The 57,671-nt window shown below is 41.9% G+C and carries 62 protein-coding genes (2 of these 62 cut by a window edge); 1 reads left to right on the top strand and 61 read right to left on the bottom strand.

From position 1 onward, the window contains the following. From nusA to rplS, 61 genes are all read right to left on the bottom strand, one after another. On the bottom strand, positions 1-600 hold the 5' portion of the coding sequence (nusA, locus tag GJS40_RS11325) for a transcription termination factor NusA (RefSeq protein ID WP_270897966.1). 510 nt of this gene lie to the left of the window's left edge; only the first 600 of its 1,110 coding nucleotides appear in the window; the start codon lies at positions 598-600; its stop codon lies off the left edge, out of view. A gap of 35 nt (positions 601-635) precedes the next feature. Continuing rightward, positions 636-1,106: a ribosome maturation factor RimP gene (gene rimP, locus GJS40_RS11330; protein WP_270897967.1), complete on the bottom strand. Its 471-nt coding sequence runs from the start codon at positions 1,104-1,106 to the stop codon at positions 636-638. 226 nt (positions 1,107-1,332) lie between these two features. Then, a complete protein-coding gene (locus GJS40_RS11335; protein ID WP_270897968.1) occupies positions 1,333-5,628 on the bottom strand; it encodes a PolC-type DNA polymerase III in 4,296 nt (1,431 codons plus the stop codon). A gap of 58 nt (positions 5,629-5,686) precedes the next feature. Further along, positions 5,687-7,402 (bottom strand): proline--tRNA ligase, encoded by a 1,716-nt coding sequence (locus tag GJS40_RS11340; RefSeq protein WP_270897969.1) that lies wholly within the window; start codon positions 7,400-7,402, stop codon positions 5,687-5,689. A gap of 33 nt (positions 7,403-7,435) precedes the next feature. Further along, positions 7,436-8,698 carry an RIP metalloprotease RseP gene (gene rseP / locus GJS40_RS11345; RefSeq protein WP_270897970.1) on the bottom strand — a complete coding sequence of 421 codons (1,263 nt, stop codon included), beginning with the start codon at positions 8,696-8,698 and terminating at the stop codon, positions 7,436-7,438. A 13-nt stretch (positions 8,699-8,711) separates the two neighbouring features. Then, positions 8,712-9,860, bottom strand: a complete 1,149-nt coding sequence (locus GJS40_RS11350) for a 1-deoxy-D-xylulose-5-phosphate reductoisomerase (RefSeq protein ID WP_270897971.1) — start codon at positions 9,858-9,860, stop codon at positions 8,712-8,714. Between the two features lie 33 nt (positions 9,861-9,893). Beyond that, positions 9,894-10,688 carry a phosphatidate cytidylyltransferase gene (locus GJS40_RS11355; protein WP_270897972.1) on the bottom strand — a complete coding sequence of 265 codons (795 nt, stop codon included), beginning with the start codon at positions 10,686-10,688 and terminating at the stop codon, positions 9,894-9,896. Positions 10,689-10,705: 17 nt separating this feature from the next. Then, a complete protein-coding gene (locus GJS40_RS11360; protein ID WP_270897973.1) occupies positions 10,706-11,509 on the bottom strand; it encodes an isoprenyl transferase in 804 nt (267 codons plus the stop codon). A gap of 73 nt (positions 11,510-11,582) precedes the next feature. Beyond that, positions 11,583-12,140, bottom strand: a complete 558-nt coding sequence (gene frr, locus GJS40_RS11365; RefSeq protein ID WP_270897974.1) for a ribosome recycling factor — start codon at positions 12,138-12,140, stop codon at positions 11,583-11,585. Next, positions 12,141-12,860: a UMP kinase gene (gene pyrH / locus GJS40_RS11370; RefSeq protein WP_270897975.1), complete on the bottom strand. Its 720-nt coding sequence runs from the start codon at positions 12,858-12,860 to the stop codon at positions 12,141-12,143. A gap of 141 nt (positions 12,861-13,001) precedes the next feature. Continuing rightward, on the bottom strand, positions 13,002-13,880 hold the full coding sequence (tsf, locus tag GJS40_RS11375) for a translation elongation factor Ts (RefSeq protein ID WP_270897976.1): 879 nt from the start codon (positions 13,878-13,880) through the stop codon (positions 13,002-13,004). Between the two features lie 123 nt (positions 13,881-14,003). Further along, positions 14,004-14,765 carry a 30S ribosomal protein S2 gene (rpsB, locus tag GJS40_RS11380; RefSeq protein ID WP_270897977.1) on the bottom strand — a complete coding sequence of 254 codons (762 nt, stop codon included), beginning with the start codon at positions 14,763-14,765 and terminating at the stop codon, positions 14,004-14,006. A 146-nt stretch (positions 14,766-14,911) separates the two neighbouring features. Beyond that, the gene (locus tag GJS40_RS11385; protein ID WP_270897978.1) at positions 14,912-15,427 is read right to left on the bottom strand and encodes a DUF6115 domain-containing protein; all 516 of its coding nucleotides are present in this window, start codon (positions 15,425-15,427) and stop codon (positions 14,912-14,914) included. Positions 15,428-15,434: 7 nt separating this feature from the next. Continuing rightward, a complete protein-coding gene (locus GJS40_RS11390) occupies positions 15,435-15,737 on the bottom strand; it encodes a hypothetical protein (RefSeq protein ID WP_270897979.1) in 303 nt (100 codons plus the stop codon). A gap of 23 nt (positions 15,738-15,760) precedes the next feature. Continuing rightward, positions 15,761-17,161 carry a DUF342 domain-containing protein gene (locus GJS40_RS11395; RefSeq protein ID WP_270897980.1) on the bottom strand — a complete coding sequence of 467 codons (1,401 nt, stop codon included), beginning with the start codon at positions 17,159-17,161 and terminating at the stop codon, positions 15,761-15,763. Positions 17,162-17,193: 32 nt separating this feature from the next. Beyond that, positions 17,194-17,955 carry a FliA/WhiG family RNA polymerase sigma factor gene (locus tag GJS40_RS11400; RefSeq protein WP_270897981.1) on the bottom strand — a complete coding sequence of 254 codons (762 nt, stop codon included), beginning with the start codon at positions 17,953-17,955 and terminating at the stop codon, positions 17,194-17,196. A gap of 15 nt (positions 17,956-17,970) precedes the next feature. Continuing rightward, complete coding sequence (locus tag GJS40_RS11405; RefSeq protein ID WP_270897982.1) at positions 17,971-18,483, bottom strand: chemotaxis protein CheD; 513 nt, start codon at positions 18,481-18,483, stop codon at positions 17,971-17,973. Beyond that, the gene (locus tag GJS40_RS11410) at positions 18,483-19,112 is read right to left on the bottom strand and encodes a chemotaxis protein CheC (RefSeq protein ID WP_270897983.1); all 630 of its coding nucleotides are present in this window, start codon (positions 19,110-19,112) and stop codon (positions 18,483-18,485) included. Before GJS40_RS11410 ends, GJS40_RS11405 begins: the two co-directional genes overlap by 1 nt. 18 nt (positions 19,113-19,130) lie before the next feature. Next, positions 19,131-20,174: a protein-glutamate methylesterase/protein-glutamine glutaminase gene (locus GJS40_RS11415; protein ID WP_270897984.1), complete on the bottom strand. Its 1,044-nt coding sequence runs from the start codon at positions 20,172-20,174 to the stop codon at positions 19,131-19,133. Then, positions 20,171-21,043 carry a MinD/ParA family protein gene (locus GJS40_RS11420; protein ID WP_270897985.1) on the bottom strand — a complete coding sequence of 291 codons (873 nt, stop codon included), beginning with the start codon at positions 21,041-21,043 and terminating at the stop codon, positions 20,171-20,173. The genes GJS40_RS11415 and GJS40_RS11420 overlap by 4 nt, the downstream gene beginning before the upstream one ends. Then, positions 21,036-22,136 (bottom strand): flagellar biosynthesis protein FlhF, encoded by a 1,101-nt coding sequence (gene flhF / locus GJS40_RS11425; RefSeq protein ID WP_270897986.1) that lies wholly within the window; start codon positions 22,134-22,136, stop codon positions 21,036-21,038. The genes GJS40_RS11420 and flhF overlap by 8 nt, the downstream gene beginning before the upstream one ends. After that, positions 22,133-24,166 carry a flagellar biosynthesis protein FlhA gene (gene flhA / locus GJS40_RS11430; protein WP_270897987.1) on the bottom strand — a complete coding sequence of 678 codons (2,034 nt, stop codon included), beginning with the start codon at positions 24,164-24,166 and terminating at the stop codon, positions 22,133-22,135. The genes flhF and flhA overlap by 4 nt, the downstream gene beginning before the upstream one ends. Positions 24,167-24,199: 33 nt before the next feature. After that, the gene (gene flhB / locus GJS40_RS11435; RefSeq protein ID WP_270897988.1) at positions 24,200-25,282 is read right to left on the bottom strand and encodes a flagellar biosynthesis protein FlhB; all 1,083 of its coding nucleotides are present in this window, start codon (positions 25,280-25,282) and stop codon (positions 24,200-24,202) included. Between the two features lies 1 nt (position 25,283). Beyond that, the gene (gene fliR / locus GJS40_RS11440) at positions 25,284-26,072 is read right to left on the bottom strand and encodes a flagellar biosynthetic protein FliR (RefSeq protein ID WP_270897989.1); all 789 of its coding nucleotides are present in this window, start codon (positions 26,070-26,072) and stop codon (positions 25,284-25,286) included. Positions 26,073-26,078: 6 nt separating this feature from the next. Beyond that, entirely contained in the window at positions 26,079-26,348 is a 270-nt protein-coding gene (fliQ, locus tag GJS40_RS11445) for a flagellar biosynthesis protein FliQ (protein ID WP_270897990.1), read from the bottom strand. A gap of 18 nt (positions 26,349-26,366) precedes the next feature. Further along, positions 26,367-27,047, bottom strand: a complete 681-nt coding sequence (fliP, locus tag GJS40_RS11450) for a flagellar type III secretion system pore protein FliP (RefSeq protein WP_270897991.1) — start codon at positions 27,045-27,047, stop codon at positions 26,367-26,369. Continuing rightward, complete coding sequence (fliO, locus tag GJS40_RS11455) at positions 27,044-27,718, bottom strand: flagellar biosynthetic protein FliO (RefSeq protein ID WP_270897992.1); 675 nt, start codon at positions 27,716-27,718, stop codon at positions 27,044-27,046. The genes fliP and fliO overlap by 4 nt, the downstream gene beginning before the upstream one ends. 20 nt (positions 27,719-27,738) lie before the next feature. Continuing rightward, positions 27,739-28,101 (bottom strand): response regulator, encoded by a 363-nt coding sequence (locus GJS40_RS11460; RefSeq protein ID WP_270897993.1) that lies wholly within the window; start codon positions 28,099-28,101, stop codon positions 27,739-27,741. Between the two features lie 27 nt (positions 28,102-28,128). Then, the gene (fliY, locus tag GJS40_RS11465) at positions 28,129-29,349 is read right to left on the bottom strand and encodes a flagellar motor switch phosphatase FliY (protein WP_270897994.1); all 1,221 of its coding nucleotides are present in this window, start codon (positions 29,347-29,349) and stop codon (positions 28,129-28,131) included. Further along, positions 29,342-30,340 carry a flagellar motor switch protein FliM gene (fliM, locus tag GJS40_RS11470; protein WP_270897995.1) on the bottom strand — a complete coding sequence of 333 codons (999 nt, stop codon included), beginning with the start codon at positions 30,338-30,340 and terminating at the stop codon, positions 29,342-29,344. Before fliM ends, fliY begins: the two co-directional genes overlap by 8 nt. 32 nt (positions 30,341-30,372) lie before the next feature. Beyond that, positions 30,373-30,804 carry a flagellar basal body-associated protein FliL gene (gene fliL / locus GJS40_RS11475; protein ID WP_270897996.1) on the bottom strand — a complete coding sequence of 144 codons (432 nt, stop codon included), beginning with the start codon at positions 30,802-30,804 and terminating at the stop codon, positions 30,373-30,375. A gap of 2 nt (positions 30,805-30,806) precedes the next feature. After that, a complete protein-coding gene (locus tag GJS40_RS11480) occupies positions 30,807-31,019 on the bottom strand; it encodes a flagellar FlbD family protein (protein WP_270897997.1) in 213 nt (70 codons plus the stop codon). 63 nt (positions 31,020-31,082) lie between these two features. Then, entirely contained in the window at positions 31,083-31,976 is an 894-nt protein-coding gene (flgG, locus tag GJS40_RS11485; protein WP_270897998.1) for a flagellar basal body rod protein FlgG, read from the bottom strand. An 81-nt stretch (positions 31,977-32,057) separates the two neighbouring features. Further along, complete coding sequence (locus GJS40_RS11490; protein WP_270897999.1) at positions 32,058-32,438, bottom strand: TIGR02530 family flagellar biosynthesis protein; 381 nt, start codon at positions 32,436-32,438, stop codon at positions 32,058-32,060. A 29-nt stretch (positions 32,439-32,467) separates the two neighbouring features. Beyond that, positions 32,468-32,968, bottom strand: a complete 501-nt coding sequence (gene flgD / locus GJS40_RS11495; RefSeq protein WP_270898000.1) for a flagellar hook assembly protein FlgD — start codon at positions 32,966-32,968, stop codon at positions 32,468-32,470. Between the two features lie 10 nt (positions 32,969-32,978). Continuing rightward, positions 32,979-34,319: a flagellar hook-length control protein FliK gene (locus GJS40_RS11500; RefSeq protein WP_270898001.1), complete on the bottom strand. Its 1,341-nt coding sequence runs from the start codon at positions 34,317-34,319 to the stop codon at positions 32,979-32,981. 25 nt (positions 34,320-34,344) lie between these two features. Next, entirely contained in the window at positions 34,345-34,908 is a 564-nt protein-coding gene (locus tag GJS40_RS11505; RefSeq protein ID WP_270898002.1) for a MotE family protein, read from the bottom strand. A gap of 14 nt (positions 34,909-34,922) precedes the next feature. Further along, positions 34,923-35,363, bottom strand: coding sequence for a flagellar export protein FliJ (gene fliJ / locus GJS40_RS11510; protein WP_270898003.1), 441 nt, complete (start codon positions 35,361-35,363; stop codon positions 34,923-34,925). 14 nt (positions 35,364-35,377) lie between these two features. Further along, positions 35,378-36,685 (bottom strand): flagellar protein export ATPase FliI, encoded by a 1,308-nt coding sequence (fliI, locus tag GJS40_RS11515; RefSeq protein ID WP_270898004.1) that lies wholly within the window; start codon positions 36,683-36,685, stop codon positions 35,378-35,380. Beyond that, positions 36,672-37,475, bottom strand: coding sequence for a flagellar assembly protein FliH (gene fliH / locus GJS40_RS11520; protein ID WP_270898005.1), 804 nt, complete (start codon positions 37,473-37,475; stop codon positions 36,672-36,674). Before fliH ends, fliI begins: the two co-directional genes overlap by 14 nt. Beyond that, the gene (fliG, locus tag GJS40_RS11525; protein ID WP_270898006.1) at positions 37,468-38,484 is read right to left on the bottom strand and encodes a flagellar motor switch protein FliG; all 1,017 of its coding nucleotides are present in this window, start codon (positions 38,482-38,484) and stop codon (positions 37,468-37,470) included. Before fliG ends, fliH begins: the two co-directional genes overlap by 8 nt. 11 nt (positions 38,485-38,495) lie before the next feature. Then, positions 38,496-40,082 (bottom strand): flagellar basal-body MS-ring/collar protein FliF, encoded by a 1,587-nt coding sequence (gene fliF, locus GJS40_RS11530; RefSeq protein ID WP_270898007.1) that lies wholly within the window; start codon positions 40,080-40,082, stop codon positions 38,496-38,498. A gap of 35 nt (positions 40,083-40,117) precedes the next feature. Next, the gene (fliE, locus tag GJS40_RS11535; RefSeq protein WP_270898008.1) at positions 40,118-40,432 is read right to left on the bottom strand and encodes a flagellar hook-basal body complex protein FliE; all 315 of its coding nucleotides are present in this window, start codon (positions 40,430-40,432) and stop codon (positions 40,118-40,120) included. Positions 40,433-40,463: 31 nt separating this feature from the next. Beyond that, positions 40,464-40,925, bottom strand: coding sequence for a flagellar basal body rod protein FlgC (gene flgC, locus GJS40_RS11540; protein ID WP_270898009.1), 462 nt, complete (start codon positions 40,923-40,925; stop codon positions 40,464-40,466). A gap of 6 nt (positions 40,926-40,931) precedes the next feature. Next, positions 40,932-41,327, bottom strand: a complete 396-nt coding sequence (gene flgB / locus GJS40_RS11545) for a flagellar basal body rod protein FlgB (RefSeq protein WP_270898010.1) — start codon at positions 41,325-41,327, stop codon at positions 40,932-40,934. A 323-nt stretch (positions 41,328-41,650) separates the two neighbouring features. Beyond that, complete coding sequence (gene codY, locus GJS40_RS11550; RefSeq protein ID WP_270898011.1) at positions 41,651-42,433, bottom strand: GTP-sensing pleiotropic transcriptional regulator CodY; 783 nt, start codon at positions 42,431-42,433, stop codon at positions 41,651-41,653. A 22-nt stretch (positions 42,434-42,455) separates the two neighbouring features. Then, complete coding sequence (gene hslU / locus GJS40_RS11555) at positions 42,456-43,838, bottom strand: ATP-dependent protease ATPase subunit HslU (RefSeq protein ID WP_270898012.1); 1,383 nt, start codon at positions 43,836-43,838, stop codon at positions 42,456-42,458. Positions 43,839-43,870: 32 nt separating this feature from the next. After that, the gene (gene hslV, locus GJS40_RS11560; RefSeq protein ID WP_270898013.1) at positions 43,871-44,413 is read right to left on the bottom strand and encodes an ATP-dependent protease subunit HslV; all 543 of its coding nucleotides are present in this window, start codon (positions 44,411-44,413) and stop codon (positions 43,871-43,873) included. After that, the gene (xerC, locus tag GJS40_RS11565) at positions 44,413-45,333 is read right to left on the bottom strand and encodes a tyrosine recombinase XerC (RefSeq protein WP_270898014.1); all 921 of its coding nucleotides are present in this window, start codon (positions 45,331-45,333) and stop codon (positions 44,413-44,415) included. Before xerC ends, hslV begins: the two co-directional genes overlap by 1 nt. A 69-nt stretch (positions 45,334-45,402) precedes the next feature. Further along, a complete protein-coding gene (gene trmFO / locus GJS40_RS11570) occupies positions 45,403-46,701 on the bottom strand; it encodes an FADH(2)-oxidizing methylenetetrahydrofolate--tRNA-(uracil(54)-C(5))-methyltransferase TrmFO (protein ID WP_270898015.1) in 1,299 nt (432 codons plus the stop codon). 74 nt (positions 46,702-46,775) lie between these two features. Continuing rightward, positions 46,776-48,848: a type I DNA topoisomerase gene (topA, locus tag GJS40_RS11575; protein ID WP_270898016.1), complete on the bottom strand. Its 2,073-nt coding sequence runs from the start codon at positions 48,846-48,848 to the stop codon at positions 46,776-46,778. A gap of 202 nt (positions 48,849-49,050) precedes the next feature. Then, positions 49,051-49,950, bottom strand: coding sequence for a DNA-processing protein DprA (gene dprA, locus GJS40_RS11580; RefSeq protein ID WP_270898017.1), 900 nt, complete (start codon positions 49,948-49,950; stop codon positions 49,051-49,053). A gap of 66 nt (positions 49,951-50,016) precedes the next feature. Further along, on the bottom strand, positions 50,017-50,928 hold the full coding sequence (gene sucD / locus GJS40_RS11585) for a succinate--CoA ligase subunit alpha (protein ID WP_270898018.1): 912 nt from the start codon (positions 50,926-50,928) through the stop codon (positions 50,017-50,019). A gap of 19 nt (positions 50,929-50,947) precedes the next feature. Further along, positions 50,948-52,108, bottom strand: a complete 1,161-nt coding sequence (sucC, locus tag GJS40_RS11590; RefSeq protein ID WP_270898019.1) for an ADP-forming succinate--CoA ligase subunit beta — start codon at positions 52,106-52,108, stop codon at positions 50,948-50,950. 176 nt (positions 52,109-52,284) lie between these two features. Further along, positions 52,285-52,443 (bottom strand): hypothetical protein, encoded by a 159-nt coding sequence (locus tag GJS40_RS11595; RefSeq protein ID WP_270898020.1) that lies wholly within the window; start codon positions 52,441-52,443, stop codon positions 52,285-52,287. Then, the gene (locus tag GJS40_RS11600) at positions 52,418-52,765 is read right to left on the bottom strand and encodes an EscU/YscU/HrcU family type III secretion system export apparatus switch protein (protein ID WP_270898021.1); all 348 of its coding nucleotides are present in this window, start codon (positions 52,763-52,765) and stop codon (positions 52,418-52,420) included. Before GJS40_RS11600 ends, GJS40_RS11595 begins: the two co-directional genes overlap by 26 nt. Beyond that, positions 52,762-54,471, bottom strand: coding sequence for a hypothetical protein (locus tag GJS40_RS11605; RefSeq protein WP_270898022.1), 1,710 nt, complete (start codon positions 54,469-54,471; stop codon positions 52,762-52,764). The genes GJS40_RS11600 and GJS40_RS11605 overlap by 4 nt, the downstream gene beginning before the upstream one ends. Before the next feature lie 12 nt (positions 54,472-54,483). After that, the gene (locus tag GJS40_RS11610; protein ID WP_377901869.1) at positions 54,484-55,254 is read right to left on the bottom strand and encodes a ribonuclease HII; all 771 of its coding nucleotides are present in this window, start codon (positions 55,252-55,254) and stop codon (positions 54,484-54,486) included. 5 nt (positions 55,255-55,259) lie between these two features. Next, on the bottom strand, positions 55,260-56,126 hold the full coding sequence (gene ylqF, locus GJS40_RS11615; RefSeq protein WP_270898024.1) for a ribosome biogenesis GTPase YlqF: 867 nt from the start codon (positions 56,124-56,126) through the stop codon (positions 55,260-55,262). A gap of 15 nt (positions 56,127-56,141) precedes the next feature. Continuing rightward, complete coding sequence (gene lepB / locus GJS40_RS11620; RefSeq protein ID WP_270898025.1) at positions 56,142-56,693, bottom strand: signal peptidase I; 552 nt, start codon at positions 56,691-56,693, stop codon at positions 56,142-56,144. Between the two features lie 151 nt (positions 56,694-56,844). Further along, a complete protein-coding gene (gene rplS / locus GJS40_RS11625) occupies positions 56,845-57,189 on the bottom strand; it encodes a 50S ribosomal protein L19 (RefSeq protein WP_270898026.1) in 345 nt (114 codons plus the stop codon). A gap of 322 nt (positions 57,190-57,511) precedes the next feature. Between rplS and GJS40_RS11630 the strand changes: the two genes are divergently transcribed. Further along, positions 57,512-57,671: the start of a methyl-accepting chemotaxis protein gene (locus tag GJS40_RS11630; RefSeq protein ID WP_270898027.1), read on the top strand. Its footprint extends 977 nt past the window's final position; the window shows 160 of its 1,137 coding nt (coding positions 1-160); it begins with the start codon at positions 57,512-57,514; its stop codon lies beyond the right edge, outside the window.

The raw sequence follows: 57,671 nt of genomic DNA on the forward strand, positions 1-57,671 counted from the left end.
GTGGCTTCTTGAGATAAGAATTTGTGGTCCCTTTGTCGTCTTTTCCACTTTCGTAATGTAAGCTTTAATACGATCATTATGTTTATACGTTTCATTTGGCATCTGTTCACTTTGAGGTAAAAGTGCCTCTACCTTTCCTAAATCGACATAAATGAAACGATGATCTTGTCTTTGTACAATCCCTGTCATTATGTCTTCTTCTCGATCAATAAATTCTGAATAAATGATACTTCTTTCTGCTTCTCGAACTCGTTGTGTGACAACTTGTTTTGCGGTTTGCGCTGCAATTCTCCCGAAGTTTTTTGGAGTCACTTCCAATTCCACTACATCATCCAACTCATAATTAGGATCCATTTGTTGCGCTTCTTCTAATGAAATTTCCAGGCGTGGATCAAATACTTCTTCCACTACTTCTTTTCGCGCAAACACGCGAATGGTTCCACTGTCACGGTCGATATCGACTCGAACATTTTGAGCTTGGTTAAAGTTCCTTTTATAAGCAGAAATTAACGCCGCTTCGATCGCTTCAATAATCACTTCTTTTTCTATTCCTTTATCCGTCTCCAATGCGGTTAACGCATCTAAAAAATCAGTATTCATTTCGTTCATTCCCCCATTTTCATCCGCCATATCACTTAAAATTGTATCGCTAACCTGGCTTTTGCCACTTTTTCATACGGTATTTCCACCGTTTTCGCTCGCCCTTTTACTTTCACTTCCACCGTTAAAATTGTTCCGTCAAAATCTTGCAATGTTCCTTCAAAAGCTTTTTCTCCATCTATCGGTTCATACGTCGTCACATACACGTATTTTCCAATCGAACGAGCGATATCTTTCGCCGTTTTTAAAGGTCGCTCTGCCCCAGGTGAGGAAACTTCTAAATAATAAGCACCTGGAATAGGATCGGATTCGTCTAACTTTGCGCTTAATGCTTCGCTTACTTTTTCACAATCAAGAATGTCCACTCCATTTTCTCCATCAATAAACACGCGAAGAAACCAATTTTTTCCTTCTTTTTTATATTCGACGTCCACTAATTCTAAATTCATCCGAGTTACAATCGGCTCTGCTAATTGTGCCGCGATATCCTTTATTCTTTGACTCATCGTCATCCCTCCTATTGCCATACCTGTTTTTATCGACCGTCACAATGTGTCATTTAACGTATGTTTCCTATATTGTTCCCAATAGTACACTTTTTCTATGAATTCATCACGAACAACAGAAAGAGTGGGTGTAGACCCACTCTTTTTCGACATACATATACGAACGAAGTATCCACGGAAAAGACTACCACACTATCTTCGTGATTGCAAGGAAGAAGAAAATGACCTAAAACAGAGAAAGTTGGTTCGAGTCCGGAAGACCGTCGAGACATCCGTGTCGTTCTAAATGTTCGATCACTGTTTTCGTAGCACGACTTCTTTCTTGTAAATCTTCCTTCGACAAAAACTCTCCCTCTTCCCGGGCTTTCACAATGTTTTTAGCTGCGTTCACTCCTACCCCATCTAAAGCGCTAAAGGGAGGAATTAATGTATCACCATCCACAATAAATTCCGTCGCCTGAGAGCGATAAAGATCCACTTTTTGAAATGAAAATCCTCGTTCACACATTTCCAATGCTAATTCAAGGACGACGACTAAATTTTTTTCTTTCGGCGAAGCTTCCATTCCTTTTGCATAAATCTCTTCAATTTTTGCTCGTATCGCTGAGGAACCTTTAATCATTGTATCGAGATCAAAATCATCCGCTCGCACTGTAAAATAAGAAGCATAAAACAAAATAGGGTAATACACTTTAAAATAAGCGATGCGCACTGCCATCAGGACGTATGCTGCCGCATGGGCTTTCGGGAACATATATTTGATCTTCAAACAAGATTCGATGTACCAATCAGGAACGTCATGCTTTTTCATCTCTTCAATCCATTCCGGCTCGAGCCCTCGACCTTTCCGAACGAATTCCATAATTTTAAACGCAAGGGAATGATCCAGTCCTTTATAAATTAAATAGACCATGATATCATCGCGACAACCGATGACATCTTTCAGTTCACATGTTCCGCTTTGAATCAATTCTTGCGCATTACCAAGCCAAACATCTGCCCCGTGAGAAAGCCCCGAAATTTGGACGAGTTCCGAAAACGTGCTCGGTTTTGTCTCCTCTAACATTTGGCGAACAAAACGAGTGCCGAACTCCGGAATGCCGTAAGTCCCGGTTTTACACATAATTTGCTCCGAGGTGACGCCAAGCACTTCCGGACCTTTAAAAATTTCCATTACTTTTTTGTCGTCCACTGGAATGGTGCTCGGATCGATTCCACTTAAATCTTGCAGCATACGAATGACAGTTGGATCATCATGACCAAGTATGTCTAATTTTAACAGATTATCATCAATGGAATGGAAATCAAAATGAGTCGTTTTCCATTCCGCTTCTTTATCATCGGCTGGATATTGAATCGGGCAAAAATCATGAATATCATATTCCTCCGGAACAACAATGATTCCACCAGGATGTTGTCCAGTCGTTCGCTTCGCGCCAGTACAACCAGCAACGAGACGATCCACTTCCGCACTTCGGAAATGAATATCATGATCGTTTTGATACCCTTTCACAAATCCATATGCAGTTTTTTCCGCCACTGTTCCGATCGTACCGGCACGATACACTTTTTCTTCTCCAAATAGCTCTTTCGTGTACTGATGAGCTTTTGGTTGATAGTCCCCAGAAAAATTTAAATCAATATCCGGTACTTTGTCTCCTTTAAACCCTAAAAACGTTTCAAAAGGAATGTCTTGTCCATCTTTCACATATGGGGTATTGCATTTCTCACAATGTTTATCCGGTAAGTCAAAACCAGAGCCAACCGATCCGTCATCAAAAAAGTAAGAATGTTGACAGTTTGGACAAACGTAATGAGGTGGAAGCGGATTGACTTCGGTAATTTCGGTCATTGTAGCAACAAAAGAAGACCCGACCGAACCTCGTGACCCTACTAAATAACCATCCATTAACGATTTTTTCACGAGCTTATGAGAGATGAGATAAATGACCGCAAAGCCGTGTCCGATAATGCTCTTTAGTTCTTTTTCCAATCGTTTTTCAACAATTTCCGGAAGCGGGTCGCCATAGATCGATTTGGCCCGTTCATAACTCATCTTCCGTATTTCTTCATCAGCTCCGTCAATATTTGGTGTGTATAACTCATCCGGCACCGGAGCCACTTCTTCAATCCGGTTGGCTAATGCCCTTGGTTCGTCAATAACGATTCGCTTTCGAATGGATTCGTCTAGAAAAGAAAAACTTTCTAACATTTCATTTGTCGTCTTCAAATGTACAGGCGGCTGGGTTTGACGGTTTAATGGATTTGCTCCGCCTTGAGATGCGATTAAAATTTTCCGGTAAATATGGTCTTCTGGTTCAATATAGTGGGCATTCCCCGTGGCCACAACGGGTTTATCTAATTCTTCTCCGAGCTGGATGATCTTTTGAATGATTTGTAAAATCGCATCTTCATCTCTCACTAATTCTTTTTCTACGAGATGGGCATAGTTTTCAGGAGGTTGGACTTCTAAATAGTCATAAAACTCCGCAGCCTTTTTTGCGTCATCCCATGTCTTTTGCATCATCGTTTCAAAAACTTCCCCTTGATCACAAGCGGAACCGACCAACAATCCTTCGCGATGCTCCACCAGTTTGGAGCGCGGAATACGAGGAGTGCGATAAAAGTATTCAATGTGAGAAAGTGAAACGAGTTTATATAAGTTTTTCAATCCCGTTTGATTCATCGCAAGCAACGTGCAATGGCTTGGTCGAATCCGATGAAAATCTCCTTTTCCCATATTATGATTTAACTCGTAGTGGCGATGTAGACCTTTTTCAGCGGCATCCGTAATCATTTTCCAAAGGAGATAACCAGTTGCTTCCGCATCGTAAATGGCCCGGTGATGGCTGACAAGTTCAATATCAAACGCCTTACATAACGTGTTTAAACGATGGTTTTTAAACTGTGGATATAAAAAGCGCCCCAATTCCAGCGTATCGATGACCGGATTTTTAGCGATTGGTAACTGTGCTCTTTTGTATCCTTCGTTTAAAAAGCCCATATCAAAGCTGGCGTTGTGAGCTGCCAAAATCGCATCCCCGGTAAAAGTTTGAAAATCTTTTAACACTTCTTCTACTTCCGGCGCATCTTGTACCATATCATCGGTAATACCAGTTAAATCAATAATCGTATCTGACAGTTTCTCATGTGGATTGACAAAAGATTCAAAACGATCAATGATTTCCCCGCCTTTTATTTTCACCGCAGCAATTTCAATAATTTTATCGTAAATGACGGAAAGGCCGGTCGTTTCCACGTCGAAAACGACATAAGTTGCATCGCGTAGTTCTCGCTTCGTTTCGTTATACGCAATAGGAACTCCATCATCAACAAGATAGGCTTCCATTCCGTATATCACTTTGATATTGTGCTTTTTCGCCGCTTTATATGCTTCTGGAAAAGCTTGCACGACACCGTGGTCGGTAATGGCGATTGCCTCGTGCCCCCACGCTGCTGCTTTTTCAACATATTCACTGGCAGATGCGGTGGCGTCCATTTGACTCATTGTCGTATGAGCATGGAGTTCTACTCGTTTTTCTTCCGCTTCATCTATGCGAACTTCTGGTTGGATTTCCTCGATGTCATTGGCAATCATCACTAAATCTCGTACAAACGTGTCGTTTTGTATCCCGCCCCGGCATCGCAGCCACATACCTTTTTTCACTCTTTCTAATTGCGGAATATCTTCTTTATCACGAGAAAACATTTTCACCATGATGGAATCGGTATAATCGGTGATTTTGAAAGTGAGTAACGTACGACCACTTCGTAGTTCTTTCGTTTCCGCATCAAACACGTATCCTTGAATCGTCACTCTCCGCTCTTCGTCTTGGATGTCTTTTAGCGGCACAGGATCTTCTTTGATAGGGTACCCGATGCGTAAAGTATTGTTCTCGTCGTTTTCTTTTTGTTTTTTCGCTTGTTTTTCTTTTTCCATCATGGCTTCAATCATTTTCGAACGGTCTTCTGCTAATTTTTTCTCTTCAAATTGCGCCATCGCTTCTTTGGAAGGAGCAACTTTTGTGCGCAGAGAGACGGTGGAAAAACCGAGTTTTGTCATTTCTTGTTGCAATTGCGGGAGGCAACGCTTTTCCATCGCCTGTGCTTCGGCTTCATTGCGACAAATAACAATAAGGGAATCATTCACTCTTTCCGGAGGATTTTTCAGCAAATAGTGACGAAGCGGTAAACTAACTTCGTTTAAGCGCTGAATCAATGTTTCCCAATAGAGAGGCACTTCATCGAGAGAAAGTGACCCATCCAAATAAGTAAGTGAAAACTCCACCTTGGCAATTTGTTGAAAAGCCGCCGGTAACCGCTCTTTTAAAGCTTGAAAGGCTTGAAAAGGTAACGGTTTTGGAAATTCAAAAGCAAAGTGCCAAACTTTTGACTGTTTCCAGATAGATAACTTCCGAATTTTCCCCTCTTTAAAATACTCCTGATGAACGGAGGAATCCAGACCAATTTGCTGCATCAAGAGAGCAAACCGCTCACGGCGAATATCTTCTTCCTTCTGCATACCGAAGCCTCCTCTTCCCAATCCATGAGAAAGACTGTTTCCAAGGAAACAGCCTGAACTATGAATCGATTTGTTCAAACAATGTGACAAGATAGGATGGTAAATCACCCACAGGAACTTCCTCTACTTGTCTTTGACGACGGGTTTTCACTTCAACGATACCGTCTTTTGCTTTTTTACCGACCGTGATACGAACAGGAAGACCAAACAAATCGGCATCATGAAACTTCACGCCGGCGCGTTCTTTCCGATCATCTAATAGCACGTCATAGCCGTGTTGTTGTAATTCTTGATATATCTGTTCACCTAATTGTGTTTGTTCATCATTTTTCGTGTTCAAAATGAGAAGGTGAATATCGAAAGGCGCTACTGCTGTTGGCCAAATAATACCATGTTCATCGTGATGTTGTTCGATAATAGCAGCAACGGTTCGGCTCACACCAATCCCGTAACAACCCATGACAAGCGGTTTTTCGCGGCCGTTTTCATCCAAGTAATGCGCGTTCATCGCTTCGCTATACTTGGTGCCTAATTTAAAGACGTGTCCTACTTCAATTCCTTTCGCAAAACGAATGTTCCCTTTGCCATCCGGAGAAGGATCTCCTTCTTGAATGAAGCGGTAGTCTCCATAAGCTTCCACCGGAAAGTCTCTCGTTGGATAGACGTGTTGATAATGAACATCATTCATGTTGGCACCACAGACGCCATCAGAAACAGTTTTGACCGCTTGGTCGACGAGAACTTTCACGTTCTCACTCACCCCGATAGGACCAATAAAGCCGGCAGAAGCACCCATGATTGCTTCAATTTCCTCTGGTTCTGCTAGGCGTACGGCGCTCACTTGACAAGCGTTTGCTACTTTGACGTCGTTTACTTCATGGTCGCCACGACAAACGACAAGAACCGGTTCGTCATCGGCAATAAATAGAACAGATTTCAATAATTGCTTCGGATCAATCGATAAATACGAAGTTAATTCATCGATTGTTTTCACACCTGGCGTATCAATCTTTTCCATTGCTTTTTGCGGTTCGGGCGCTTTTTCATACATGTCGACCACTTTCGCGATTTCAATGTTGGCTGCATAGTCGGAAGTATCAGAGTAAGCGATCGTATCTTCTCCGACGTCAGATAGCACCATAAATTCATGGGTGGCTCCCGTTCCACCAATCGCTCCCGCATCTGCTTGTACGGCCCGAAAGTTCAGACCGCAGCGCGTAAAAATTCGCTTGTATGCTTCATACATCTGCTGATAACTTTTATCTAACCCTCCTTCGTCTACATCGAAAGAATAGGCATCTTTCATCAAGAATTCCCGAGAACGAAAGACTCCAAAACGCGGGCGACGCTCATCCCGGTATTTTGTTTGAATTTGATAGAGATTCACCGGTAATTTTTTATAGCTATTTAATTCATCGCGAACGAGGCTCGTAATCACTTCTTCATGGGTCGGACCAAGGACAAAGTCACGGCCATGACGATCTTTTAGTCGCATCAGTTCCGGACCGTAATCGGAAAGTCGCCCGGACTCTTCCCATAATTCAGCAGGTTGCACCGCAGGCATGAGTAACTGTTGTGCCCCGGCGCGGTCCATTTCTTCTTTAATGATGTTCTCTACTTTTTTTAATACTTTTAACCCTAATGGTAGATAAGAATAGACTCCAGCAGCAGTTTGACGAATAAGTCCAGCCCGTAACATGAGCTGATGGCTCGCAATTTCTGCTCCTTGCGGGATGTCTCTTCTCGTTGGACTAAAAAATTGTGCTTGTCTCATTCCTTTAACCCTCTCTTATTTCAACTTTTTCATTTACATAAAAAATTTGTTGATATCATTCCACGTCACGACGAGCATGAGCAAAAACAAAAGCGCAAAACCGATAAAATGTACCATGCTTTCTTTTTCTGGATCCACCGGTTTCCCGCGAATCACTTCCGCAAAAATAAAGAGCAGTCGTCCACCATCCAATGCCGGTAAAGGCAATAAGTTGACAATTCCTAAGTTGATACTTAACATCGCTGCCCATTGAATAAGGACTGCCATTCCAAGCGCTGCCGCTTCTCCTGTGTAATTATAAATACCGACGGGTCCTGCTAAATAATCTAACGAAAATTCTCCTGTAATAATGAGCCCTAACACATCAAAAATGAGCATGCTAACACGATAAATTTCTTCTCCGGCATAAATAATGGCTTGGATCGGGGAATATTCGATATTACGGACAACCCCAATCATACCGATTTCAGACTCAGAGAACTCATCGTAGCGAGAAGTCGTTGTCACGGATAGCGATAACGACTCTTCGCCCCGCCGTATATCAAACGTCATGTCTTCATTCGGATGGGCGCGAATCGTCATCGTCATCTCTTCCCAATCGGAGACTCGCTCGCCGTTGATGGCAACAACTTCATCCCCTTCTTGTAAACCAGCCTCCGCCGCAGGACTGTTTTCCGTCAGTTCTCCAATGACCGCATTATCTTGCGGCACCCCATTCACCAAACCGAAACCGAGTAAAATAACAAAAGCCAATACAAAGTTCATTAACGGTCCGGCAAAAATAGCCATTGCTTTTTGCCACGGCTTTTTCGATTGGAATTGTCTATCTAAAGGGGCAATTTGTTCTCTTTTTTCATCGACGACGAGATCGCACTGCTCATCCACTTGATACGTGACAAGACCTTCTTCATCCTCGGTATATGCATCAATTTTTAATTGCTTTTCCAGATCGATTCTTTCCACGGAAACGATTTTTGCATCCGGATATTTCGATTTATTGTTGACGATAATTTCCCTTACTTTTCCATGCTCGTTAAATAATAGACCGATTTTGTAACCGGGTTTAATTTGAACAAGTTCCGGATCTTCTCCTGCCATACGAACGAAACCACCGAGCGGTAATAAACGGATCGTATATACCGTTTCATTTTTCTTTGTGGAAAACACTTTTGGTCCAAAACCTATCGCAAATTCTCGACAAAGAATACCTGCTTTTTTTGCAAAATACAAGTGGCCCCATTCATGCACAGCGACAAGGACGCCAAAAATGATAATAATCGCGATTAACGTATTCACAGTTTCCCCACCTTTACTCTATTCGAGATCGAACGAACGCCCGGGTTTCCTTGTCCACCTCGAGAATATGATCAAGGGATGGGTGAGAAATGACTTCGTGACGTTCTAGCGCTTTTTCGATATGTTCTTCAATGGACAAGAATTCGATGTTCCCTTCTAAGAAATGTTTCGTTGCTTCTTCGTTCGCCGCATTTAACACCGTTGGCATCGTTCCTCCGATGCGTCCTGCTTCATATGCAAATTGTAAACAGCGAAACCGTTCGACATCGGGTTTTTCAAAATGTAGTGTCCCTATTTCCCATAAGTTTAACGCTTTTTCTTGGTTGAATTCAAGCCTTTCCGGATAAGACATCGCATAGGCAATTGGCAACTTCATATTAGGCGTGCCCAGTTGAGCAATGACGCTTTTATCACAATATTCTACGAGGGAGTGAATAATGCTTTCTTTATGAATAACGACATCTATCTTGTCAAAAGGTATATCAAACAACCAATGGGCTTCGATCACTTCTAAACCTTTATTCATCATGGTTGCTGAATCAATCGTAATCTTTGCTCCCATGTTCCAATTCGGGTGATTTAATGCTTCGCTCACCGTCACACCGACTAACTCTTCCCGGGTGCGATCACGAAAACTCCCCCCGGAAGCGGTTAAAATTAAACGCTCGATATCTTCTTTCCGATTTCCTTGTAACGATTGAAAAATAGCCGAATGTTCACTATCTACCGGAAGCAATTGCACGTTATATTCTTTTGCCATCGACGTGACGATATGCCCGGCTGTCACAAGCGTTTCTTTATTGGCAATCCCAATATCTTTTCCTTCCTTGATCGCTTCAAGGGTTGGAATCAAACCGAGACTGCCAACGACGGCATTCATTAAAAATGTAGCATCCTTATGTACAGCGACTTCACAAAGACCTTCCGCGCCAAAATAGACTTGCACACGATCTCCAAATAGTTGTTGAATAGTGGACACATCTTCTTCGTTCGCCACCGAAACGATTTGAGGTTGAAATTCTTTCACTTGTTCAATGAGTAAATCAATATTTCTACCTGCAGCCATTGCTACGAGCCGAAAACGATCGGGATGTTCGCGAATGACCTCTAACGTTTGAACTCCGATCGAACCAGTGGAGCCAATTAAAGCTATGTTTTTCATTCATATACTCCTTTTACATATAAAATGACACGTTTATCCGAGCAGTTGGAAGAAATAAAGAATGGGCATGACAAACAATAAACTATCAAAACGATCTAAAATGCCTCCATGACCTGGTAAAATGGTACCTGAATCCTTTACTTGAACATGACGTTTTAACGCTGATTCTACTAAATCTCCAACTTGTCCAAATATGGATATGATGAAAACGAACAGCAGCAGTTGCCAAAAAGAAGGGAATAATGGGAAAAAGGAATAAAACAAAATGCCAACGAAGAGCGCTGTGCCGATCCCGCCAATCGAGCCTTCCAGCGTCTTTTTTGGACTGATCGCCGGCCAAAGTTTTCGTCTTCCCCACGTTTTTCCAACAAAATAGGCCCCTGTATCAGTAGACCAAATGAGAAATAAAATGAGTAATACGAGTAAAAATCCCGTTTCCTCCACAGCGCGTGCCACGAGGAGATGATGAAACCCATACCCTATATAAATGGCAGAAATCGTCACGAAACCAGCGTCATCATATGTACGAAAGTTTTTTGTAAGTACCGTACAGAGAAACAGTAAAAAAACACCGATGACAAACCATTCCCATGAAGTGAACCAGCTCCAACTTTCCCACCAATTGTCCGGAAGTAATAACGCCATCATCATGAACATTCCTATAAAACTCATAGGAGAAACGATCGGGAGCCCTTTCATACGTAACGTTTCATACATGGCAACGATTGCAATAAGTATTACCGCACCTGTAAATACGTAACCACCAATGTAGACGACGCTCAGTAAAAATAATGCACCGAAAAACCCTGTAATAACCCGTTCCTTCATCGTTTATCCCCCATCTATTATACGCCACCATATCGCCTTTGTCGTTGTTGATATATAAGAATCGCCTCCACAAAATCTTCCGCTTTAAAATCCGGCCATAATACATCTGTAAACCAAAATTCACTATAAGCTAATTGCCAGAGCATGAAGTTGCTTAGACGTTTTTCACCACTCGTCCGAATGAGTAAATCAGGGTCAGGCAGTCCTTTACTTAATAAGTGCGATTCAATGACTTGTTCATTAATGTCAGAGGAATGAAGCGAACCCTCTTCTACTTTTTTAACGATGTTTTTTAATGCTTCACTTATTTCTCGTCGCCCTCCATAATTGAGCGCAAAGTTTAAGATGAGACCGTTATTATTTTTCGTCTCTGTCACTGCTTTGTTCACTGCTTTTAACGTATGTGCAGGTAAAAGGGATTGATCTCCCATAATCCTCACTTGGACATTGTTTTTCTTTAGTTTCGGCAACTCTTTATGAAGGAACTGTTCAGGAAGGCGCATTAAAAAATCCACTTCACTTTTCGGCCTTTTCCAATTTTCCGTAGAAAATGCATATAAAGTTAGATACTTCACTTGTAGGTCGTTTGCTTTTTCGACAATTTTGTGAATCACTTTCATTCCTTCACGGTGACCTGCAACGCGGGGAAGACCTTTTTTTTGCGCCCAGCGACCATTTCCGTCCATGATGATTGCAATATGAGCAGGAATTTTTTCTATATCTAATAACTGTTCATTCTTTGTATGTTCTGGTTTCTTCGTGTGAAAAAATCGCTCCATGACCATACGTGCACCAACCTTTACAATCTTGAATTTGTTCATCCATGGTGCAAAAAAACCCTCTTTTCAGCGAAGAGGGTTTTATCAGCATGCTCTTATTGTACCTTGATTTACATTAAACTTCCATAATTTCTTTTTCTTTATCTTCTGCTGCTTGATTAATCGTGTCAATGTTTTTGTCGGTAATTTGTTGGACTTCATCTTGATAACGACGTAATTCGTCCTCTGTAATTTCTCCCTCTTTTTCTTTTTTCTTTAATTCATCATTCGTCTCTCGGCGAACATTTCGTACCGCTACTCGCGCCTCTTCTGCATATTTATTCACCAGTTTGACAATTTCTTTCCGACGCTCTTCCGTCAGTGCCGGAATTTGAATTCGGATGACATCGCCGTCATTGTTAGGTGTTAAACCAAGATCCGCTTTTTGAATCGCTTTTTCAATCTCACCGATGGATGATTTGTCAAAAGGGGTCACAACTAATAAGCGCGCTTCGGGTACTGCAATGGTCGCCAATTGATTCAGCGGAGTGGCTGCTCCGTAATAATTTACCATCACTTTATCGAGCATGGCCGGGTTTGCTCTACCTGCCCGCAATGTTCCAAGCTCTTTATATAGGGCCTCAATGGACTTTTTCATTTTTTCGTCTGCATCTTGAAGCAGTTGATTCGGCATTCAATCATTCCCCCTTACAATCGTTCCAATTTCTTCTCCTAGCACTGCTTTTTTAATATTTCCTTCTTCCATGATAGAGAATACTAAAAGTGGAATATTATTGTCCATACATAATGTAGAAGCAGTATAATCCATGACACCGAGCCCATCATTCAATAAATCTAAATACGTTAATTCACGGTATTTTTTAGCATCTCGGTCGATGGAAGGGTCTTTATCATAAACACCATCCACTTTGTTTTTCGCCATTAAAATCACTTCTGCTTCTATTTCAGCAGCCCTAAGCGCAGCAGTTGTATCTGTTGAAAAGTAAGGATTTCCTGTTCCTGCAGCAAAAATAACGACACGCTTTTTTTCCAAGTGGCGAATCGCTTTTCGACGTATGTATGGCTCTGCCACTTGTCTCATTTCTATGGATGTTTGAACTCGAGTTTCCACGTTATTTTTTTCTAAACTATCTTGTAGAGCAAGCGAGTTCATTACCGTCGCTAACATCCCCATATAATCGGCTGTTGCTCGGTCCATTCCTTTCGCACTGCCTGCCATACCACGCCAAATATTGCCACCACCAACAACGACAGCCACTTCTACTCCTAATTCTACAATTTCCTTAATTTGCAAAGCAACCGATTGGATTACATCTGGAGAAATACCATATCCTTGCCTTCCTGCCAATGCTTCCCCACTTAATTTTAATACAACGCGACGATATTTGCTCACTACTCTGTACCTCCCTCTCTTTGATGAAAAAGTGACTTCATTTTCCGCTAGAATTTTCCATAAAAAGAAAGGGCTAAAGAACTGCTCAAAAGAGATTTCAGGCGTTTGAGCAGCTCCGCCTTCGAGCCCTTGTCACGTTTGTTATTTTTTCATTTGTGAAGCTACTTCATCCGCGAAATTTTCTTCGCGTTTTTCCATTCCTTCGCCGACTTCATAACGTACAAAGGACTTCACGGAAGCGCCTTTACTTTTTACATATTTTCCTACTTTTTGATCGCTATCTTTGACGAATTCTTGATCAAGTAAGCACACTTGTTCAAAGAACTTGTTCATACGGCCTTCCACCATTTTTTCCACAATTTTTTCCGGTTTTCCTTCATTCAACGCTTGCTGTTTCAATACTTCCCGCTCCCGGTTCGCTTCTTCTTCCGGCACTTCTTCCCGAGAGACATATTTTGGATTGATGGCAGCAACATGCATCGCTACATCTTTGGCCACTTCTTCATCTGTTGTTCCTTCAAGTACCGTGAGAACGCCTATGCGGCCCCCCATGTGAAGGTACGTACCAAATGCGGCGTTGTCGCTTTTCTCCACTACTTCAAAGCGGCGAAGAGAAATTTTTTCTCCGATTTTTGCAATTTGGCTATTAATATAGTCTTCAAGTGTGCCGTCATCCATCTTGCTTTGTAGCGCTTCTTCCGTATTTTTCGGAGCTGTCGCTAGTAAATGTTTAGCAATCGTTTGCACTAACGCTTGGAAGTTTTCATTTTTCGCAACAAAATCCGTTTCTGCATTTACTTCTACAATGACCGCCTTATTTCCTTCACTTACAACCGAAGCAAGGCCTTCCGCTGCTATCCGATCCGCTTTTTTCTCCGCTTTGGCCATTCCTTTTTCCCGCAAGTAGTCAATTGCTTTTTCAATGTCTCCGTTTGTTTCTGTCAATGCTTTTTTGCAGTCCATCATCCCTGCGCCTGTTTTTTCCCGTAGTTCTTTTACCATGCTTGCTGAAATTGCCATATTTATTCCTCCTAGCAAATAATAAAGGTGATAAAAGGGCACTCCCCTTTTACCACCCTTTGTGATGATTCTTCCTGTGCAACTGGCACTTTTTATTTAACAATTTATGAAAGTAGTAGAAGGTTAAGAAATTGTCTCTTCTGTTTCTGTTTCCTCTTTTGCTACTTCTTCTTCGTTCTCAGAAACAACCGCTTCTTCTGAATTTCCTTGGGTTGCTTCAATGACAGCGTCCGCCATTTTGGACGTAAGCAGGCGAACAGCACGAATCGCATCGTCATTTCCAGGAATGACTTTATCGATTTCGTCCGGATCACAGTTCGTATCAACAATGGCGATGATAGGGATATTTAGCTTCCGCGCTTCTGCCACCGCAATGCGTTCTTTCCGCGGGTCCACGATAAAAACCGCGTCAGGCAGTTCATTCATCTCTTTAATGCCACCAAGAAACTTCTCTAAACGTTCTTGTTCTTTTTTAATCAACATAACTTCCTTTTTTGGTAGAACGTCAAATATTCCATCTTCTTCCATTTTTTCAATCTCTTTTAAACGAGCAATTCGCTTGCGAATCGTTTTAAAGTTTGTGAGCGTTCCACCTAACCAGCGTTGGTTAATATAAAACATACCGGAACGAATCGCTTCTTCACGCACGGAATCTTGCGCTTGTTTTTTCGTTCCAACAAATAAAATTTTTCCACCATCCGCTGCAACTTCACGCACAAAGTTGTACGCTTCCTCTACCTTTTTCACTGTCTTTTGCAAATCAATAATGTAAATGCCGTTTCTTTCCGTAAAAATGTAGCGGCTCATTTTTGGGTTCCAACGACGTGTTTGATGCCCAAAATGAACCCCAGCTTCTAAAAGCTGCTTCATCGAAATAACTGCCATCTTATTTTCCTCCTTTTGGTTTTATTCCTCCGTCCACTTCCTCTTCACTTGAGACCGAACATTCGGCACCGTCAAGATGAATCCGTTGGACGTGTGTTGTACACCGAGGATTAATATACCATAGGTCATAGTTCAAAGCAAGTACATTACTGGTCGTTCTTATAAAGCTTTAAAAAAAGTTCCACTTCTCCTTTGCCAATGTCTAATGTTTTAGCAATTTCTTCCGTTGTCTGTCCTTCTTCAAATAAAGAAAGTACCCGTGACTGTAAAGTTGGTTGAAACGTTTCTTTTTCTTCCTTGTCATCCGGAAGAGGCGGGGTATACAATTCACGTTTGGTCGTCACTTCTTTTATTGGCGGGGGTGCAATCGTACGATTCAGAAGCGATTCCTCTTTCTTTTCCGTGTGCAGTTTCGATGATAAAGAGGACGCTTCTTTCTCCTCTTCCCGTTTTTCAATCGTTTGATACATTTTTTTTAATTGTTCATTTTCTTTTTTTAATTCTCCGACATAAAATGACAGCAATTCTTCCATATCTTCTCGCATGCCATACAATTCCCGCCGCTCTTCTTTTACACGACGAATATCTTGATAAAAGATAAAAAGGAAGAAAAAAACAACAATATGAAGAAGGAGACTACCGGTTAGTAATAATGTTGTCATGATCATCCTACCCTGTTATATCGATTGTCTTTCCTTTATATGGATGAGGGACTTTCTCTTGTTCATTTTTCTTTTTATGTTGTTTTCTTTTCTGTTGTTCTTTCGGTGAACTTTCTTGCTCAAAAAATCGACTTTGCTCTGTTTCCTCCTGCTTCGTCACTTGTGAGCGCATTTCTTCTTCTTTCTTCTTTTGCGCGTCGGCTAAACGGTCTTGGGTTTCTTGAGCACGTTGTTGTAACTGCTCTTGAAGTTTCCCAACGTCTTGCGTACGCGGAAGCGCTACTTGTAATTCTACCGCTTTCCAACCCATCGTGATACCTCCCGATATGAATGTTATACATGGGTTGCCCCTCGAATAGATATTTCACTATCGATAAATTGAATATTCACATAGGAGTACGTGGTGTTTGTTTTTCGTCGGTATTTCCCAAAATGAATGTCCACATTCGGATGAATAACGTTTTCCACGATAATGATGCCGCTATGTTGATTGGCATAAATATCTTTCATATCTTGTAATTTATCAGCCGCTTCTACCGCCCGTTTTGTCCATTGTTTTAATGTATTTCTGGCGCGTAATTTCATCACTTTTTCTTTCGGTGACAAAGGAAGTTCGTTTTTTTCTTTTCGTTCAAAAGCGCGGAGCAATTTTCGTATTTTTGTCGTTTCTTCTTTCGCTTGTCGCAACATGTCTTCTTCTCGTTTCATATCGGCTAAAAAATGGTGAGAAGCTCCAATGAACAAAGCGGTCGCGGTATTCATTGCGTTTCCTATTTCTTTGGCGTGAATTTTTTTCCCCGCAGAAATCTTTCCTCCAACAATTTGTCCTTTACTATCTTTACACAACACTTCTTCCCCTGCTTCACAGACACTATGCATGATCGTTTGACGAATATAAATCGCTCCTCCTGCCTGTAAATGGGCTTCATTTAAGTAGAGGGCATGAATATCTTTAGTTGCTTCGATTCGTCCTTTGCCTTGGGCGGAGACTCCCCCTGAAATGAAAATTGAACCACCTGCTTGCAATGTGGATGCTTCGACCATTCCAAAGATGTGAATGTCTCCTTCTGCTTTGATCTCATAGCCGGATGGCACATTGCCTTGCACCGTGACGCTTCCGGTAAAATCAATGTTTCCTGTTTTCATGTCCAGATCGCCACGGACTTCATATACGGGATGTACGTGAATCATACGTTTTTGAACACTCACTTGGCCGCCTTTTGTCGCGTAAATCCGATTGCCCTCAACTCTCGTATTTTTTCCCGGACGGAGGGGGAAGTCCCGGGGCTTGCGAGCAGGAAGTCGTTCTCCCGTCACGGCCATCCCGTCCTCCCCGGGAACCGGATCTATTTTTTCTCCGGCCAGGTCTCCTTTCTTTACCATCGGGATATCCATAACTTCTTTTAAATTCACTCGATCCGTTTCGTCTGTAGCCTTTGCGTTGTCGACCTTCATATATGGCGAAGTTAAATAAGCATCTTGACCAGGAATGGGAGCTTTTCCACGTGCGATTTCAAGCGGGGTTTCCGTTTGAAATGGATCTTCTACAAGTTGGTTGACGTGGGCTTCAATAATACCATGAATCACTCTTTTCGTTTCTAAAAATGTTAACCACTCTTCTTTCGTCCATTTTTCCTCTTCTTTCTCTTCTTCCGGTAGAGTTTTTTTTCGAAGCACAGTAGCATGTAGTTTGTCTCCGCTTATTTTGACGTGGAAAAAATCATGAATATCCAAAACTCCCCCCTCCTTTCACGGAAAATAGCGCATTACCATCGTTTTTTCAATATTTGTTGGAGACGAAATAACGCTTTTGAATGAATTTGCGAAATTCGAGAGACGGATAAATTCATCACGTGACCAATTTCCGTGAGCGTTAATTCTTCTTGATAAAATAAGCTTAATACCATTTGTTCCTTCTCGTTTAAATTCTCTATTGCTTCCGCTAATTCCTCTAATAAATTCGCTTTTAATGTTTCTTCCTCCGGTGTTAATGTATTAGCATCTTGTATAGTAGATTGAAAGGTTTCCTCTTTTTCACCTTCTGGCGTCTCCTCATGAATCGACAACAAGTTCGCAAAAAACGTTTCATTCATGACTCTTCTCACTTCTTCTTCACTCATATTTAATTTTTCAGCCACTTCTTCTTCTGTCACAAACCGACCATATGTTTGTTCTAGTTGAGACATCGTTTCTTCAATTTTTTTCGATTTCTCACGCACTGTTCGTGGCAGCCAGTCTTCTTTTCGCAAACCATCCATAATTGCCCCGCGAATTCGAATAGAAGCATAGGTGTCGAATTTTAACTCTCGTGATAAATCAAATTTTCTCATCGCATCGTATAAACCCATCATCCCGTGACTAAACATATCTTCTTGGGAGACATTTTTTGGCAACGTTGCGCCCACACGTTGCACATGATAATGAACGAGCGGCATATATGCTTCCAGCAGACGATCTCCTGCTTCTTGATCTGCTTCATTGATCCACTTCTCCCACCATTTTGCATAAGCGTGTGACGTTGGGCGCATGTCCTTCTCCTCCTTCTAAATAATCGTTTCTCCTTCATGAATCGTGCGAATATGCAACTCTCCTGTTTCGGTGTGAAACGTAATCGTCCTTCCTTTATTTCCTCCTGTATCTTCCGCAAGAATGGGAATGTGGTAAGAAGAAAGAATCTTTACGATGGCTTCGCGATTTCTCGGACCGATGCGCATTAAATCATTGCCGGATGAAAAAGAGAACATTTGCGCACCACCGGCCATCTTAGCTTGTAAGCGGCGCTTGTCGGAACCTTTTTTTTGTAAAGCAACAATCACATCCTCCAACGCCGTATCTGCAAATTTCGCTCGATTCATTGCTTTATTGCGGGCAAGAGAAGAATCCGGCAACATAATGTGAGCAAGGGCGGCAATTTTTTTCATAGAATCGTATAAAACGACACCGACGCACGAACCGAGACCCGATGTGCGGATCAAATCGGGAGCTACGGCAATTTTCCAATCTGCCATTCCTACTTTCACGATATGATTTGCATCATGGAGCGGAAGCCGGGTCATTACAATTCTACTCCTAACGCTTGGAAAATCCGTTTAAATGCTTCCGGATCAGGCAAAAGAAACAACTGTCCGGTGGAGACATTTTCATTTTTATCCGCTTCTTTCATGACAGTATCAATGACAATGACATGATCATTTGCAAGTGACGCTTGTACAAGGCCTGTATCTAACAAAGCCCCTGCCATATCTACTGCAAGAGATGGAACAGACGGTTGCATCGGAATCGCCAGAAATTGAGAAATGGCAGATAAGTACGAACCTGCCAAGATGTTCCCTAATTCTTGTAAGGCAGAAATCGTCATCTCATCCGTTGCATCTTTCGTAATCGTAACCGTCTTTCCTGTTAACGTGTGCGCTAATTCTTCCGCTTCTTCCTGTTGAAAAATGATAAACATGCTGCCCGGGGCTTCTCCGGTAATGCGAAGAAAAGTGGCCGCCACAACAGTTTCTTCTCTCCCTGCCAAATTTTTTGCTTCTTCAAAGTCGACGAGACGGACAGATGGCACTTCGATATCGATTTTTTTATTTAATAGTTGCGATAATGCCGTCGCAGCATTTCCCGCACCAATATTCCCTGCTTCCTTTAACACATCTAAATGAAATGCTTCTATTTTCTCATGAATTCCCACGATTTACTCCCACCTTTATTAAAAATGCATATTTAAATACGGAGCAATTTCATCTAAATCAAGCGTCGCATCTACTTCCAATCGTTCTTTCACCGATTTGGGCATGCCGTATACAATTGCCGTTTTTTTCGATTCTACTAACACGAGACTGTCTTTTTTTTCTTTCAGTAAAGCCATTCCTTCCGCGCCATCACTGCCCATTCCTGTCATAATGAGCCCGGCGATAGAGTAGTCCGACAAAGAAAGAAGGGAACGAAGTAACACGTCGACACTTGGCGCATGCCCATTGTACGGTGGGTCATCCAATACTTCGACTGACAAGGAACGACCAATCATTTTTGCTTTCATCTGTTTGCCGCCGGGGCAAATATACGCTGTACCAGGTTGCACCAGTTCCCCATGTTCTGCTTCTTTGACGGCAATATCACTTAATTGATTGAGCCTTTCCGCTAAGGAACGAGTGAAACCGGGCGGCATATGTTGAACGATGAGAATCGGTGCGGAAAAATCTTTTTTTAAACGAGGAAGGACCGCTTGTAATGCTTTCGGTCCCCCGGTCGATGTCCCAATGGCTAGTAATTTTTTTTGGTTCATCAATGTCTTTTTTCTTTCGCCATGCATCCTTTCTTTTTTCGAAATGCTGTTTTCTTTTTCTTCTCTGTTTGTGGTGGCGTTTGCCGCCGCTTGAATTTTGTAAAGAAGTTCGTCTTTTACGGTATGTAAATCAAGGGAAATGGCACCAGATGGTTTGGCGACGACGTCTACAGCACCTTCTTCCATTGCTCTCACGGTAAGCGCTGCTCCCTCTTGCGTATCCGAACTCACTATAATGACAGGAAGCGGGCAGTTTTTCATGATTTTCTTTAACGTTTCCAATCCGTTCATCTCCGGCATTTCCATATCAAGGGTGACGACATCAAAAGAAGTTTTCTGCAATTTTTCATAAGCAATTTTTCCGTTTCTTGCTGTATCTTTTACTCTCATCCCCGGGGTGCTATTGATAAAATCAGAAATCAATTTACGCATAAAAGCAGAATCATCTACAACGAGTACCTCGATCATTTCTGCTTCGTCTCCTTCTTCAAAAAACTAGTGAGCTTTTGAATAAAGCCACTGTACGATGTTGCTTTTACTTCTTTCCCTAAATATTGAAGGGCTGTTCGTTTTACTGCTTTCGTTGCCGGAGAAGCGGGGTACAAAACGCAAAATGGTTGCTGGGCTTTTACTGCTTTTAACACGTGCTTATCTTGCGGAATACTTCCTAAAAAGTGAATCTCTTTGTTTAAAAAACGTTTCGCTACCCGCTTTAAGTTCTCGCTCGTTTGCATGCCTTCTTTACGCGACTCTTCCCGATTCACAATCACGTACGTCGGAATGGTTGAATCTTTTGCATGGATAAATTTTAACATTGCGTACGCATCTGTAATTGCCGGAGGTTCCGGAGTCGTAATGAGAAACAGTTCATGGGAAGCAAGAATAAATTGTAAGCTATCTTCACTCGCTCCTGCGCCCATATCAAATATAATGTAATCAAAAGCACCTTGGAGTAACTGCAATTGTTTCATAAACCGCACTTGTTTTTCTTCATCCAGTCGAAAAACATTCAAAAGCCCACTCCCACCAGCAACGATTGGAATGCCGAGAGGTCCTTTTTCAATAATATCCCAAATGGTGTAGTCATGTTCCAGTAAATCAACGACATGGTAGCGAGGCGACACCCCGATCAAAATATCGAGATTCGCCATGCCGATATCTAAATCAAAAAGCAGTACTTTTTTCCCTTCTTCTTGGAGAGATAACGCAAAGTTCAAAGATACATTCGATTTTCCTACGCCACCTTTCCCACTGATGACAGCGATCACTTTCGTATCAAGGGAAGTATGCTTTCTTGCTTCCACCATTTTCCGTAAATTATGGGCTTGGTCATTCATGGCGCCCCTCCTCTAAAAGCCAATCGACAATCCGTGTTGCATCCGCAATTTCAATATCATCCGGTACGTTTTGTCCCGTCGTTACGTAAGCAACCCCTTTATTTGCTTCTGTCACGAGATTAACCATCGCGCCTAAGGTCGATGTTTCATCTTTTTTTGTAAACACAAAACGATCAATTGGAATATGGGAAAATTGGTGTACGATGTTTTTCATATCTTTATATTTGGAAGTGAGAGATAACACTAAGTAAGTGGTCATCTCTTCATTGAAATCAATCATCGTTTGTAATTCTTTCACGTATTGTTGCTTTTGAAAATTTCTACCCGCTGAATCTACGAAGATCACATCTTTGTTTTGAAATTTTTCTATCGCACGTTGAAAATCAGCAGGGGAATAAGCCACTTCCACCGGTATGTTTAAAATTTTTGCGTAAGTTTTCAGCTGGTCCACCGCAGCGATTCGGTACGTATCAGTGGTGATAAATGCTACTTCTTGTTTCTTCTCTAAGTGATAATAAGCAGCTATTTTGGCTACTGTCGTCGTTTTTCCTACTCCGGTCGGTCCGACTAAATGTATAATTTTCGGCCCGGAAGTGACCGGACCAAAAGACAACTTTTTCATTTTTTCTATGAAAAAGTCACGGGTCTTTTCATACAACAGCGCATCTGTCGGCGCATCACTGCGATACCAAGTAGCAAGCAGTTCTTCTACCACTTGCTCGCGTAAGTAAGGAGATACTTCTTGTTCTGACAACATCTGGTCAATTTGTTGAATTTTTTCCGGTAATCTATCTTGACTCGAAAGGGAAGCGGGAGAAGAGATGGAAGCGACGACTTTTTTTAATTCCTCCACTTCTTCTTTTAAATCCTGTTTTTCAGGCGGAACGTGTTTTATTTCGTTCCAGCGAGGGCGTTGTCTTTCCTCTTCATCAATCGCTGCAATGACTTCGATTTTCTTTTTCGTAAACAAGCCGAAAAAGCCTCCGGTGACGATGCGTTTCGAATTTAAAATCACAGCTTCTTCCCCGAGATCCGCACGAATCTTTTTCATCGCTTCCGGCATATCTTTTGCGACAAACTTTTTTACTTTCATGTCACCACTCCTACGCTCTGAACTTCAACGTTCGGCTCCAATTCATTATAAGATAGAATCGGAACTTGTGGTAAAACACGTTCCGTCAGTTGACGAACGTACATCCGAACCGCCGGAGAACATAAAATAATTGGAGACCGTCCCATTTGACTTAAACGTTCCGCTTCTTGATGAATAGCTTCCACAATTTTTTGCGACTCTTCTGGTGGCAAACTTAAATAATTTCCATGTTCTGTCTGCTGCACCGCTTCCGAAATGGTCTTTTCTACTTGAGCACTTAAAGTAGCCACATACAAGGTTTCGCCTTCCGGTGCGTATTGTTTTGTAATTTGACGAGATAACGATTGCCGGACGTATTCGGTAATAAGCGTCATATCTTTTGTTAAATGGCCATATTCAGCCAACGTTTCAAAAATCACTGGTAAATTACGAATAGAGACATTTTCTTTTAATAAATTCGACAACACTTTTTGAATATCTCCAAGTGATAGCGGGTTTGGCGTCACATCTTCGACAAGGGTCGGATAACTTTCTTTTAAATGATCGACCAGTTGCTTCGTTTCTTCCCGGCCGAGTAGCTCGTGGGCATGGGCTTTAATCACTTCCGTTAAATGAGTAGAGACCACAGATGGCGGGTCGACAACGGTATATCCTGAAAGCTCTGCTTGATCTTTCATATCTTCCCCAATCCATAGCGCTGGAAGACCAAAAGCAGGCTCAGTCGTTTCAATCCCTGTAATCGATTCATCTTCCACCCCTGGACTCATTGCCATATAATGGTCTAACAGTAATTCTCCCCGTGCCACTTCATTCCCTCTAATCTTAATGACATATTCATTCGGTTGCAATTGGATGTTGTCTCGAATGCGAATAACAGGAACGACCATCCCCATTTCTAACGCCAACTGACGGCGAATCATCACGACGCGGTCAAGTAAATCTCCCCCTTGATTCGCATCGGCAAGCGGAATGAGACCATATCCGAATTCAAATTCAATAGGATCTACCGTGAGCAAATTCACCACATTTTCAGGTGTAGTCATATCCGGTTCTTCTTCCTCCGCCGCCACTTCTTCTTCCGTTTCTTCGGACAACTTCTCTTCCGCTCGTTTTAACGTAAACCCTAACAGAAAAAGGGCTCCTGCAATGATGGTGGTCGGTAAAAAATGAATCGGAGTAAAAATTCCTAATAAAAAGATGACGCCGGCCGCCACGTACAACATCGCCGGAAAGGCAAAGAGCTGTTTCGTCACATCATGTCCTAAGTTTCCTTCAGAAGCTGCTCTCGTGACGACAATACCTGTTGCGGTGGAAACGAGAAGGGCTGGAATTTGCGTGACTAAACCATCCCCAACCGTAAGAAGGGTATAAGTGCTTGTGGCATCTCCAAAGCTCATGCCGTGTTGCATCATTCCGATCGCTAATCCGAAAATCATGTTAATCAAAACGATGACAATTCCGGCGATCGCATCTCCTTTTACAAACTTGCTTGCTCCGTCCATCGCCCCGTAAAAATCCGCTTCTTGTTCAATTTTTTCCCGACGGCGCTTCGCCTCTTCATCAGAAATAAGTCCCGCATTTAAGTCCGCATCAATACTCATTTGTTTACCCGGCATCGCATCCAAAGTAAAGCGCGCCCCTACTTCCGAAACACGCTCTGCCCCTTTGACAATCACTACAAATTGAATGACGATGAGAATTAAGAAAACAACAAACCCTACCACCACATTTCCACCGATCACAAAATTCCCAAACGTATCAATCACATTTCCCGCTTCTGCTTTTCCTAAAATGGAACGAGTTGTGGAGACGTTTAATCCTAACCGAAACAACGTCACTAAGAGTAACAATGTCGGGAAAATGGAAAACTCTAACGGCTCTTTCGTATTCATCGATACAAGAATAATGAGAAGAGCAAGAGAAATGTTCAATAAAATAAGTATATCTAATAACCATGTTGGTAATGGAATAATAAGCATGACAACGATTAAAATGACACCTAACAATACTGAAAAATCTCTTGCTCTCATAGAAGAATACCCCTTTGTTCCTTTACATTTTCTTTATCCTTGTTCATCCCGTAAACGATACACATAAGCCAACACTTCAGCAACCGCTTGAAACAACTCTTCAGGTACTTCATCTCCAATCTCGGTTTTTTCATAAAGCGCTCTTGCAAGCGGTTTGTTTTCCACTTGAATGACATTGTGTTTTTTCGCGAGTGTTTTCATTCGGAGGGCGACAAAGTCCGCTCCTTTCGCCATGACTTTCGGCGCGTCCATATGCTCTTCTTCATACTTTAATGCGATGGCAAAATGAGTTGGGTTCGTGATGATGACGTCTGCTTCCGGTACTTCTTGCATCATCCGTTGCATCGCCATATCCATCTGTTTCTTTTTCCGCTTCGATTTAATTAATGGATCTCCCTCCATTTTTTTATGTTCATCTTTCACTTCTTGTTTTGACATTCGAATTTGTTTTTCATGATCATATTTTTGATACATGTAATCCGGAATGGATAAAAGCAGTAAGAGGAGTGCAACCGAGATTCCTATCATTCCCGTTAAAGAAGCGATTTGACCGAAACCGTCCATTAAATCTTTTTGCGACAAAAATAATAAAGAATCTAAATGAAACCAAATAATAGCAAACACAAGGATACCGACGAGGGTAATCTTAAGCATGGATTTCAAAAATTCCACGAGCGCACGCAAAGAAAAAATTCGTTTCAACCCTTTCAGCGGATTGACTTTTTCTAATTTAAATTTGATCACTTCTGGTGTGAACATAAAACCTACTTGAAGCACGGAAGCCCCAACTCCAAAGATGACGGCAATGAGCATGATAGGAAACAATATCAAAGCCGTTTCAAATGCCAGTTCTTCAAAAATCACCGGGATCGTTTGTTCGTTAATATCCCAAGTGATATATTCCGTTAATACTTGCCTTAACATCGAAAACAAAAACGTCCCGAGAACCTCTGCATAAAAAAACAGAAACAAAAAAACTGCAAATAAAATCAACGCCGTATTGACATCCGTACTTTTGGCAACTTGTCCTTTTTTACGAGTATCCTGCCGTTTTTTCGGAGTGGCTTTTTCCGTTTTCTCTTGGGAAAAATATTGTAAGTTAACTTTCCACTTCATGTTAGCTGCCTCCAAAAAGCTCCATCAACGTCCGCATCGTGACAAACATTTCGTCAAATAATCGGTCTGTGAGTAAGAAAAAAGCAGGTAAAGAAATAGCTAATATAGGGAGTCCCGCAAAGATTTTAAGCGGAAGTCCAACGACAAACACATTCATTTGCGGCACGGCACGAGACATCATCCCAAGAGCCACATCGATTAAAAACAAAGAACCAACCACCGGAAAACTCATTTGAAACGCCACCGCAAACATCGTCGTAAAAGCAGTCATCGCTTCCCTCACCACGGCTTCTTCTCCAAACGGCAAAAATAATTGGTCGATCGGGATAAACGAATAACTATAATAAATTCCATCAAGAATGAGATGATGGCCATCTGTTGCAAGTAAAAACAACAGCGCGAAAGTATATAAATATCCTCCCATTAACGGGCTTTGAGCTCCCGTTTGCGGGTCAATGACATTCGCAACGAGAAAGCCGAACGCAATATCTAAAAACATCCCCGCCACTTGGACGGCATACATTAACATACCAGCAATGAAGCCAATGGATAGACCGACGAGAAGCTCTTTAAATAATAGTAAAAAGTATGTGTTGTCAAAGACGATCGTCTCCTCAGGTACGTCAATGGCAAACGCGAGAATCAAAGCGAAAAAAACACCGAGTCCTATTTTGAAGACAGCAGGCACATTTCGATAAGAAAATAAAGGCATGCTTGTGAAAAAAGCAAGGATGCGCACGAGCACTAATAAAAAGATGGCCCACTGTTCCAACAACATCTCTAGCGTCATAAGCAACTACCCTATAAATTGATGTAAATTGTTTAAAATTTGATACGTAAAATGGACAAGTTGCGACAACATCCAAGGTCCAAACAAAACAAGAGAAGCGAGTACTCCTAAAATTTTCGGAATAAATGCAAGGGTTTGTTCTTGTATTTGTGTCGTCGCTTGAAAAATTGCAACCCCAAACCCGAGCAAAAGTGCAATGATTAAAAGGGGACCGGCAACAAAAAAGACAGTTAAAACCCCATTTTCTGCGATGTTGATGACAGTCTCCGCAGTCATCCTCATTCCCCCTTCGCGCTAATAACTGATCAATAAAGATTCGACGACTAAATACCAACCGTCCACAAGGACAAACAATAAAATTTTAAATGGGAGTGAAATCATCACCGGAGGCAACATCATCATTCCCATTGACATCAAAACACTCGCCACGATCATATCGATGACGAGAAACGGAACAAAAATCAGGAAACCAATTTGAAAAGCAGTTTTTAATTCGCTAATCGCAAAAGCAGGAATCAGTGCCGAAAGAGGAATATCATCAATGGTCTCTGGTCGGTCCATCCCGGCATATCCCATAAACAAAGAGAGATCTTTTTCACGGGTATGTTCTGCCATAAATGATTTAATCGGACCGGAAGCTTCTTCAAAAGCTTCTTCTTGCGTCAATTCTCCGTCAAACATTGGAACGAGGGCGTCTTCATACACTTCGGAAAACACCGGTGACATAATAAAAAATGTCATAAATAATGCCAAACTAATTAACACTTGGTTTGGGGGCATTTGTTGCGTCGCCAGCCCCATACGAACGAAAGATAATACGACGACGATTCTTGTAAAGCTCGTCATTAAAATGAGAATCGCCGGTGCAAGAGATAAAATGGTAATGAGGAAAATAAGTTGTAACGTCGTTGCTAAGTTTTCTGGGTCATCACTAATAAAATTACCAAAATCAACCGCCGGAATAAAAAAAATCATGAGTCAAACTCCTTTAATTGTTGACGAGCTTTTTTCCTCGTTTGCGACATTTCTTGCAATTCTTTCTCCATCAACTCGGAAAAAGGAGGCTGCTTCTTTTCTTCGTTTTCGTCTTTTCGGACAAACCGATTCCATATCGCCGTCCCTTTCTCTTTCCAATCATTATCATTCGAAGGATGCTGTTCCATGAGCGCTTCGATTTCTTCTTCAGAGTCGATTTCTTTTAATAAATGAATCGAATCCCCAACACCGATAACGAGCAAGCGCTCCCCGACTTTGATTAATTGCACCGATTTATTTTGACCGAGGGGAACGCCGCCCAGGTTTTGAAGCGTCTGATGCGATTGAAATTGTCTAGTCCTTTTATTCATCCATTTCAACAAGACATACATAAAACCTACGACCACAATTAAAGCGAAGAAAAGGCGCAGAAAGAGCGAAAATAAACTTCTTTCTTCCATAAACGTGGGTTCTTGTTCCGCATCGGTTTCGTCATTAAAGGGGATGCTTTCTTCTTCTGAATCAGACGCATCTTCTCCCGGTTCGCTTTCTTTCTCTTCCAACGTGTCTAAAATGGTTCGGTTTTCATCTTCTTCTCCACCCACCGGGAAAGGAGAAAGAAAAAGAAAACAGATCAAGAAGAGAAAGAGATATTTTGTTACCTTACGCATGATTTGTCATCCTATCCATGTTAGCCAAGGGTTTTATTGATTGCTTCAAGCACGCGATCCGCTTGGAACGGTTTCACAACAAAGTCTTTTGCCCCTGCTTGAATCGCATCGATCACCATTGCTTGTTGTCCCATCGCAGAGCACATGATTACTTTCGCATTCGGGTCCAACTTTTTGATTTCTTTCAAAGCAGTAATACCATCCATTTCAGGCATCGTAATATCCATTGTCACTAAGTCCGGATTCAGTTCTTGATACAGCTCCACGGCTTCTTTGCCGTCTTTTGCTTCTCCTGCTACTTCATACCCGTTTTTTTCTAATATGTCTTTGATCATCATCCGCATAAACGCCGCATCATCGACAATTAATACAGAATGTGCCACTATTTCATCCCCCTTGTCAATACCCAGTCATTGTTTTAAATGTTTTATCCGATCTGCTCGGCTTACAATATCTGTCACTCGTACCCCGAAGTTTTCATCGATTACGACGACTTCTCCTTTTGCAATTAACTTTTGATTCACTAAAATATCCACCGGTTCTCCTGCCAATTTATCTAGTTCGATAATCGATCCTTGCGTAAATTCTAAAATATCACCAATGGATCGCTTCGTACGCCCCAATTCCACCGTGACTTCCAGCGGAATATCAAGGAGCATCTCTAAATTTCGCGCTTCTGATTCGTTTAAGGACGGCGTGTCAAAAGAAGCAAAAGCAGCAGGTTGTACTCGCTTGTTTGTCGCATCCATCGTTTTGCCACTGTCTAATGAAGCATGGTCTTGGGTTGGTCGTTGCGACACTTCTTCTTTCGGCGACTCTTCCATGACCGGCTCTGCTTTTGGAGGCGGGGTTGGATCCGGTGCAGGTGGTGTCGGCTCTGGTGCCGCTACCGGCTCTTCCATTTGCAAGCCAACTTCCGTTTCCGGATTCATTAAATCGCTCACCATTTGAGTAGCAAACGGAATACTCAATAATTGCATTAACGAAGAGTCAATTAAATCGCCAATTTTTAAGCGAAATGCCACTTGGACGATATTGTCTTCATCCGGCAATTTATCTGTTCCTTCGCCTTCTTTCACATCCAACATGTCAATCCCTGGTGGAGAAATATCAACTCGCTTATTGAAAACCGTCGACATGGACGTCGAAGCAGAACCCATCATTTGATTCATCGCTTCCTGAACCGCGCTTATATGCATATCATCCAATTCTTCCGACGGAGAACTGCCATCTCCTCCTAACATTAAATCAGCGATAATTGCAGCGTCACGGGAATGGATCACTAGTAAATTCGTTCCTTCAAACCCTTCTGTATATTTCACATGAACAGCAACATGAGGTTGTGGAAACTCTTCATCCAATTCATCGTATTTAATGATGGATACGGTAGGGGTGGTAATCTCTACTTTTTGTCCCAACAGTTCCGATAAGGCAGTGGCTGCACTACCAAAGGAAATATTGCCGATTTCACCGAGGGCATCTTGCTGAATTGGATCTAAATAATCGTCGATGGAAGAATTTAATGATGTTTCTTTTGTATCACGAAGCTCTGATTCTTCTTCCCCATCGTCTCCTTCGACACTTTTTAATAATTCATTGATTTCTTCTTGCGAAAGCATGTCATCATTCATCCGTCCATCCTCCCATCTCTTCTAATACTTCTGTCACTTGTACCGCCATCCGTTGTTTTCTTTGTCCCGGTTGACCGTAAAATTTCGGCTCCCCACCAGCATAAATGACGAGTGGTTGATCAATATTTTGGTCCAATTCAATGACGTCCCCTCGTTGTAAATGTAACAACTCTTCCACGGTAATCTGTGAATGGCCAAGAATGACTTTTAAGGCAACTTGTGTTGATTTTAACGTCTGTTTCAGCGCTTCGACTTCTCCTTCTTTTCTTTCCTTTTTCTTCGTTTGCATCCAATGGTGCATCGTTAATTTCGGTAATATTTCTTCTAACACGACATGGGGTAAACAGACGTTAATCATTCCGCTCGCTTCTCCGATCGTCGTCGACAGGGAAATGACAACGACGGTCTCGTTCGGTGACACCATTTGTAAAAATTGCGGATTCACTTCTAAATCAGCCATCACAGGGTCAATTTCAATCATCGATTCCCAAGCGGTTTGAAAGGTCTCTAACATGCGGTGAAACAATTGAGTGATGAGCTTCGTTTCAATTTCCGTTAAATTTTCAACTTTGTTCATCCCTGTTCCTTTTCCGCCGAGAAGTCGGTCCAACATCGCATAACCGATGTTCGGGTTCACTTCAATTAAGAGCCGCCCTTCCAAAGGATGTGCTTCAAAAACATTCAACAAAGTCATTTTTGGAATCGATCGAATAAACTCTTCATATGGGATTTGATCGACGGATGCGACATTCATTTGCACAAATGTACGTAGTTGAGCAGAAAACGTTGTCGTCAATAGGCGTGCAAAGTTCTCATGAATTCGTGTTAAACTTCGTACTTGATCTTTGGAAAAGCGAAGCGCACGCTTAAAATCATAGGTTTTAATTTTTCGTTCGGATTCTTCTTTTTTTAATTCATCTGCATCCATCTCCCCTGTTGAGAGCGCAGATAAGAGAGAGTCTATTTCCCCTTGAGAGAGTACATCTGCCATTTGCCATCACCTCGATTCGCCTTTCCGATAAACTATTGAACGACACGCTCTGTCATATAGACACGAATCACTGTTCCTGCTTCCAGAATATCATCAATTTTTCTACGAAGATTATCTTCTAACGTTTCCATCCCTTCTTGTGTTCGCAACTCTTGTTCCGATTGCCCTGCAAGTTCGTGAATAATGATATGATTCACTTGGAAATCACGTTTTTCCAGTTCTTCCCTTGCTTCTTTGGAATCGACATGAATGCGAAAGCGCGCTTGTACATAACCTCTTCCATTTAAATTCGTCGTGATTTCCTCCGTTTCCCAAGAGTTTTCAATGATCTCATCAATCGTCGGATTCGCTCCATTTGCTTCCGGCGTCGAAAAGGAACGAACGAGAAGGACGGTGACAACGCCAAGGAGGGCGATCGTCATGAGAATCATAAGCATTATATTGACGAGCTTATTTTGAAACAACGTTACGTCTCCTCCTTTCTCGTTGAAATACCCATCAACCCGATTCTACGGTAAAAGGCGAGAACGAGCTCATTCACTTCTTTCGTCGATTCACGCACAAACAGCTTCTTCCCGTTAACTAACGTAATCGTCGTATCCGGTAGTGCTTCCACTTGCTCAATGAGCGGAACGTTCACGTAAAAAACATCCCCGTTTAATTTCGTTAATGGAATCATATGTATGCAGGAAGTAAAGGAAACCCTTTACTTCCCCCTCCTTTTTTCAAACTTTCATAGAAATTATCGTTTAATATTCATTAACTCTTGTAAAATTTCATCCGCGGTCGTAATCCCCCGGGTGTTCGCTTGGAAACCACGCTGGGCGACAATCATTTCCGTAAACTCTTCCGCCAAATCCACGTTGGACATTTCAAGCGTACCAGCGACAATTCTACCAGTTCCATCTTCTCCTGGTGGAGCAATACCACCAGTATCATCATCAAAAGGAGAACCAGAGTTTGCTGTTTCAATGTATAAGTTTGAACCGACTTTTTGAAGTCCTTCTGGATTCGCAAAATAAGCAAGTTGAATCGTTGCTATTTCGTTTGCTGTGGTATCTCCTGATTCTTCTCCTGATTCTTCTCCTGATTCTTCTCCTGATTCTACAGTTACTATCACTCCATTTTCTCCTATACTAAAACTTTCTACGTCGGGGTCAATTTGAATACGGTACAGATTTTTATTATTTATAATTAAATCTGCATTATCACCATTGTCAACTTCACCCAATAGATAATATCCATCACCAGTTACAATGTAGCCATTTTCATCTAAATAAAAGTTACCCGCTCGAGTATAATATGGATTACCCTCCCTATCTGCAACAATAAAAAATCCATCCCCGTCAATCCCTAAGTCCAGTTCACGGTTTGTAGACTGTAGGCTTCCTTGGGTGTGAACGGTATCAATGGTCCCAAGTTGTACTCCAAGTCCAATTTGGCGAGGATTGGAACCTCCTCGTACTTCGTCAGGCCCGGTTGCTCCGGCGATTTGTTGACTGACCATATCTTTAAAAGTCACCCGGCCTTTTTTAAATCCGAAGGTGTTGACGTTGGCGATATTGTTCGATGTCACATCTAGTTTTTGTTGAAAGTTTCTTAAACCTGAAATACTTGAATACATGGAGCGTAGCATATGTATTCCTCCTTGCAAATTTTTTCATAGCGACAGCGTCGGTCGGTCGGCTGTCTGTCGGTCTCCGTGTCCGGTCGGACCTTATACGACAATGGTTCCGTTAATGTTCGTAAAAATGTGAGAGGTCGCTTCTTCTCGTTTCATCGCGGTAATGACTGTGTTGTTTTTCGCACTGACGACAAGCGCCGCTTCTTTCGTTAATACGACTGAGTCCGTGACCCCTTTGTCTTTTGCTTCCATCACTTTTTTTGAAATGTGTTCCCACTCCGATGCGGTTACAACGACATCCCGTTCCTGAAGACGTTTTTGCGCATGTTTGCTTAGTTTTAAAGGATTGTCTAATTGCATTTGTTGCTCGAGCACGTTTTGAAAGGATGTTTCTTTGTGCTTTGTCGTTTTGTTTGTTGTTTGTGTTGGCAGTGGGGGAAGTGAATGGAAACCTTTAATTGGAATATGTGACATCGTCTTCCACTCCTTTAGACGATCTCTCTCTATTCTTCATCGTTGTCTTCTTCTGGTGCATCCGTGCTATCTTCCTTTTCATTCACTTGGATGAGCTGTTCGCTGTTAATCCAGCGATCATCGTCTAAAAGTAAACGAATGCTGCCATCGAGATCACGCTTGACGGATATGACTGTATTCGTTACTTCCTCGATATCGACAATCCGTCCATCTTCTTCTACAAGTCGAGCCCAGACGATTTCTTTTCCAATTAATTCACTATGTTGGACAAGGGCCGTGCTTTCATGGACTCTCGCAAAAGATTCAATCGCATTTGTCATTTGCATCATTTGTTCCAAGGTCGAAAACTGCGCCATTTGTGTCACAAATTCCCGGTCTTCCATCGGGTTTAAAGGGTCTTGGTTTGCAAGTTGGGCAATTAAAATTTTTAAAAAGTCATCTTTCCCCATGATGGTGCTATCTCGTCCTGACACAATCGGTGTTTCGTTTGAAGAGGGAATCTGATACTCATTATGGATGGATTGGTCCACGTTGTTTCACCTACACTTTTTCATTAAAAGTTAACTGTGCCAGTACTTCTTCAAAGTCAGCGGAAGTACTTTCTTCGCGGTTATTTTTATTCTTTCTTTGTTTGGATGGCGTTTCATCCCGCTCTTTCTGTTCCCGTCCTTCTTGTTGGAGATAAGAAAGCGGGGATTGTTGCACGTCGATGCGCTCAATGCCAATATTTTGTTGCACGAAAGCTTGTCTCAATTGGTGAAGTTGACTCTCAACCATTTCTTTTGCCAGTTGGGTCGTTGTGATCAGTCGCGCATGCAAACGGCCATTTTCGTGTACAATTTTAATGTCTAACCGACCTAAATGTTCCGGGTGCAGTTTTATTGATAATTCAGTCGTTCCATTTTTAAACGATTGAAGAGAACTCCGCCCTAACAACTGTTGAAACTGTCGAATAAATTCTTGTGCCCGCGCGTGTTCTGTCTTTGCTTCTCCTAAGTAAAGGGTCATCTGTTCTACCTTCGACATGACGCCGGTATCCGCAATGTGGCTAGCGGTTGCAGGAGACGCCGAGGGATGATTCGTGTGAAAATGACGTGCTAGTACTTGTTTTAAATAGTCATTGGCATTTCTCTCCATGTTTCCGATTTGTTTTTCAGGAGGTTCGGAAATGGATAAAAAAGAAAGAAGTTGTTCTCCTCGGTGCACAAGCGCTTCTTGATGCGTTCGTGCATTCGTCACGCTTGACTGCTTCCCTAGTAGCGGGTCCATCAACGATTGAATTGCCGCGAAAAAAGTAGGAGAGAAGATAGTCATAGAAGACCCTTCTGCTACTTTCGACACGTTTTCCAGCGCTTGTAATAATTCCGTAGATTCTTCCATTTTCGCCTGAGATAATGCTTCGGTGATGATAAACGTTGCTGCCATCGCTCGTTCGAAGTGTTGCTTCATATCGAATAACACCCCACTGTTGACGGCCATTTCACTTCCTTCAAGCCACGTGACAACAGTATCTAACTGCTCTTCTTCCGAAAGGGACAACCATTCCAATAGAAGTTGCTGCACTTCTGTTGGAAGCTCGGAAAAAAACGGAGTGTCTGTCATATTCCACGGAGAGAGGAACACTTCTTCCGATAATAAGAATGCCAATTCCGGCAAAAAGTTTTCGACGATTCCTTTTCCTTCTTTGAGAAACTGTTGCAACGCTTCCTCAATAGAAAAGATGCTTTCCTTCGTGTCGTCTTGTAACATTGTACTTGTCATCTTATGTTGAGCACCTAGCAAAATATCGAAAAAATTCGTTGCTGTATGCCCCGGTTGATTTATCTCACCGAATGCCGTGTCACTTTTCATTGAGAGCAGTTGCCCGATCTGCATATTCATCTGTTCACCTCCTTTCAAATATGCTTCATTTTTGACTGAAAGCATTCATTACTTCCGCCGCTTTTTCCGGATCCATTTTTGCCAATATGGCACCGCGTGTGTCAACATTCATTTCACTCATATGAAACAACACTTCTTCCGTGGACATGTTTTCCATAATGGCAGCGGCTTTACCCGGTGACATACTTTCATACACCTGAGCGAGTTCTTTCAAATCGTTTTGGATTTCAGTCGGAAGCTCTTCACTGTCTTCCTCTTCTTCTAACGTTAATTCTTCCAACTCATTTTCTAAAGCGCGTATTTCTTCTTCTTTTTCTTCCAATTGCCTCTCCAGTTGGACAATTTCTCGATCTTTTCGTTCTAAGTCTTCCACCGTGACGGTGGGGGTGTCAACTTTTTCTTCCTCTTCCAATAATGATTGAACCCCTGGTATTTGGGATGCGACATGTTTTCCCGCCTCGAATACATTGATGCCAAGAATCGATAAAATAATGACACCGACAACGATGAAAAAAACAGCTGGTATGAAAAAGAGGAGGAAAAACCATTGTAATTTACTTGTCTTTTTTTCATTGTTCGTATTCGCCATACCTTCACCTAATTTCATGTACGAAAGGCATATTTTCGAAGAGAAAGCTCATCCATTTGCTTCGCTTCTTCCTTTTTCACTTCTTCCTTGTAGTTTTCGTGGGCACGCTCTTTCATTTTTTCATATTTTTTCCATTCTATTGTAGCCACTTTCATTTCTTCTTCCTTTTTTTGCATGCGTAAACGCGCGATGTTTGTTTTTTTCGTCACTGCTTGAATTTCGTTGGTAAGTTGAAAAAGGGCTTTTTCGTTTTGTTGTAATTCTTGAATCAACATTCCTTCTTTCATTTTCTTTTCATACATTTCTTCTATTTGTTCTTTTTGTCGCAACAACTCATATAAAGCCGTTGCTACTTTTTCGAACTGATTGACAGATTGTTGGTATTCTTGCTCTTTTGCCTCTTTCTCTCGTTCTTTTAATTCAAGAATTTGTTGGAACGAATATGTAAAACCCATCATCTTACTCCCCTTCATGATTGAACACTTTTAACGAGTTGCTCCATTGTTTCATCAAACGTATATGCTTCATGCATATCTTGCTGTAAAAACGCGTGAATAGAAGGAATTTTTTCCATCGCTTCATCTACTTCCGGCGAAGAACCTTTTTTATAGGCGCCGATTTGAATTAAATCTTCCGACTCCTCGTACGTCGCCAGTAATCGTCGTACCGTAGATGCGATTTCGCGATGTTCGGGTGTGACGATTTCATTCATGATGCGGCTGACACTTTTTAAAATGTGAATGGCGGGAAAATGTCCTTTATCCGCTAATTTCCGGTCGAGAACGAGATGCCCATCTAAAATTCCGCGCACCGCATCGGCAATTGGTTCATTCAAATCATCGCCATCCACCAATACCGTATAAAAAGCGGTGATGCTTCCTTCGTTGTACGTGCCGGAACGCTCTAACAAACGAGGTAAAAGCGCAAAAACACTTGGGGTGTACCCTTTCGTTGTCGGCGGTTCACCGACTGCTAAGCCGATTTCTCGTTGGGCCATCGCAAAACGAGTGACTGAGTCCATCATTAAGTTGACATGTTTTCCTTGATCGCGAAAATATTCCGCGATAGCGGTGGCCGTAAACGCTCCTTTCACTCTCATTAACGCCGGTTGGTCGGAAGTCGCTACGACCACAATCGATTTCTTCATCCCTTTTTCTCCAAGATCTCGCTCAATAAATTCTTTTACTTCTCTGCCGCGCTCCCCGATCAATGCAATGACGTTTACGTCTGCTTCGGAGTGCTTCGTAATCATGGAAAGAAGGGTACTTTTCCCGACCCCACTACCGGCAAAAATACCTACTCTTTGTCCCCGTCCTACCGTAAGTAGCCCGTCAATGGCTTTCACTCCAAGGGAAAGGGGGGTATCAATTCGCGGTCGCATGAGCGGATTTGGAGGCTCTCGTTCCGCATCCGTTACAAGGAGACCTTTTGGCAAATCCATTCCATTTAAAGGACGACCAATTCCATCTAATACTTGTCCGACGATATTTGTCCCTACTTTTATTTGAAGAGACTTTCCCGTTGCTTCCACTAAATTTCCCGGTCCGATATCTACCATAGGAGTAAAAGGCATGAGGAGTACTTTTTGATCTTTAAAACCGACAACTTCCGCCCAGACGATTTCTTTTTGGTGATTTGTATGAATGAGGCAAATATCTCCTATTGCTGTTTTTGGGCCTTGCGATTCAATGGTAAGGCCAACGACGCGAGTGACTTTTCCGTATTGCTTCAACGGATTTAACTGTGAAACAACCGGAATGAGATCAGCTGCTTTCATCCTTTTCCCCTTCCTTTAACCGCTCGTGTAATTGACGTTTTAATTCTTCCAGTTGACTATCGACAGACGCATCGATTCGTCCGTATGGTGTTTCTATGAAACAAGCATTGTCTGTTAACTCTGCATCTGGCAAAATAATTAACTCTTTTGCATAAGGAAGGATACTTTCCATTTCTTGTTGTCGATTCTTTAAGAGCGGATACTGCGTTGGAGCAACGTAAATGGCCACTTCTTTTTGTTCTTTCACTTCTTGAACTGCCTCTTTTACAAGTTGCATCCACTTGTCCTCATCTTGCAATTCATGATGGACAATTCGTTTCGCAATGGCAAGCGCCAATTCTAAAATGACGGGTTCTGCTTTTTCTAAATAAAGATGATAGTCATTTTTCGCCGTTTGTATCACTTCTTTTGCTTCATTTATTTTTTGTTCGTAAGAGAGGAATCCGTCTTGTACTCCTTTTTCAAAACCTGCTTGATAACCTGTTTCTTCTGCTTGTTGAAAGGCAACTTGTAATTTTTCTTCCGCCTCTTGCTCTTCTTTTTTGATTTTTTCGCGAGCGAGCTGTAACTCTTCCTCCGCTGCACGAAGGCGCTTTTCCATCTCTTTTTCTTTTTGTTGTAATCGCTGTTCTCTCTCTTTCAAGTACGTTTCCAATCGTTGATTCTCTTTTTCGTCCTGTCTCTTTTCCGCTCCTTTTTCTTTTTTAGGAAGAGAAATGGTTTTAATCTCAATCGGTCGCGACTCCGTAGAAAGCGTTCGTTCCCCTACGCTTTTAATGACGTTAGACAATCACATCATCTCCTCCGCCGCGCGCAATAATAATTTCACCGGTTTCTTCGAGACGACGGATAATCGCTACAATTCGAGATTGTGCTTCTTCCACGTCCCGTAAACGGACCGGCCCCATGAATTCCATTTCTTCTTTGAAAGTCTCGGCCATTCGTTTCGACATGTTGTTAAAGATGACTTCTTTCACTTCTTCACTGGCTACTTTTAATGCTAGTTGCAAGTCGTCGTTTTCCACATCACGAATGACACGTTGAATCGAGCGATTATCTAACGTCACAATATCTTCAAAGACGAACATCCGTTTTTTGATTTCGTCTGCTAATTCAGGGTCTTGGATTTCAAGAGCATCTAAAATGGTCCGTTCCGTACTGCGGTCGACACTATTTAACACTTCCACGACCGATTCAATCCCACCGGTTTCCGTATAGTCTTGGGTGACGGTAGCAGACAATTTTTGTTCAAGAATGGTTTCCACTTCGTTAATGATTTCCGGTGACGTGCTATCCATCACGGCAATGCGTTTCGCTACGTCCGCTTGCATTTCTTGTGGAAGTTCGGACAATATTTGACCCGCTTGTTCCGGTGTTAAATAAGACAAAATAAGCGCAATCGTTTGTGGGTGTTCGTTTTGAATAAAATTCAAGATTTGAGAGGAATCGGCTTTGCGCGCAAAGTCAAAGGGCTTTACTTGTAAAGTGGATGTGAGGCGCTCGATGATAGCCATCGCTTCTTCCTCACCGAGAGCCTTTTCTAATACACTTTTTGCATATCCAATTCCACCTTGTGAAATGTAATCTTGCGCAAGTGCAATTTGATGAAATTCCTCTAACACGCGCTCTTTCGTCTCACTATCCACTTGACGAACATTGGCAATTTCCAGCGTCAACTTTTCAATTTCTTCTTCGCTTAAATGTTTATACACTTGCGCTGACACATCAGGACCGAGAGAGATCAAAAGCATTGCTGCTTTTTGTCTACCAGTTAACCTGTTTTTTCCGCCCCTTGCCATTCTCGTTCCTCCTAATCTTCAGACAACCAAGTCCGTAATAACTTCGAAAATTCCTCCGGTTTCTCTCTGGCTAGACGTTCCAGTTGCTTTCTTCTTGTCTCGTGTTCCGAATCTTCTCTTTCTGGGATGTCTGGAATCTCTTCTTCGGTTGGAAGATCTTCCTCTACTAGTAATTCTTCCTCTTCTTGTCGTCTTCTTCTTAACAGTAAGAAGGCTAACACGATGACAAGCACAATGAGTACACCGGATAAAATATACATCCAGAGTGGAATATTGGTGCTAACTTCTTCTTCTACAACAACTTTCCCAGCAAATGGTTGAGAAGAAACAAATATTTTTTCACTGATTTCTTCTTCTGTGACGTCTTCTAAATATGTATCATCAATACTTGTCGCCACAATCGTGCTTAATATTTGTTCAATATCGTTTATACTACCTGGTGGTAAAGAAGTCGGATCTTCAGGGTCAGGCGGTTCCACCATGACTTGAATCCCAATATCTCTGATTTTATAAGGACTTTCAACGATTTCTCGATGGATGCGATTCACTTCATTGTTAATTCGTTCTTCCGTCCGTTCGTAATCCCCATTTCCATCCATGCCACCGGCCGGATAGTTTACGACATCTTCCTCTCCTGCCCCCGGCACACCACCTTCTTCTATTTCCTCTCCTTCAAAAGTCTCGGTGATTCGTTCTGCACTGATTTCAATTCCTTCCATATTCTCTTCATCCACTGGTTCTACGAGTGCTTCTTCGCGATTTTCTTGCGTAAAATCTAAATCTGTCGTCACCGTAACGAGAACTTTATCAGGCCCCATTAACGTCCCGAGCATTTGTTGAATTTGCGTTTGCAGTCGTCGTTCCACATCTAATTGAATTTGACGTTGTTCTTCGTATGCGCTCATCGATGAGGAAGAATTATTACTATCTTCATAATAAAAATGTTCAAATCTTTCGTTCATAATGACGATATTATCTACAGGTAAGTCCGGTACACTTTTGGAAACGAGATGGTACAACGCTCGTATTTGTTCCTCATCGATGCTCCCCCGTCCACCGGTGTTAAGAACGATCGAGGCCGTTGCTTGTTTCGCTTCTTCTGATACCCAAGTGGATTCTTCCGGTAGAGTAATCATGACATTCGCGCTTTCCACGCCATCAAGGTTTTGGATTAAATTTTCCAATTCCGTTTGCATCGCGGCTCTTTCCATGACGCTAAACTCATTATCTGTCATTCCAAAACCGACTTGGTCTTCGATGAATGTATAATCAATGGCGCCACTTTCCGGTATTCCTTCGGCAGCGAGTTCCACTTTTAACGCATCGACCTGGTCTTCAGGTACGCTAATGGCAGAACCATCATTCGATAATTGTGAAGGGATCCCGCGTTGGTCCAATGTTTCTTTTATTTGACCTGTTTCTTCCGGAGAAAGATTTGTATATAAAGGAACATAGTTCGGTCTCATCAAAAATACGAGCAATAAAAGAAGGAGGAAAAATAGGATGAAGGTGGCGAGCATGAACCATTTTTGTTTTTTTGACCGCGTTTTCCAATATTCAGTTGCTTTCTCTTTCGCTTGTAACAATTGTTCTTTCATGGTTCCTCCCGCCTACATCACCTGGAAACGTTCCATCATACTTGCATTCGCATGATTTCTTGGTAAGCTTCCATTGCTTTATTTCGTACTTCAATGGTTGTTTGTAACATGACACTTGCTTTTTCCGCCGCGACCATGACGTCATGTAAATCTTCCACTTCTCCTGTCGCGAGCTTTGTCGTCATTTCATCGGAATGATGCTGTGCTTCATTTACTTTTTGAATCGCTTCACTCAATGCTTTTTTAAACGTCTCTTGGGCTTCTGCTGGTGTCTTTATCGTCGAGCTGGATTCTGCCTGCTTCACTTGTGGCGACATCGGTGTTACTACGTTTGATATAAAAGGATTCATCGGTTTCCTCCCCTTTTAGAACGGAACGATTTTATTGATTCCGTCCGATTTCCAATGCTTTTAACATCATGTTTTTTGTTGCATTGATCGTTGTGACATTCGCTTCATAGGAACGCGTCGCACTGATCATATTCACCATTTCTTTTAATGGATCCACGTTTGGCAAAGCGACAAAGCCATCTTCGTTCGCTTCCGGATGATCCGGTCGATACACTTGTTTAAATGGTGTTGTGTCTTCCACGATCCGGTCAACCTTTACTCCTTCCCCCGGGTTTCTTTCCCCGTTTCCTTGCGCTTTTTTTAAGTAAGTAGAAAAAGAAGGTTGTTTTGGCGACATCGATACCATTTTCCTACGATAAGGTTCCCACTCCCCATTGACGAACCGACCTCTCGTTGAATCTGCATTGGCGATGTTCGCAGCAGTAACATCCATGCGCAACCTCTGAGCTGTTAAACCAGAGGCAGAAATATTGATCCCATGAAAAATCCCCATCGTTCTCTATCCTCCCCGAACGGCAGATTTTAAACTTTGAAACTTACTGCTTAAACGATCCGTTAATGCGTTGTAATAAATTTGGTTTTTTGCTAGATTCGACATTTCCTTATCCATGTCGACATTGTTTCCGTTATGATGGTACATCGTGGAGCGATCTTCGCTTATATAAGGTCCTTTTTTCATTGGACCAAACGCTATATGTTTCGGATGTGTCCGGTATGCTTCTAGTCGTTGTTTTTCCGTTACTTCTTCCAACACATGCTGAAATTGAGCCCGCTTTGCTTTATAATTTGGAGTGTCACTATTCGCGACATTTTGTGCAATCGCTTTTTGCTCCAAGAGTGCGCCTTTCAATCCATTTTCCAGGGCATAAAAAGAACTAGAATCAAAAAGTCCCATGTTTCTCCCCTCCCGTGACTATTTATCTATGAATTTTTTCGATACATCATTCGTACAATACCTCATTCTACCGCAAAAGTTTTCCTTTTTCTACAACATGCTACCTAAATTTTATATAAATTTTCCTCATTTGTCTAACATTGTTCACAAATTCATATAAAAGTACCATCTCCATTTCTACTAAATCATAAGACTTAAGTTTGCACTTTCCTTTCTAAGCGCAATTTCTTATCTTCAGTCACGGCGAACAAAGGCATGAAAAAAGAACCAATTACGATTTCCATCACAATTGGTTCTCCTCGTAGTTTGTAATGATATGTCGATTAACCACTCATTTTTAACTTGTCTAATTCAATGAGAAATTTATCGTTTAATACTTTAATGTACGTTCCTTTCATTCCTAAAGAACGCGATTCAATCACACCGGCACTTTCTAATTTTCTGAGTGCGTTTACGATGACGGAACGGGTAATGCCGACGCGGTCAGCAATTTTGCTTGCGACAAGCAATCCTTCTTTGGCGTCTAGCTCTTCAAAAATATGTTCTACCGCTTCTAGTTCACTATAAGAAAGAGAGCTAATCGCCATTTGTACTACCGCTTTACTCCGTGCTTCTTCTTCAATTTCTTGCGTTTTCTCATGAAGTATTTCCATTCCTACGACTGTCGCACCGTACTCCGCTAACACTAAATCATCATCTTCATACGGATCATTTAAGCGGGAGAATACAAGCGTTCCAAGACGTTGACCTCCGCCCACAATCGGAACGACTGTCGTTAAGCCATTTTTAAATAGATCTTTGTCCTCTTCCGGGTATGCAGTATACTTACTATCGACAGGCAAATTCGGGGATGTTTCGTGAATTTCAAACAGACTTTCGGTATACTCTTCTGGAAATTGCCGTTCTTCCAGCATTTTTTCCATGCGCTCATTTTCAATCTCTTGAACAATGGCGTAACCTAATAGTTTTCCACGACGACTAATGACAAACACATTGGACGCCAACACGTCACGTAGTGTTTCAGCCATATCTGTGAAATTAACACTTTCCCCGCCTGCCTTTTGCAACATGTCATTAATTTTCCGACTTCTCGTTAACAAATCCATCTTTCAGTCTCCTCCTGTTTTGTTATAAAATATATCGGCTTAAATCTCGGTTTTTCGCAATATTGGAGAGTTTTTCTTCGACATACTCTGGTGTAATCGTAATCGTCTCCATTGTAATGTCTGGAGCTTCGAAGCTTAAATCTTCCAGGAGACGTTCTAACAATGTATGAAGTCGACGTGCACCAATATTTTCTGTATGCTGATTGACATCTTGAGCAATATCAGCAATCTTATTTACAGCTTCGTCAGAAAATTCCACATTTATACCTTCTGTCTTTAACAAAGCTTGATATTGCTTTATTAAAGCGAGATCTGGTTCGGTTAAAATTTTAACAAAGTCTTCTTTTGTTAAGTTATCAAGCTCTACCCGAATCGGAAATCGGCCTTGCAGTTCGGGAATAAGATCGGACGGCTTTGACATGTGGAATGCTCCTGCTGCAATGAACAAAATATGATCGGTTTTCACCGGTCCATACTTTGTTGTCACTGTAGAACCTTCTACAATTGGCAATATGTCACGTTGTACTCCTTCCCGGGATACATCTGCCCCTTTCTCTCTACCTGCAATTTTATCCATTTCATCTATGAAAATAATACCCGACTGCTCGGCTTTTGAAACTGCCGTTTGACTCACTTCATCCATATCGATTAATTTTTGTGCTTCTTGTTCCGTTAAAATCACCCGGGCTTCTCGCACTGGCAACCGACGATTTTTCTTTTTCTTCGGAAGCATTTGTCCAAGCACATCTTGCATATTAATCCCCATTTGTTCAAGTCCTGATCCTTGAAACATATCCATCATTCCGTGAGATTCTTCCACTTCAATCGTGACGAGATGATCTTCCAATTCCCCGAGGGCTAATTGATGAGCAATTTGCTTTCGTTTTTGGGCAATCTCAGGCTCTTCCGGCTCCTCATTAGACTGAACGGTCTGTTGTTGGAAAAGGGCTTCAAACGGATTGCTGAAGGTTTCGCGCTTTTTCTTTTCCGGTACGAGCAGCTTGACGAGGCGACGATTGGCACGTTCTTCTGCTTCTTTTTTCACCGATTCCATTCTCTCTTCTTTCACAAGTCGGACGGCTGTGTCAACTAAATCCCGTACCATTGATTCCACATCACGGCCCACATAACCTACTTCTGTAAATTTTGTCGCTTCTACTTTAATAAATGGTGCGCCGGTAAATTTCGCCAACCTTCTTGCAATTTCCGTTTTCCCAACACCGGTCGGACCAATCATCAAAATATTTTTTGGAGTAATTTCTTCTCGTAAGCGCTCATCCAATAAGCTTCTGCGGTAGCGATTTCGCAAAGCAACTGCGACCGAACGTTTCGCTTCTTTTTGACCGATAATGTACTGATCCAACTTTTCCACAATTTGTTTTGGAGTAAGTGGGTGCTGATTCATACACCGGCTCCTTTCTCCTTATAGTCTTTTCTTTATAACTGTTCGACAATGATATGGTCGTTTGTATACACACAAATATCGCCAGCTGTTTTTAACGAAGCTCGCGCGATTTCCTTTGCACTTAAATGAGAAGCATGTTCTTTTAGGGCTCTGCCTGCCGCTAAAGCATAATTACCACCGGAGCCAATAGCTAAAATGCCATCATCCGGTTCAATCACTTCACCAGTTCCAGCTACAAGAAGCAATTTCTCTTTATCCATCACCACCAGCATTGCTTCCAAACGGCGCAACATTTTATCCGTTCGCCATTCTTTCGCAAGTTCTACTGCAGCCCGTTCCAAGTTTCCATTCCACTGTTCCAGCTTTCCTTCAAACATGTCAAACAGTGTGAACGCATCTGCCACAGAACCGGCAAAACCGGCAAGGACATTGCCATGATAAATTTTACGCACTTTGGTGGCTGTGTGTTTCATCACAACAGCTTCTCCAAAAGTGACTTGTCCGTCACCAGCCATGGCAGCCTCACCTTGATGCTGAATAGCAAAAATCGTAGTCGCATGAAAACGGGACTCCATTACGAATCTCCTTTCTTTTTCGAGCGTGGATGACTTCCATTGTACACTTCCCGTAACCGCTCTTTTGTTACGTGGGTATACATTTGTGTTGTGGACAAATGCTCATGACCTAACAGTTCTTGCACCGAGCGCAAATCCGCTCCCCGGTTTAATAAATGTGTTGCGAAGGTGTGACGGATGTCATGGGGAGATACGTGCAACGTTTCACTGAGTTCTTTTGCACGTCTGTTCACAATATAATAGACACCACGTTCTGTTAAAGGTTTCCCTTGATGATTTAAAAATAATTGTTTCGGAGCTGGTGAAAGGGTGCATACCTTTTTACGAGCGTGCCCCATATAATAAGCAACCGCTTCTAACGCTTTCTTAGATATCGGAGCGTAACGTTCTTTTCTCCCCTTCCCTTTAATAAGGACGGTTTTTAAATCAAAGTGAATGTCATCCACTTCCACACGGCACACTTCACTCACCCTCATCCCTGTTGCATATAACAGTTCGAAAAGGGCAAGATCGCGCTGGTCCCGTGCTTTTTCTTTTTGAAATGCGGAAAAAATCGCCTCCATCTCTTCTTCATATAAAAAACGAGGTAACACCTGTTGGTTTTTAGGAAGCCTCGTGCCGGAGAATGGATTCATCGAAACGATTTCTTCTCGTTTTAAAAAGCGAAAAAAACTTCTCATCGCTGAAATTTTGCGCGTCATCGTACGACGTTCGTACCCTTGGTCATATAAAAAACTTACATAGCTTCGGGCAACGTGAAGATCCACTGTTTGAATATGATGGAGATTTTCGCTTTCTAAAAAGTGAGTAAAATGGTTTATGTCATTTTCATATGACTTGATGGTGAATGGGGAAGCATTTTTTTCGACCATGAGATAGCGAAGAAATTGTTCTTTTGCGTCTGTAACATTGGTTGTCAATGCAATTCACCCCAACCTTAAAAGCTATTAAATTCTACCATACGCGACAATTTTCTGCAAGAAAGTTACTTATTTTTTCATAAAATTCTGAATGGACGTCAATGCGCGGTGAGCCAACCGTTCATTGCGCTCTTGTTTCTTTTTGACCCGTTCCTCTAAACGAGGCAACAAGCCAAAATTAGCATTCATCGGTTGGAAATTGTCAGGATTGGCAGTGGTAATGTATTGGGCAAGGGCACCAATCATCGTTTCAGGCGGAAATATATCTAGCGCTTCCCCTTTCTGTAATTTCGCAGCGTTTCGTCCTGCTACTAATCCTGCTGCAGCGGATTCGACATATCCTTCCACTCCTGTAATTTGACCGGCAAAAAACAAATCTTTTCGCTTTTTTGTTTGGTATGTCGGTTCTAATATGCGTGGGGAGTTGATAAATGTGTTCCGGTGAATGACGCCGTAGCGAACAATTTCTGCTTTTTCAAGTCCCGGGATCATGCGAATCACTTCTTTTTGCGGACCCCATTTCATATGCGTTTGAAAACCAACAATATTATACAATGTCCCTTCTTTGTTGTCTTGGCGCAGTTGCACCACTGCATAAGGACGTTCACCTGTTTCCGGATGTTCCAGCCCCACCGGTTTCATCGGTCCAAAAGTGAGCGTCTGTTTTCCACGTCGGGCCATTACCTCAATTGGCATGCATCCTTCAAAAAAGATATCTTTCTCAAAAGATCGCAACTCCACTGTTTCGGCACGAATCAATGCTTCATAAAAGCGATGAAATTCCTCTTCATTCATCGGACAATTAATATAAGCAGCATCTCCTTTATCATAGCGAGATTTCACATATGCTTTTTCCATATCAATGGAATCCGCTTCAATAATCGGTGCTGCTGCGTCATAAAAATAAAGATGTTTTTCCCCACTGAATGCCCGAATGTTTTCCGATAAACGTTCTGACGTGAGGGGGCCAGTTGCAATAACGGTCGGTCCATCAGCGGGAATCTCCGTTACTTCTTCATTCACAACAGTGATTAAGGGATGGTTTTTTACTTGTTCCGTCACCCGGGCCGAAAAATCGTGACGATCAACGGCTAATGCCCCGCCGGCAGGGACACTGGCAGCATCTGCCGCGTGTATAATGACAGAATCTAAACGTCTCATTTCTTCCTTTAATACCCCGACTGCATTTTGTAAACTATTTCCGCGCAATGAGTTGCTACAGACGAGTTCGGCAAATTGGTCGGTATGGTGGGCCGGTGTTTGTTTTGCAGGACGCATTTCAACTAAGCGGACGGAAACCCCTTCTTTTGCAATTTGCCAAGCCGCTTCACTACCTGCTAAACCAGCACCGATGACGGTTACTGTCATGGAATCACCTTCCTTTTTTTTCAATTTTAGCCAAAGGAAACCCCCTAACAGATGTAGGGGATTGGTTTGAAAAATTAGTTCGGGTTCTCTTTATAATCGCACTCGGTACATGCTACATGAACGCCTTTTTTCGTTTTCTTTTCAACGAGCATCGCTTCACATTTTGGACAAGTTCGAGTAATCGGTTTGTCCCAAGAGACAAATTCGCATTCGGGATAGCGGTCACATCCATAAAATGTCCTTCTTTTTTTACTTTTTCGCTCGACAATATTTCCTTCTTTACAGCGTGGGCATTTCACACCAATTTCTTTTACGATCGGTTTCGTATTGCGACATTCAGGAAAGTTCGAACAAGCAATAAACTTGCCGTATCTTCCCATTTTGTACACAAGAGGGTGACCGCATTTTTCACAATCTTCACCCGTAGGCTCATCTTTAATTTCGACTTGTTCCATTTCATTTTCAGCAACTTGAAGTCTTTTTTCAAATTCTTTGTAAAAATCATCGATAATACTGATCCAATTTTGACGACCTTCTTCAATGTAGTCAAGGTCATTTTCCATTTTCGCTGTAAATTCTACATCCAAAATTTCCGGGAAAAATTCCACCATTAATTCGGTGACGATCTCACCTAACTCCGTCGGAACGAAACGACGATCTTCTAAAGCGACATAGTTTCTCCGTTGAATCGTATCTAACGTTGGCGCGTAAGTGGACGGCCTTCCTATCCCTTTTTCTTCCATCGTTTTCACTAAGCGCGCTTCCGTATAGCGAGGCGGTGGTTGCGTGAAATGTTGATTTTCTTTCATTTCTTTGTTTTGAACTGTTTCTCCTTCATGTAAGTCCGGTAAAAAGCGATCTTCTTCTTTCTTTCCGTTATCTTTTCCTTCAATGTATACTTTCATGAATCCTGGAAATTTAATTTTAGACCCGTTGGCGCGAAAAAGAACGCCGTTATTTTCCAAATCTACTGACATCGTATCCATTACCGCCGGTGCCATTTCACTAGCTACCATTCTTTCCCATATTAATTTATATAAACGGTACTGATCCCGCGATAAGTACGGTTTAATGTCTTTGGGTTCTTTGGCTATCGAGGTTGGTCTTACCGCTTCGTGAGCATCTTGCGTATTTTCCCCTTGCTTACGGTTCCTTTGCCCTTTTCGCACGTATTCTTTGCCAAATGTTTCTTCAATGTAAGCTTTTGCTTCTTCTTTTGCGGTGTTGGAAATCCGCGTGGAGTCTGTTCTCATATACGTAATAAGTCCAATCGTCCCTTCTTTTCCGATATCAACACCTTCATACAATTGCTGAGCGATCATCATCGTCTTTTTTGCCCGAAAGTTGAGCTTCCGCGCTGCCTCTTGTTGTAAAGAAGAAGTCGTAAAAGGTAAGACCGGGTTTCGCTTTCTTTCTTTTCGTTCTACTTTTGTAATGCGATAATTTTTTCCGTCTAATTTAGCAAGAATCCGATCTACGTCTTCTTTCGATTGTAGCTTTGTTTTTTTACCGTCTACTCCGTAAAATTTCGCTTCAAAGACTTCCCCTTCTCGGTCAAACATTCCTTCTATACTCCAATACTCTTCCGGCACAAACGCTTGAATTTCTTTTTCACGATCAATGATCATTTTAACAGCAACCGATTGAACCCGACCAGCACTCAATCCTTTTTTCACTTTTTTCCAAAGAAGTGGACTAATGTTATATCCAACAAGTCGATCTAAAATACGCCTCGCTTGTTGGGCATACACTAAATCCATATCAATTTCGCGTGGTGCTTGAAAGGCTTCTTTGATGGCCTTTTTCGTAATTTCATTAAACACGACGCGACATTTTGAATTCGTGTCGATCCCGAGACTGTGGGCAAGATGCCAAGCGATCGCTTCCCCCTCTCGGTCCGGGTCGGCAGCGAGATAAATTTTTTTTACTTTTTTTGCAGCGGATTTTAATTCTTTCAGTACTGGTCCTTTCCCTCGAATCGTAATATACTTCGGTTCATAATTATTTTTCACGTCTACTCCCGTTTGACTTTTCGGTAAATCACGGACATGTCCCATGGAAGCTTTCACAATATATTTCTTCCCAAGATATTTTCCGATCGTCTTTGCCTTTGCGGGAGATTCCACGATTACTAAGTAATCTGCCATCTCTTTTGTTTCCTCCCCCTTTAAAATGTCGTACCAAATGGTTTATATTATCAAACAGTCTTAGGTGTTTTGTCAAATTGTATACCTTTCTTGTTGTCATCATGATGACATGTGAAAACACAACCGCCTGTTATTGTACCTTATTTTGGTCGAACAAAGAAGTATTTTATGAATAACCGCCTCATTGTTGGTGGTTTTTCATTTATTTTATACCGTTCTTGTCAAAAATAGACCAACGTTCATGATATAAATGTTCTGATTTCCATACGGGAAAAGCCCCTTCGGAGAGAAGTTGATGCGTTCCTTTTGAAAGAGGGGAAAAGATAGAACCCGGTAAAACACCGACTTCTTTCCCTTGTTCTAATGCTTGATAGGCGGTGATTAATGATCCACTTCGCTCCTGTGCTTCCGTTAAGAAAACAACATCGGAGAGACCGCTAATAATCCGGTTTCGCATAGGGAATTGCCATTTTCTTGGAGGGGTAGATGGAGGATATTCAGATAGAAGGAGTTGTTCCTTTGCCATATGTTCGCTTAACGCTTGATTTTCACGCGGATACATATGTGCAAACCCTGAGCCGAGCACGCCAATCGTTGTTCCGTTCCATTGAATCGCTGTTTGATGGGCGAATGTATCGGTTCCTTTTGCAACACCGCTAATTATCGTGACTTGTTTTTGAATCAGAGGAGGGAGTAGGGTACGTATCGCTTTTTTTCCGTATTCAGTCGGGGTGCGGGAGCCGACCACTGCTAATGTGTAAGGAGAAGAAAGGAAAGAGAGATTCCCACTGACATATAACACCCAGGGAGGATCATAGATGTGTTGCAATCGGTCGGGATAGATGGGATCAAAACGGGTAACAATGTGAAGATTCGGTGTCTGTTCATATCGTTTTTCGAGCTCATAAGGGGAAGTTTCATGCAAGTAATGGTAAAGTTTGGTCACTTCGGGAGGAGTCAATCGCAACAGGGTAAGAAGTTTTTGTTTCGATAAGTGATAAGGGAGTAAGAAAGATGGATCGTGTTGATAAATTTCGTTCAACCGTTTCCAATTCATAAAAGGGGCTTCCGATAAATGAAGAAGGGCCGTGTTTCTATCCATGTATTCACTCCTTCCAATGATTGGAAATAAGGGGCTGTTTAGAAAACAGTCCCTTATTGTGATTGATTATTCTGGTTGATGGGTCAAGCATTTTTCATAAAGACCTTTTTCTTTCAATACGGAAATTAATGTATCACCCATATCAGATGGGGTTGGTGCTACTTTTACACCACAACGCTCGAGGGTCTTAATTTTTTCATCCGCGGTTCCTTTTCCACCGGAAATGATGGCACCTGCGTGACCCATCCGTTTTCCCGGAGGAGCGGTACGTCCACCAATGAATCCAACCACTGGTTTTTTCATATTTTCTTTGATCCATTCGGCAGCTTCTTCTTCTGCTGTTCCACCGATTTCACCGATCATAATGACTGCTTCCGTATCATCGTCTTCATTGAATGCTTTTAGTACGTCAATGAAGTTCGTTCCATTCACTGGGTCTCCACCAATACCGACTGCCGTGGATTGTCCGATACCTTGAGTGGAGAGCTGATGAACCGCTTCATATGTTAACGTACCGGAACGAGAAACGACACCGACGTGGCCTTTTTTATGAATGTAGCCAGGCATAATGCCAATTTTACAAGCTTCCGGCGTAATCACACCTGGACAGTTTGGTCCAATCAAACGTGTCTTTTTCCCTTCCATGTAACGTTTTACTTTGACCATATCTAATACCGGAATACCTTCCGTAATACAAATTGCAATATCTAGTTCTGCATCTACCGCTTCCATAATTGCATCGGCTGCAAATGCAGGAGGCACGTAAATCACTGTGGCATTGGCTCCTGTTTCATCCACTGCTTCTTTCACTGTATTAAAAACAGGTACACCTTCTACTTCTGTTCCACCTTTACCAGGAGTAACACCGCCTACTATTTTTGTTCCGTATTCGATCGCTTGTTGTGTATGAAACAGACCAGTAGAACCTGTAATTCCTTGTACAATCACCTTCGTATTTTCATCAATGAAGATGCTCATTTGAGTATGTCCCGCCTTTCTATTTCACTAAAGATACAATTTTTTGTGCACCATCTGCCATGGAATCTGCTGCTGTGATATTGAGTCCTGATTTTTCAAGGATTTCTTTTCCGCGATCCACGTTCGTTCCTTCGAGACGTACTACGAGCGGAATTTCAAGACCTACTTGTTTCGTCGCTTCTACGACACCTTCAGCAATCACGTCACATTTCATAATTCCACCGAAAATATTCACAAAAATTCCTTTCACTTTGTCATCGGATAAAATAATTTTAAATGCTTCCGTTACTTTTTCAGTCGTCGCGCCGCCTCCCACATCAAGGAAGTTCGCAGGATCTCCATTGTAATGTTTAATGATGTCCATCGTTGCCATCGCAAGACCGGCACCGTTTACCATACATCCGATGTTTCCATCAAGAGCAATGTAGCTTAAGTCGTACTTGGATGCTTCGATTTCTTTCGGATCTTCTTCATCAAGGTCACGATATTCTAATACATCTTTTTGACGATAAAGGGCGTTATCATCAAAGTTTAATTTCGCATCCAGCGCCATTACTTTTCCGTCACCTGTTGTGACAAGCGGGTTAATTTCAGCAATGGAACAATCTTTTTCCACGAACACGTTATAAAGTCCCATCATAAACTTCGCCGCTTGTCCTACTAACTCAGGTGGAATGTTAATGTTGAATGCAAGTCTCCGAGCTTGAAACCCTTGCAGACCAACAGCTGGATCAATATATTCACGGAAGATTTTTTCCGGTGTTTTTTCCGCTACTTCTTCAATTTCCGTTCCACCTTCTTCCGACCCCATCATCACAACACGGGAAGTGGCACGGTCTAACACAAGACCAATATAATATTCTTTTTGAATGTCACAGCCTTCTTCAATGAGTAGGCGTTTCACTTCTTTTCCTGCTGGACCTGTTTGGTGAGTGACGAGTGTTTTGCCAAGAATCTCATCAGCGTATGTACGAACTTCATCTAGATTTTTGGCCACTTTTACTCCGCCAGCTTTTCCGCGACCTCCTGCGTGGATTTGTGCTTTCACTACAGTAACATCTGAACCAAGTTCTTTTGCTGCTTCCACAGCTTCATCGACAGAAAAAGCTACCTTCCCATTTGGTACGGAAACTCCGTATTTTCTGAGAAGTTCTTTTCCTTGATACTCATGAATATTCATTCTCTTCTCCATCCTCCTAACGATTCGATACGAATACCCATTCTACAAGTTTCACTTGCGGGCAAGGACTACGTGTTATTATTGGCTAATGTTACGGCCACTCTTCACACACTCTCTATCGTATATAAAATAAATAAAAAGTTCAACGATTTGACACGATATTTCTACAAATTCATTTATTTTTTTTCCTCTTTTTTGTTGCTTTTCTCTTTTTTATTTTTCTTTTTTCCAATGGCACCGAGTTGTTTTAGCTCTTCTATACTGCGAAAAAAGCCAAGTTCATTTCCTGCTTCCATCGAGGCAAACAATTTATTTTTCCGCTTTTTTCTCTCCATCACGTCGCTCTCCTTTTTTCAACTTAGCATGTCCTTGTGGAGTTTTTTCATGCATTTGTTGATCCACGCGGTATAAAAAAGCAAACAATTCAGCTACCACTTCGTATAAATCGGGCGGAATGGCTTCATGAATCTCTAACTGCGATAACAATTCTACAAGAGATGGATCTTCTTGAATGGGGATGTCATGTTCTTTCGCTTGTTCTATGATTTGTTCTGCGATATACCCTCTCCCTTTTGCCTTCACATAGGGAGCAAGGTCATTTTCCGGTTCATAACCTAAAGCGACCGCACTTTTTCGTTTTTTTCCTTTTTTGTTCATATTCGAATGTCCACCCCTTCATATCCAACGTGAGCTGCGTCACGTTGATCCGCTCGTTTCATTGTTGTTGGATTTTTCCAATAGAGAGCGTTGAATTGATAATGAAGCTTTTCCAATTGTTTTTGTAAATACGGTTGCCACATCGCTATGATTGCTTTTGGTTCTTCTTTTTCATTAAAAATGGTAACTGTCACCACTCGTTGTTGAATGTGAACGTCTGTCACCATTTCACCGAAATGTGCCATCTCTAGATAAAACAATATTCGACAATGGGCAGGATCAATGTGGTTTGTTTTCGTTTTTCTTCCTTCCCACTGAATCGTCACATCTGTTTGATGCCCTCCCAAAAAAAGAGGTACTTGAATCGTCGTTTGGTGCAGCCATCCATGTTGTTCCTCGGCCAGTAGTTGGGCGCCCGTTACACGATGAAGGACAGTTTCCGCTTGTTCTCTCACTTTTGACGGCAAGTATGGCAGCTTCTCTAAAAGAGACATTTTCAGCGTTCTTTGTTGCATGTGATGCTCAAATATATTTTTTTCATGAAAAAATCCGGACAGTTGGGGGAAATTTTTTAAAAGACGTAGAAAAGCGTTGGCATTCTCGTCCGAAGATAATCCTTCTACATGTGTTGGTAGGGTAGCGATCCACTGTTGCAGAGAAGACGCACTTTGAGAAGTCCATATTCCCCTAGCACTTCCTAGCCAAGCGAACAGGCGTTGAAACGACTCCAGTCCTTTTCTCCCTTCCATTGTTGATAAGCTTGTGAAAAGCGTGCGAAAGAACGTTTCGGGTTGTTGTTCATGCAAAAGCCGAACATTTCCTTCTTTGATGGAAAAGAGATCCATAATGGTAGTGTGCTCTTGGGATAGCACGGTTTGTTGCAATGTAGTTAAAAATCCCGACAGGTGGATGTCCCCTTTTACAATATTCGCTTGTTGCAACGTACGTAACAAATAGAGAGGGTTTTCGAGACTTCTTTGGATAAGTCGATGAAAAGCTTCCAGTTGTGGCGAAGAAGGTTGTCCATTTTCCTTTGGGATCGTACTAGATTGAATGATCGTCGTAAGCATATGTTGGACAGACTTTAATGCCTCAGACTGCTTCATTGGTAACGCTTTCGCACTTTCGTTCATTAGTTGTTGCTCGAATTGTTTCAGTTGCTCCACAAGCGGTGGACCGGTAAGTGCGGCTCGTACCGCTTGAAAAGTCCTTTCTGTAAAGGGGATATTCCGGTGGTACATATGAGTGAACACACGTACCCCTTCCTCATTCATCAATTGGAACCGTTTTAACAACGCGCCACCTTGTTGAATCATTTCTTTGGAAAATGGTATTTGTTCTTTTTGAAACAATTGTAACATCATTTCATTTGCTTTATTGAAAGGAAGATCCATCGCTTTCAACACGTCATTTGTCGTTTGGGCAGGAATAGGAACCGTATTTCGAGGGGTTTCTAACACTTTTAAATGAGGGACTCCTTCATTTTTTGTCACTTGAAAAAAATACTTCTCACCGACACTAATAGCCGCCTGTAAACGTGCTATCACATGCATGGTACCTAATCGTAGCGAAGCAGTTTGATTCGGGTACAGCTTCAATACTTTTCCTTCAAATATTTGTCCTGGTTTTAATTGTAAAAGTTTCGCTTGTGCTGCCGAACGATGGACGGATGTTGCATTTATCGTTTGAAAACTCGTCCGTTCCATAAAATCCTCCCCTTAGAGCGATTGGACCGGCGCAAAACTAGTACGATGTTCTTCTGTCGGTCCATATGTACGTAGTGCTTCCAAATGTTCTTTCGTGCCGTAACCTTTATGTTTTTCAAACCCATAGTGTGGATAGCGAAGAGCTAACGTTTCCATATAACGATCCCGCTCTACTTTTGCCAGAATAGAAGCAGCTGCAATAGAAGCACTGACACAATCCCCTTTTGTCAAAGACAACTGCTTAATCGGTACATCGAGCGTTAACGCATCGATAAAAAGAAGATCCGGCGCGACATGTAAACCTGCCACTGCTTTTCTCATGGCAACTTTGGTCGCTTCATAAATATTCATGTCATCGATGTCTTGCGCAGAAACGTGAGTGACGTGATAGGCAATAGCATGCTTTTTAATTTCCTTTTCATATGTATGACGAGCAGCTTTTGATAATTGTTTCGAATCCGTTAAACCAGGAAAACGGATATTTTCCGGAAGAATCACTGCCGCAGCAGTAACCGGACCGGCTAACGGACCACGTCCGGCTTCATCCAGGCCGGCAATCCATTCATAGCCTTTTCTTTTCCATTCCTTTTCATAAATGAATAGTTGATCATACGCCTCAATTTGTGCTTTCAGCCGAGCTTTTTTTCTTTCATATTGTTCAAGAAGACGAATCACTCCTTTGCGCTTGTCTTTCCGAAGCATTTGCAAAAAAGTGTCGTCTACTTCGTCATGTTGCAAATATCTTTTAATATCGGAAATGGTGTAAGTGGAGCTTTTTTTCACATGTATCATGCGTCCTTTTTTTCTTCTTTGTAGGATTCAAATGTCAATCGTCCTAATTTTTGTTTTCTTATTTCTTGTAACAGTAATTCGGCCGCTTTTTCGCAATCAACCACCCCGCCGGCACGGAGACAACCTCTTTTTTTCCCGATTTCTTCTAATATCGTTTCTTCCTTCATCTCTTTTACATTGGAAAGGGAAAAACGTTCTGTGAGCGCTTGAGGATATTTTTCTTTCAATAAACGAAGGCCAAATTGTGCTATTTCTTCCAAGTCTAACAATTCATCTTTCACTGCCCCTGTTAAAGCAAGGAAATACCCTACTTTTGGATCTTCAAATTTTGGCCAAAGAATTCCCGGGGTATCCAACAATTCTAAAGTGCGGTCTACTTTTAACCATTGCTGAGCCTTCGTTATTCCTGGCCGGTCCCCTGTTTTGGTCAGTTTTTTTCCAATAAGATAATTAATGACCGTTGATTTTCCAACGTTAGGAATCCCAACGACCATCGCGCGTATCGCTCGCGGCTTCATTCCTTTTCTTTTCCATTTATCATATAATGGTGCAGCTGCTTTTTTTACTTTGGCTAAGACATCTTTTTTCCCCGTTTGCGCCAATGCATTGATCGCTACGGCTTCTATTCCTTCCTCGTTAAAGTGAGCGACCCATTTCTTCGTCTCCACCGGGTCTGCCATATCGCTTTTCGTTAAAAGAATGACGCGCGGTTTTCCTTCTAATAATTGCCGTAAAAGTGGATTTTGCGATGCTTTAGGAATGCGTGCATCTACTAATTCTAAGACGAGATCTACTTTTTTTAATTGTTCTGATACTTCTCTTTTTGCTTTAGCCATATGGCCAGGAAACCATTGTATGCTCATGACTGTCTCCTTTCGTTACGGTAACCAATTCAGATGGGAAACTGGCCAAAACGTCAGTGTCGCTTGACCGACAATGTCTTCCATCTTCACAAGTCCAAACATGCGAGAATCCAAACTATGGCGCCGATTGTCTCCAAGGACGAACACATAACCTTCAGGAATGACGTCATAACCGGAAGATTGTTTTAACGTAAAATCCGGCGTAATCGTCGTCCCATTCATTTCTTCCCGAAGCGGTTCTAGAAAAGGTTCGTTTACTTTCACACCGTTAATGTAGAGTTGATCATCATAATAATATAAACGATCTCCTGGTAAACCAATCACTCGTTTAATGTAATCTTTCTCTTCTGTCGCATGAAAAACGATAATATCAAACCGGTCTGGTTCTGAAAACCAATAACTAGATTTGTTCACTATCATCCGGTCTTGGTCTTCTAACGTTGGTGACATGGACTCTCCATCCACAATAATCGGCGCAATGAAATATGTTCGTGTGAACACGGCAATGGTGACAGCAAATAGCAATAAAAGCATCCATTCTCGCCAAGGATCAGATCTTTTCAACATCCTCTATTCCTCTTTTCACATACTACATCCCTTTCATTATATTATAGCATGAACTTTTTGTTTCATAAGATGGCGGAGAAGAAACATTTCCAGTCTATAAAAATAAAAGAAAAGACTGCAATCTATGTGAGGCAGTCTTTTCCATCCATTTTTAGCGAATTTCTTTAATACGTGCTGCTTTACCACGCAAGTTTCGAAGGTAGTAAAGTTTAGCGCGGCGGACTTTTCCACGACGTTTCACTTCAATTTTATCAATCCGCGGAGAATGTACTGGGAAAGTACGCTCTACCCCAATGCCATAGGATATTTTACGGACCGTAAAAGTTTCACTAATGCCGCCACCGCGACGCTTAATCACAACACCTTCAAATACCTGAATCCGTTCCCGAGAACCTTCCACTACTTTTACGTGGACACGGACAGTATCTCCTGCCCGAAAATCAGGTATGTCTGTTTTCAGTTGTTCTTTCGTCACTTCGCGAATAATATCTTGCATGCTATTCGCCTCCCTTTCTCCAAATGCTCTTGTTTGATCAACAGCGGAGCATTGTAGTCAGTGGCTTTACCACATCGATAATCATAGCACATGCCCCTTTGTGCTTCAACCGTTTTTTGTCATTTCATAAAAGATGTGCAGGAAATTTGACCTATGACGAAGAATATATTGAAACAGGAACAAAGCGGAGGTGACATCAGTGAAAAAAATAGCTTTTCTTTTTTTTACGACGACATTTATTTATACCATAATAATTAGTTTCTCGATTTTTTTCTTATTTCATTTAAATGTTCCTAACACTCTGTTATGGACGATGATCCTTATGTTTATCATTATTTTTCCCCTTCTTTTTAGCTGGCTGTTACATCGTCTCATTGTCAAGCCAATGTACGAGATGTTAACGGTGATTCAATCATTGACGGAACAAGTGGATTTATCTCATCGAGTGCAATATCGGGCACAGCATGAATTAGGCTTATTAT

Source organism: Aliibacillus thermotolerans (genome assembly GCF_027853235.1).
Taxonomy (GTDB): domain Bacteria; phylum Bacillota; class Bacilli; order Bacillales; family Marinococcaceae; genus Aliibacillus; species Aliibacillus thermotolerans.

Coding starts and splice junctions, on each gene's coding strand:
- GJS40_RS11505 (WP_270898002.1), bottom strand. CDS start 34,908: ATGGCGAATACGAACAATGAAAAAAAGACAAGTAAATTACAATGGTTT.
- GJS40_RS11605 (WP_270898022.1), bottom strand. CDS start 54,471: ATGGAACGGACGAGTTTTCAAACGATAAATGCAACATCCGTCCATCGT.
- GJS40_RS11355 (WP_270897972.1), bottom strand. CDS start 10,688: ATGAAGGAACGGGTTATTACAGGGTTTTTCGGTGCATTATTTTTACTG.
- fliQ (WP_270897990.1), bottom strand. CDS start 26,348: ATGACTGCGGAGACTGTCATCAACATCGCAGAAAATGGGGTTTTAACT.
- rplS (WP_270898026.1), bottom strand. CDS start 57,189: ATGCAAGATATTATTCGCGAAGTGACGAAAGAACAACTGAAAACAGAC.
- GJS40_RS11405 (WP_270897982.1), bottom strand. CDS start 18,483: ATGACCCGGCTTCCGCTCCATGATGCAAATCATATCGTGAAAGTAGGA.
- flgC (WP_270898009.1), bottom strand. CDS start 40,925: ATGGGGATTTTTCATGGGATCAATATTTCTGCCTCTGGTTTAACAGCT.
- fliP (WP_270897991.1), bottom strand. CDS start 27,047: ATGATTTTTTTTATTCCGGCGGTTGATTTTGGTAATTTTATTAGTGAT.
- sucC (WP_270898019.1), bottom strand. CDS start 52,108: ATGAATATTCATGAGTATCAAGGAAAAGAACTTCTCAGAAAATACGGA.
- GJS40_RS11400 (WP_270897981.1), bottom strand. CDS start 17,955: ATGCGCCCAACGTCACACGCTTATGCAAAATGGTGGGAGAAGTGGATC.
- fliO (WP_270897992.1), bottom strand. CDS start 27,718: ATGCGTAAGGTAACAAAATATCTCTTTCTCTTCTTGATCTGTTTTCTT.
- GJS40_RS11340 (WP_270897969.1), bottom strand. CDS start 7,402: ATGAGACAAGCACAATTTTTTAGTCCAACGAGAAGAGACATCCCGCAA.
- fliG (WP_270898006.1), bottom strand. CDS start 38,484: ATGGCAAGGGGCGGAAAAAACAGGTTAACTGGTAGACAAAAAGCAGCA.
- fliJ (WP_270898003.1), bottom strand. CDS start 35,363: ATGGGTTTTACATATTCGTTCCAACAAATTCTTGAATTAAAAGAACGA.
- fliM (WP_270897995.1), bottom strand. CDS start 30,340: ATGGCAGATGTACTCTCTCAAGGGGAAATAGACTCTCTCTTATCTGCG.
- flgB (WP_270898010.1), bottom strand. CDS start 41,327: ATGGGACTTTTTGATTCTAGTTCTTTTTATGCCCTGGAAAATGGATTG.
- flhB (WP_270897988.1), bottom strand. CDS start 25,282: ATGAAGTGGAAAGTTAACTTACAATATTTTTCCCAAGAGAAAACGGAA.
- GJS40_RS11390 (WP_270897979.1), bottom strand. CDS start 15,737: ATGGGTTGGAAAGCGGTAGAATTACAAGTAGCGCTTCCGCGTACGCAA.
- GJS40_RS11360 (WP_270897973.1), bottom strand. CDS start 11,509: ATGAACAAATTCAAGATTGTAAAGGTTGGTGCACGTATGGTCATGGAG.
- hslV (WP_270898013.1), bottom strand. CDS start 44,413: ATGGAGTCCCGTTTTCATGCGACTACGATTTTTGCTATTCAGCATCAA.
- GJS40_RS11480 (WP_270897997.1), bottom strand. CDS start 31,019: ATGATTCCATTAACGAAATTAAACGGGGATGTTTTTTACGTGAACGTT.
- lepB (WP_270898025.1), bottom strand. CDS start 56,693: ATGTTGAAAAGATCTGATCCTTGGCGAGAATGGATGCTTTTATTGCTA.
- GJS40_RS11600 (WP_270898021.1), bottom strand. CDS start 52,765: ATGAACAAAAAAGGAAAAAAACGAAAAAGTGCGGTCGCTTTAGGTTAT.
- rimP (WP_270897967.1), bottom strand. CDS start 1,106: ATGAGTCAAAGAATAAAGGATATCGCGGCACAATTAGCAGAGCCGATT.
- hslU (WP_270898012.1), bottom strand. CDS start 43,838: ATGAATCAGCACCCACTTACTCCAAAACAAATTGTGGAAAAGTTGGAT.
- flhF (WP_270897986.1), bottom strand. CDS start 22,136: ATGAAAGTAAAAAAGTTTGTCGCAAAAGATATGCCGGAAGCGATGAAA.
- fliI (WP_270898004.1), bottom strand. CDS start 36,685: ATGAAAGCAGCTGATCTCATTCCGGTTGTTTCACAGTTAAATCCGTTG.
- GJS40_RS11350 (WP_270897971.1), bottom strand. CDS start 9,860: ATGAAAAACATAGCTTTAATTGGCTCCACTGGTTCGATCGGAGTTCAA.
- GJS40_RS11490 (WP_270897999.1), bottom strand. CDS start 32,438: ATGTCACATATTCCAATTAAAGGTTTCCATTCACTTCCCCCACTGCCA.
- GJS40_RS11415 (WP_270897984.1), bottom strand. CDS start 20,174: ATGATCGAGGTACTCGTTGTAGATGATTCTGCTTTTATGCGTAAATTG.
- flgG (WP_270897998.1), bottom strand. CDS start 31,976: ATGCTACGCTCCATGTATTCAAGTATTTCAGGTTTAAGAAACTTTCAA.
- trmFO (WP_270898015.1), bottom strand. CDS start 46,701: ATGACAGTAACCGTCATCGGTGCTGGTTTAGCAGGTAGTGAAGCGGCT.
- fliE (WP_270898008.1), bottom strand. CDS start 40,432: ATGAATCCTTTTATATCAAACGTAGTAACACCGATGTCGCCACAAGTG.
- ylqF (WP_270898024.1), bottom strand. CDS start 56,126: ATGAGCATACAATGGTTTCCTGGCCATATGGCTAAAGCAAAAAGAGAA.
- tsf (WP_270897976.1), bottom strand. CDS start 13,880: ATGGCAATTTCAGCAAGCATGGTAAAAGAACTACGGGAAAAAACAGGC.
- rpsB (WP_270897977.1), bottom strand. CDS start 14,765: ATGGCAGTTATTTCGATGAAGCAGCTTTTAGAAGCTGGGGTTCATTTT.
- GJS40_RS11335 (WP_270897968.1), bottom strand. CDS start 5,628: ATGCAGAAGGAAGAAGATATTCGCCGTGAGCGGTTTGCTCTCTTGATG.
- topA (WP_270898016.1), bottom strand. CDS start 48,848: ATGGCAGATTACTTAGTAATCGTGGAATCTCCCGCAAAGGCAAAGACG.
- fliY (WP_270897994.1), bottom strand. CDS start 29,349: ATGAATGATGACATGCTTTCGCAAGAAGAAATCAATGAATTATTAAAA.
- GJS40_RS11385 (WP_270897978.1), bottom strand. CDS start 15,427: ATGACAACATTATTACTAACCGGTAGTCTCCTTCTTCATATTGTTGTT.
- flhA (WP_270897987.1), bottom strand. CDS start 24,166: ATGAGAGCAAGAGATTTTTCAGTATTGTTAGGTGTCATTTTAATCGTT.
- fliR (WP_270897989.1), bottom strand. CDS start 26,072: ATGACGCTAGAGATGTTGTTGGAACAGTGGGCCATCTTTTTATTAGTG.
- codY (WP_270898011.1), bottom strand. CDS start 42,433: ATGGATTTGTTAACGAGAAGTCGGAAAATTAATGACATGTTGCAAAAG.
- GJS40_RS11595 (WP_270898020.1), bottom strand. CDS start 52,443: ATGGAGAGAAAAAAGCGGAAAAATAAATTGTTTGCCTCGATGGAAGCA.
- dprA (WP_270898017.1), bottom strand. CDS start 49,950: ATGGATAGAAACACGGCCCTTCTTCATTTATCGGAAGCCCCTTTTATG.
- frr (WP_270897974.1), bottom strand. CDS start 12,140: ATGCCGAATCAACTGCTTCAAGATGCAGACGAAAAAATGAAAAAGTCC.
- sucD (WP_270898018.1), bottom strand. CDS start 50,928: ATGAGCATCTTCATTGATGAAAATACGAAGGTGATTGTACAAGGAATT.
- GJS40_RS11500 (WP_270898001.1), bottom strand. CDS start 34,319: ATGAATATGCAGATCGGGCAACTGCTCTCAATGAAAAGTGACACGGCA.
- GJS40_RS11420 (WP_270897985.1), bottom strand. CDS start 21,043: ATGAATGACCAAGCCCATAATTTACGGAAAATGGTGGAAGCAAGAAAG.
- fliF (WP_270898007.1), bottom strand. CDS start 40,082: ATGAAAGAACAATTGTTACAAGCGAAAGAGAAAGCAACTGAATATTGG.